Raw genomic sequence first — 57,671 nt, forward strand, 5'->3', positions numbered from 1 at the left:
ATTTTAAGGTAGTTGGACGTGTAGGATTTACCAATACAGTTAATGGCTCAGACGAATTCATTCCTGGAAGTAATCTCAAGTTTATTGCTTTTGTAGGTGATAACTTATATAACAGAGGATCGTATGACAAAACAAACGGCAAGTCTTCATCGGTAAACGGTGACTTGAACGCTAACTACAGCAACAGATGGGGAAGACATTTAATTTTTGTCAACGCTGCTGCCAATATCCGTGAAGATAATAGTGAATCTTATTCATACTCGGCAACAGGTTTTCCGAATGACAAAATGGATAACATCATCTTCGCTAAACAATACGCTTCAAGCGCACTTAAGCCAACCGGCAGTGAGGCTACAACAAGGGAACTGGGAGCATTGGGTATGATCAACTACTCTTTTGATGAAAGATACGTTGCTGATTTTTCTCTTCGCACGAGTACTTCTTCTCAATATGGTGCGGATAACCGCTGGGGTATGTTCTGGTCGGCAGGTGCGGGCTGGAACGTTCATAAAGAGAAGTTCTTTGGAGATAACCAGTACATCAATTTATTGAAACTGAGAGGCTCAATGGGTAATACCGGTTCACAAAACTTCAATGCTTACCAGGCAATGTTGTTGTATAACTACTTTGTTGACCAATCTTATCAGGGAATGGTAGGTACGTATTTGAACAACCTTAATAATCCGGGTTTGAAGTGGCAGCAACGCATGGACTATAACGTTGGTCTTGATGTTGATTTTATGAAACGGTTAAGTCTTCGCTTAGACGTATACAAAGGTGTAACCAATAACCTTCTTACTGATATCACCACTCCGCCCTCACTTGGCTTCGCAACTTATAAAGCCAATTTAGGCCAGCTTGTAAATAACGGTTTCGAGTTCCGTGTGAATTACAAAATGTTTGTAAATACTGCGAACAGACAAGTGCTGAATGTTTTTGTATCAGGGGCATCCAATAATAATAAAATTACCAAGATCTCTAATTCGCTACAGAGCCTTACAAATTTACAGGATACTAAATCCAGAACCAGTAACAAGCCATTGGTAAGATTCCAGGAAGGCCAGTCTCTAAATTCAATTTGGGCAGTTCGCTCAAATGGTATTGATCCGGCTACCGGAAAAGAGATCTATGTGAAATTAGATGGAACCTTAACTGATGTATGGGATCCGGCAGATAAAGTTGTAGTAGGTGATAACTTGCCTAAAATGATGGGAACTGCGGGAGCAAACTTTGCTTACAAAGGTTTAACGATAGGTGTAATAGGTCGCTACAGAGTAGGCGGTCAAACCTATAATCAAACACTGGTTGATAAGGTAGAAAACGCATCATTAAATAACAACGTTGATGCACGTGCTTATTACGATAGTTGGAAACAAGCAGGTGATAATGTGCTGTTCAGAAGTATTGGCACAACCCAAACCACCACTCTTGCTTCATCACGTTTTGTGCAAGATTTGAGTGAACTATCAATATCATCTGTTAATCTTGGCTATGATTTTTATAGTTATTCGTTTGTTAAAAAGTTAAAATTATCAGCATTGAGAATGGGACTTAATCTAAACGATGTTTACCAAATCAGTACTGTTAAGGTAGAAAGAGGTACTTCGTATCCGTTTGCCCGTAACTGTTCATTAACGCTTAATGCCAGCTTCTAAGGGATTTTTTATCAACCAAAAAAGAATTTGAAATGAGAAATAAAATATTAGCAAGCTTACTGACACTGATCACATTGATTAGTACCACTTCTTGTGAAAAATGGATGGATGTGGCCCCTGCTACAAAAATTAAATCAGAGGTGTTGTTGCAAAACGAGCAGGGATATAAAGATGCATTGATAGGTTGCTATACACTAATGAAAGGGCAGTCGATGTATGGCCGTGAACTTACTTTTGGTTTCATGGACGCCGCCATTTTGCAATATGATCTTGGCAACGTTACTTCATATAAAGATTTAAGTCTGAAACCACTAACCTATACCTCTACTGGTATTCGCACAATAGTGGATAATGCCTGGAAAAACATGTATAACGTGATCGCTAACGTAAATAACATCTTAGATCATATTGATGCAGATAAGGCCAAATTTACAGGAGATAATTATCAGATCATTAAAGGTGAAGCATTGGCAATAAGAGCCTTCATTCATTTAGATCTGTTGCGCTTATTTGGTTCTACTGATTTAACCCAAACGGCAATTCCTTATGTTACTACCCTTGGCACCAACGTTACGCCACGTTCCAAAGGAGAGCAAGTAATGGAATTAATCTTGAAGGATTTGAATGATGCTGCTGACAATTTAAAAGTAGATCCTATTAAAATTGGTTTGAAACGTAATTCGGATATCTTCCTTGATAATCGTCACCAACACTTAAACTATTATGCCGTTAAGGCCATTATGGCCAGAGCCTATTTGTGGAAGAACGATAAAGAGAATGCCCTTATAAATGCAAAAGAGGTTATCGATATAGCTAACAAAACATTCCCTTGGATTCTACCGGCAAATATTACCGCCTCTTTAGAAAGAGACAGGGATTACACATTTTCAACAGAAAACCTTTTTGCGCTGAATGTATTTGATTTGAAAACAATTGGAAATACCTGGCTTTATACTGCTACTACTACAAGTCAACTCCAAAAGTCGGGTGCCGCGGCTGGTACTTCTGGTTATACTCAAATGTTCGAAACCGCTAGTATAGGTGCCAATGATCTCCGTTTGTTGTACGTTACAAAGAAAGTAGGAACCTCAACCTATATCGTTAATAAATTTTATCAGCCCGACAACTTGAGGCCAGATTATGCAGCAATGATGCCTCTACTTCGTCGCTCGGAGATGAACTACATCGCTGCTGAATGTAATATTGGTATTGATAATCAGGCAGCTATTAATTACCTAAATGAAGTAAGAGGTAACAGAGGTATTGTTGTGCCACTTAGTTCTTCATTAACCGATGATCAAATTCGGACAGAAATTTTGAAGGAGTACAGAAAAGAGTTTCAGGGAGAAGGCCAGCTATTTGCCTACTGTAAAAGAACCAAACAAACCATTATTCCAGGAACTCCATCTGGAGGATACATTGGTACTCCAATAACTGAAGTTCAAATGATACTTCCATTGCCTGATAGCGAAGTAGAATTCGGCAGATAGAGAGGTTTAATTCATATTGTAAAACGTTAAAAAAATTATAAAAATGAAAGCAATAGTTAAAGCATGTTCTTTAGTTCTTTCATTGGGCTTTCTTTTAAGTGCCTGTTCTGAAATGGATATTCCAGGCTACGAGAATGATCCCAGAATGTTTTTTCAAATTCCTGGAATTGGAAATACTTTACGCGATTCAATTATTTATTCATTCCCGGCACATCCAACCATTACAGAGGCTGATACCCTTTGGTTTGATGCATGTATTATGGGCAATGCTGCTCCCGTTGATCGTGAAATTGGAATTAAAATAAACACCGAAAAAACCACCGCTGTTGAAGGAGTTAACTTTAAGTTTCCGAGTAAGATAATGCCTGCCAACGCTTTTAAAGCGCGTATTCCAATTGTGATCTATAGATCCGGATTAAAAGACAAATCGGTTCGTCTGCAAATAGAAGTGCAAGAAAGTAAAGACTTCAAAATTGGTTATAACAGATATAATTCTGCGGTTTTTATTTGGGGTGATAAATATTTGAAACCGGATATCTGGGATATTTCGGAATATGTTAAGGCATTTGGTACATTTTCAGAGAAAAAGTATGCCTTCATTTTGGAATCATGTAAACTAACTGAACTTCCTGATCCTAATGATAAACCAGCATTGCAGTATTATAATGCATTGGTAAGAAACGCTCTAATAGAGTATAACGCCTCTCATCCTGCATTAACCGATGAAAATGGAGCAGTAATAATAATAAATCAATATTCTGCCGCCGGAGGTGTTGGTTAACAGTTATTAGAGATCGACAAAAGTTAATTTTTACTAAAAAGGAAATTACATGAAAAGAAAATATTGTTTCGCAGCTTTAATGGCCCTTTCATTATTCTGGGCAGGTTGCGCAAAAGATGAGGGAAATTATACCTATAAAAATTTAAGCACTTATTTTGTTGATACGGCAGGTATGCCAAAATCGTATCTGGCTAAACAAAATGATGTGGTAAATATAAATCTGAATAACGTAGAAGGTGCTTCAACAGATTTATCGTACGAATGGAAGCTGGTGACGCAGAGTTACGCGGCCGATCCAAATACCGGCACTTATGTTAATAAAACATTGGCAACTACAAAAGATCTTTCTTTTAAGGTAGTGGATGTGCCGGGAGAGTATTATTTGGTTCTGTATACTAAAGATAATTCAAACGGAGGAATCACTCAAACCATTAAAAAAGCCTTGACTATCAGCGGTTATGCTTCGCCGGGATTGATGGTGGTACACGGATCAAATAATGAAAGTGACATAAGTATTCTTGTAAACAGTAAACTGTATAGTGCATATACCCAGGCCGATAAAATTCAGTCAAATGTTTTCTCTGAGATCAATGGAACTAAAATACCTGGTGACGGCGCAGGGGTTACTCATATGGTACAAGGTTGGGTAAGTGTGTTCACCAATAACAACAGTGGCGGATATCGTTTAAATCTGAACGACTTGCGCATAATGAATACTTACCCTAACATGTTCGTTATGCCTATGGCTTCTGGTGATGTGCAATTTCAGGCCTATGATAGCTGGAGTTATAACGAGCTAATGATAAATAAGGGGGATCTCTATTTTATGTCGCAGGCACAGGTTAATATTTTCAATAAATATGGCTATAAGTGCTACGGTCAGGATTATGTAGCGGCTCCATTTATCGCCGCAACGGATGGCGGTAAATCCCCTTTTGTTTTTTACGGTGTGATCTACGATGCCAAGAACAGACGCTTCCTTTACATTGATTATAACCATGATATAAAATTGTTTAAATCCCTGCCTGCAAATGGAGCCGGGAAATTTGACATGAGTAATGTAGGTAAGGACATGGTATATGCAGAAATGGGACTAGGAACCACTACACCGAAATGGTATTGCGTAATGCAGAGCCCGAATAATCCTGCAACCAGACAATTATACGTATGTCAGTTTAACGTAGCAGACGATGGTAACAGAGGTGTTGATCTAATCGATATCAGTGCAGCTACTGATTTAGCTAATTCGAAATATTTTGCATTCGGAAGCAAGGCTAATATTATGTACCATGCTACCGATACAAAGATCTATCAGAACAATTATGCTAGTGATAAAAAATCGAATTTATTATTAGATATTTCTGGTTCTTATCCGGGAAGTGTGATTACATCAATGAAAATATTCAAATACACTTCGTCTCCTGTTCATCCAAACGATGGCAAGCTTTTATATGTTGCCCTTTACAATGCAACAACTAATGAAAGTACGCTTTTACAAATTAACGTAAGTGAAATAAACGGTTCATTTGGCACTATAACTCCTTATTTGTTTAGTGGTAAAATTTCGGCGATGAGCTATAAAGCAAAATAATTTTATTCATTTTTTGAGGGGAATTCACCGCTGCTAAGGCGGTGAGTTCCATTTTTAACCTATCAATTAAACCAAAGATTTAAAGAAATGAATTTGAATAGACTTAAGTGGGTCTTGGTGTTAACAGTCTCCCTTTTGCAGTTGCAAAGTGTTGCCGGTGATAAGTCTTTAAGTGTGCAGGAAGATAGAATTAGTGGTTTAGAGAAAGAGTCAAAAAAAGTTGAGCTATCCAATTACCCTAAGCCAACCTCCTTACAGGAAATCTCTGACCTGTTAACGAATGCAATAAAATCACTTACAAAAACTATTTATTTTGACGCATCTGCTATGAAAATGACAGATAGTCAGCTAAAGATGACCGTTCTAAATGCATATTATAATGCATTGAATAAGGATAATTCTTTGAAACACACTTATAAGGTGGTGCCCACTCGTAAACCAGGAACAAAGATCATGGTATGTGAGATTAAATACATGCCTTATAAGCTGGGTATCAACCCAAAAACAATACCAGCGGGTACTAAAAAGATCAATAGTTATAACGATCTCCTATCTGCAACATTAAACTCCCCTTCCGGGAAGAATATTCCGATCGCTATAACCAACAAAGATCTTGATTTTACTACTATGCAGTTAATATTAGGATCCAATTGTGGCTACGGATATTTTGTTTATACGTTTAATGCCGAGGCAACCACCATTAACTGTACTCCTGCCCCTAAAGGCTTACCCGGAGCGCCAACAAGCGTAAGTGACTGTATATTAAAGATCAATACTGTTAAAGATTCGGTTACAGCGATCTTAACTCGTATTATAACTCCTGAAATGACCAATGATCAAAAATTGACCTCGATTTACAATTATGTAACTCGAACTTCATACGATTTCAATTATAATACTCCCAAGTTGCCTTTTGATTCACAAACGGCTTATGGTGTTTTTGTAAATAGAAAAGCTGTATGCGGTGGATATTCATGGGCCTTTAATTTGTTGGCAAATGCCGCAGGAATTAAATGTTATAATGTGGGTGGAAAGGGTGACAATGTTACTCATGCCTGGAGTATGGCCAACTATAATGGCGAGTATTATTACTTTGATAGTACCTGGGACCGTGGCTTAAACCAACACCCCTATAGATATTTCGGCCAAACAGAATCCTATTTCCAATCAAAAAGACATGTTTGGAATAACTCAATGATCAATGCTTTGGTGGCTGAGAATCAATAAACGCTTTGTTAATCAATAGAGTATAGAAATCTTTTACGGTTTATACTCTAATTTAATTTGACCTTTTACAATAAGTATAGATGAAAACGAATAACCTAAAGTGTTACATCACAACGCTTGGTATTTCCCTTTTGAGTTTGCAAGGTTTTGCACAAAGCAAAGATTGTATAGTTAGTGGAAAAATCAACGGAATAGATAAAACATCAAAAATAACTGTCGGTCGCGATCACGGCGATCATGGGGGCCGAGAGATCTTAAAGCAGTCAACAATAGATGCGAATGGAAATTTCTCATTTACAATTCCGGCTCAATTAGCTAATGAAGTATATGATTTTCAAATTGAAGGAATTCGATCAGCTTTTAATTTCGTGGCAGAAAAAGGCCACATTGAGATTACTGGTGATAAAAACAAACTTTACGCTTGTGAAATAAAGGGAACTCCTCAAAACGAACATTGGAATAACTATCAGAAATTCTCCCTGGCACAAACCATGAAGAGTAATCAGGTGATGATGAATAGCCAGCAATATTCTAAAGAAGAAAAAGTGGCTTTTTTCAAGAAAGCGGAAGCCGAAAAAAAAGCTTACACCGATTCGTTGATCAAGAATTACCCGAATTCTATTGTTTCATTGTACCTGGCTAAGGGTCCTTTAATGATGATGAAGTATGATCAGATTGATGCTGTTCTAAAAAACTTCAACCCCTACTTTTCTAAGCACCCCTATTACCTTGCCATGAAGCAGCGCGCGGATATCATTCGCAAAACGGCTCCCGGTGCAATTGCTCCTGATTTTACTGTGTTTGAGAAAGATGGAAAATCGAAGATCACACTCTCTTCTTTCCGTGGAAAATATGTAATGCTCGACTTCTGGGCCTCTTGGTGTGTTCCTTGTCGTGCTGAAAATGTGCACACAAAAGAGATGTATGAGAAATATCATGCTAAAGGTTTAGAGGTAATTTCCTTCTCATTAGATCATGAACTCGACAAATGGCAAGAAGCCTTAACGAAAGATGGTTTGATATGGAACAATGCTTCTGATCTGATAGGTGGCTTAAAATCACCTGTAGCTAAAAAATACGGTATCGATGGTATTCCTGCTATTTGGATCATTGATCCTAACGGGAAGATCATTACCGAAGGTGTAAGAGGCGAAGAGTTGAATAAAGTACTGGAATCGATCTTTAATAAAGGATAGTTTCATTTGGAGATTATCAAGTCATAAACGGCCCCTCTGACCATAGCTGAAGCAGGGGCCTTTTTTCAACCAATCAATAGAAAAACTGAAATGTATAAGAAAACCATTATAAGATGGTCATTGCTGATTGCTTTTTTATTGTCGTTCACTGCCCAGGTACGTGCAGATGAAGGCATGTGGCTACTGGCCTTGTTAAAAAAGAACAATGCTGACGAGATGAAAGCAATGGGGCTGAACATTCCCATAGAAAAAATTACCGGCGATGACGGTGCTTTAAGCGAATCGGTAATTGGATTTGGTTCAGGATGTACCGGTTCTATCATTTCAGGTTCAGGTTTAATACTTACCAACTATCACTGTTCCTACAGTGCTATTCAACAGTACGTTACACCTACAAATGACATTTTTCAAAATGGTTTTTGGGCCAATACTACAGAACAGGAGCTTCCTGTTCATGATTTAACCATTACCATCAATAAAAAGATACTTGATATCACAGCCGAAATTAAAGGTGCTAGCGACGGCAATTTTAAGGATGCAATGGATGCTGTTTCGAAAAAATATCAGCAAAAGTATCCTAAGTATAAGGTCCTTATTAAGTCGTACAAAAACAACAGCCTATTTGTATTATTTCTTCAGCTGCAATACAAAGATGTACGTTTTGTAGGGGTAGCACCTAAAAATGTTGCCAAGTTTGGTGGCGAAACTGATAACTGGATGTGGCCTCGCCATAGTGCCGATTTTGCGTTCTTTAGGGTATATGCAGATAAAAATGGAGCGCCGGCGGCTTATTCAAAAAACAATGTGCCATTGGCGGTTAAAAACTACTTACGTATTTCTACCGAAGGTTATAAAAAAAGTGATTTTGCCATGTCAATGGGTTATCCTGCCATGTCCGATCGTAATGCTACTTCTTCAGAAATCTGGGATAAAACGCAGGTGGTTAATTCGGCAATGATAGCCGCCCGTAAGCTTCGTCAATCAATTCTGGAAGAAGAAATGGATAAAAGTCCGCTCGTTAAGCAATTATATGCTGAAAAATATGCCACCTCAGCCAACTATTATAAGAATGCTGTAGGTATGAATTTTTGGGTGGATAAATTAACTATCATCTCACGCAAAGAAAGCTATGAAAAGGAATGGATGAAATGGGCGACCCAAGACGAAAGCAAGAAAAACCTTTATGCCACTTTATTGCAGGATTTGAAAAGTGGAACAGAAGCAAATGCGCAATATAAAAAGGCGCTTAACTATTATGTAGAAGGCTTTGGGTCATGTGAAATGATTCAGTTTCTTTCAGCCTTTGCGAATTCATATACAAATTATGTTACGAGTTTAAAAACGAGGCCAACTCTTCAAAACGACTTATCAAGCACAGCCAGAGGATATTATAAAAATTTCAATGCAGAAATTGACAAGAGGGTAACCAAGGCAATGCTTAAGCTTATGGCTGATAGTATTCCTGAGCAATTATTGCCTGAGATTTTTTCTTCGAAGAACCTTCATTCTTCTGCAGCGATTGATCAGTATGTTGATGAGCTGTTCCAAAGTTCAGTTTTTGCGAATGCGGATAAACTTCAGAATTGGTTAAAGAACCCATCGACACCGATTGAAAATGACCCTGCGGTGTTATTAAACGAATCGATAGAGAAAAAGCGTAGAGAACTCTTCAAAATAAACTCTTCTAATTCAAACAAACTATACAGATACGCTTCTGCCTACTCAAACAGCCTGGATGATTTTAAAGGTGGCCGATTTTATCCGGATGCAGATAGAACCATCCGTCTTTCATATGGAACTGTTACAGACCTGCAAGTGGACGGTAAGACTATCCCCTATCAAACCATGTTTAGTGGGTTGATCGCCAAAGCTGCCGATACAACAATTAAAGATTATCAACTCAATTCAAAACTGAAGACGATTTGGCATAACAAAGAGTTTGGGAAGTATGGAGTAAACAGCGACATACCGACTTGCTTTGTGACCAACGGAGATGTTACCGGTGGTAATTCCGGCAGCCCGATGATGAATGCCAATGGAGAAATTATCGGACTGGTATTCGACTGTAACTGGGAATCAATGACAAGGGAGTTCAATTTCGAAAAAGACCTACACAAAGTAATCTGCGTAGACATTCGCTATTTACTCTTTATTACAGAGAAGTTTTCTGGTTCAAATAGAATAATCGCTGAAATTGAGAAGGCCAATCAAACTAGCAACCTAAATTAATCAATAAAGGTGAGGCTGCTTCTCAGGAAACTGGTAAACAGCCTCATTGATTTTTCAGTATTGAATTATAGCAATGAAAAATATATTCAGGCAAGCCGCAATTGTTTCTTTAGGGTTGATAATTACTATCCAGACGTATGCTGAAGACGGTATCAAAACCATCGTGAAAGGTTCGGTTCAAAACGCAAAGATCAAATCGATCATGATCTCGAGGCGCACTAATATGCGCGGCGATAAGGTCACCGATTCTATAGCATCCAATGGTCAGTTTCAATTATCAATGAATGTAAAACAGGCTGGATTTTACGTATTATCAAGCATCTCAGGCAATCTTGATGGAGTAGATATGTATCTAAAACCAGGTGATCAAATTGCAATAAAAATAGAAAAGTATCAGTTGGTGATGAGTGGCAAAGGAAGCGAACTAAACCAGTTTCTATATAACATTCAAAAATCGATGCCTTACCAAGGCTGGGTTGCCAGCTATAGACAAACGTATAACGAACGAGTAAAGGCCATTAATAATTCGATTAATCCAGAGGTAATTCGTAATAAGTCGCTTCTCTTAGGTAATGCCCAGGGAGAATACCTGAATAAAGTTTTTGGTCCGCTTATCGAATACAAATCGCATGGCGGTACTCCGGATATGATGGAGGTGAATTTTAGCGATCTGGATATTCAATTAGTGCCGGAAATCATGGTTTATCCTAACTGGAACGAAACTGTCACTGAGCTGATGTTTGCTAAAGTTAGATCTGGCAACTTGAAAGTGCGAAGTATTAACACTTGGATAGCCGATTTTGGAAATGCCATTGCGCATCCAAAATTACGGGAAGAGTTTATGCTGGAACTAATAAATTATTCGGCTTCAAATGGCGACCTCACACTCAACAAAGAGATTAAAGAAGCATTGCCTTTGATTAAAGAACCCAAAAATATTGCTCGATTAAATACAATAAAAATCAAGCTGGCCATGAACCTGAATAATTACAAATCAGCTCCGGCGGGTACTGATATGAATACTTACTCTTTTCATGATTTAACCGGCAAGCAAGTTTCGATCAGCGATTACAAAGGCAAAATCATCTTTATTGATATTTGGAATACAGGATGTAGGCCTTGTATTGCAGAAATGCCTTTCTTAAGGAAAATGGAGCAGGATATGCAAGGGGAAGATGTTGTGTTCCTTTCCATTTCTTGTGATTACACCACCGAAGTTTGGAAAAAGTTTTTGGAAAACCGAAATCAAACCGATGAGCATCAACTGATCATGGGTAAAAAAAATCCATTTTTTGAAAAAATTGGAAGATCAGGAATTCCACGTTTTGTGGTTTTAGACAAAGAAGGCAAAATGGTAAATAGTAACTGCTGCAAGCGCCCGTCGAACCCATTATTAAAGGTTTATCTCACTGAATTATTAAATCAATAAACAATGAAAAAATACTGGGCAATTTTTGTCTTACTATTAAGTGTGACTTTATCAGCAAAAGCACAATACACAGAAATTAGCGGCGTTTCAAAAACCGAAACACCGAATAACGTTAGGCTATTTAAAGTGGTGCAGGGTCGTATTGAAGAAATTGCCTCTACTACTCCAGATGCAAAAGGTGCCTTTAACTTTAAGTTTCAACCGGAGTACAAAGGATATTATGCAATTGGATTTGGCGATAAATATGAAATACAGGATAAATATAAGATTTACGCAAAAGGTGATGATAAAATTAACCTGAAGTTGAATGACTCTACCTATGTGCTCAATGGCGAAAACACCAAAGAAAACCTGTTATTGTATCAATGGTATAAGTTAGCCTACAAGGTGGAGCGAAGGTCGGTGTATTTTAGCCGTAGCGGAAGAAGGATGCAAGGTTTCTTCCCTGAATTACAAAACCTGGTTGATCAATCGCAAAATTGGATAGTGGGCAAAGAAACGGGAAACGCCGAATTTGATCAGTTATTGAAAAGCACTATCGATTATGATCTGGCTTATTTTACCACGGCCTTCATGATTTCTCCACGCGCTTCAAAACCTAATCCCAACGACTATACTGCATATGTAAAGAACTTTAATGCAGAGCAGTATTTACAAACTGAAGAGCTGTTGAGATTTCCTTACGGAACTACATTGCTAAGAAGTCTGGTAGCATTTAAAACTCAAGACTATTACAATAGTGGTTGGGAAAAACAATTGCATGGAATTTCAAGCGATGTTTTGAAAGGAGAGCTCGTATTAAGTAAAATGGCTACTGTTAAATCATATACCAATTATCAGGAGTTATATGATGCTTATAAAAAGTACTTTCTTACAATTGATCAAAAAGAACGTGTAAAGAAAATTGAAGCGGGATTGCAAAAATATAAGCCAGGCGCGGCAGCTGTCAATTTTACTTGTTGGGATGTAACTGATAAGGAAGTTTCACTTTCAGATTTCAAGGGTAAAATTGTATTGGTTGACGTTTGGGCAACCTGGTGTGGCCCATGTAATAAGGAAATCCCTTATTTAAAAAAATTGGAAGAAGAGTTTCATGGCAAGGATGTTGTTTTCATGGGTGTTTCTGTGGATGAGCCGAAAGACAAAGAGAAATGGAAGAAATTTCTAATCACCAATCAACTGGAAGGTGTTCAGGTGTTTGCCGGAGGATGGCATCAATCAACAATTGCCAAATCGTATAACATCAATGGGATTCCTAGATTTATGCTGTTTGATAAAAATGGTAATATTATTAATGTTGATGCTCCTCGTCCCAGTGATCCGAAACTGAAAGAAACGCTTGATCGTTTATTAAGTGGTTTATAAGAGTAGTTTAATACAAAAATCATAAACAAAGAAGCAATCTCCGCAAGAGATTGCTTCTTTGTTTACTAGCTATCCTCTTCCCTAGTCTTCTAAGAATGTATGCACTTGGGCATTTTTCAAAAAAACTTTACATTATATGATTTAAATCATTCCTTGCAATTTCTGCTTGATTTAGATTTACAGCGTAAATTGAAGAAAGAAATGTTTTGGAAAAAATTAAGTCATAACGAGATCAAAGAGATCGTTTTTGATGCTTTACATAAAAACGCGAACTATCGTTCACAGGCTGTCTTAGGAGTTCCAGGTACCTATTTAGACAGTGAACAGTTTTACCCTGATGCACCTTTTTTAAAAGATGCACCTTATATGTCGGTAATGGTAAACAACCCTAACCATATTGGTTGCCATACCTTATCGGAAGAATCGGTACTTGACATTTTTGAGGGTACCCAAAAAATTGAAAAGGAATTGATAAAGATTTGTGCGGAACAAATTTTCCATGGAAAAGAAAACGATGCTGATGGCTATGTGGCGCCAGGAGGAACTGAAGCCAATATCCAGGCAATGTGGGTGTATCGTAATTACTTCATGAAAGAATTTGGAGCTAAAGCAAACGAAATCGCTTTAGTTTACTCCCAAGACAGTCATTATTCGATGCCTAAAGGTGGTAATATTTTAAGCTTGACATCTATCATCTTAGAGGTGGATGAAGAAGATCGCTCCATTAAACAGGAGGATCTGGAAGCAAAAATTACCCAAGCTCGAGCCAACGGAATCAACTATTTCATTGTGGTAATGAACCTGTCGACAACCATGTTTGGTTCTGTTGATGATATAGACCGTGTGGCCTCTTATTTCGATTCATTGGGAGTGGAGTTTAAAGTTCACGTTGACGGGGCTTATGGTGGTTTTATCTATCCATTTACTAATCCTGAAAGTCGTTTTACATTCAAGAATAAATACATTACATCGTTTACCAGCGATGGGCATAAAATGCTGCAAACACCTTACGGAACCGGTTTATTTTTGATCCGGAAAGGCTATATGGATTATGTTTGTACGGATGAAGCTCAATACATTCCTGGTAAGGACTATACGATTTGCGGAAGCCGCTCAGGTGCCAATGCCGTTTCTATCTGGATGATTTTAATGACACATGGTTCAGCAGGCTGGCAATACAAAATGGAATCGTTATGCGACCGTACCAGCCGCATTTGCAGTAAACTGGATGAACTAGGTGTGAAATATTTCAGAAATCCACACATCAACATTATCACAATTAAAAGTGATTTTGTTTCGAAACAATTGGCTGAAAAATATCACCTGGTAGCCGACAGCTATGAATTTGGTGCGAAATGGTGGAAAATAGTAGTAATGCCACACGTAAAGCAAGGCCATATCGACAGCTTTTTAATGGATCTGGAAGCAGAACGTAAAGCTGTAGCAGTTTAAATTGAAGTTTTTAGTTTAGTTGTATATTCAATTGGGCAGATTTACTGCCAATGATAAAAGCCGGAACCAACAGATTAATCCCTGCGTTCCGGCTTTTTTATGTACGTAAAATATGACTTTACCGTTCGTTAATACCTCTCCATTAATCGTTTAAAATACGACCATTGATTTAACAAAACTGGGCTTAAGGCTGCAGAAACTATAAGGATAAAAAACAAGGGGTGGACAAGCAATTCTTTCGTTTCGGGTTGAAATACAAATGCATACAGTAAGGAGATAAACACATAAAGACCCGCATTCAACACTATAAAAAGTAAAAGCTTACTGGCAAACCTGAGCTTGCTTAAGAAATAAAACAACAAAGTAGATAAGGCAAAATAAAAGATCAGCCTCATTAATTGCAAAAACAAGGTGTTTTGTAAATAACTTAATGTACCATATTCATCGCTCTTGTTAAGCATTTCGATCAACCCAAAAACCAACGATAGCACAAGGCTTATAACAGTATCACTAAGCCATAGAAGCAGGCAAATCCAAATTGTTTTAATTATTCTTTTCATTTTTTTTAATTCCTAACCCTACCCTATTGCTAAGCTGTAAAAAAGCAAACGATTTCAACAAATAGTATCTACAAACAAACTCTCACAAAACCACCTGTCTATCAGCTATTTTAAATCGTTATTTTTAAAAATCGACGTTTTGCTTTCAATGGGCAAAAATACATGGCAAATATCAAATAATTAAACTGATTACCTTTGAGAAGCATCATATTTTTATCAGCAGGATTTTATTAAATACCAAAGTCGTTTTTGACAGAGTAAACCCAATATAAAATTCAAATAAGTTTTAGCTTCTATTGTAATATAAAACTACCAGTATTCCTTATAAGTCTTAATAAACGAACACCTTTAAGGCACTAAAGAAAATACAACTATTGTAACTTAAGAGCGGTATATAAACGTTTTTTAAAAATTTCATTTCCACTGTAAAAAGCCTCAATAGTTTCACTTAGTAAAATAGCAGGTGAATAAACTATTCGATTAGTATTGAAAGACAACGCATTCATAGCTTTATCACTCCTATTTCGATTTTGTACCTCTACATATTTTATATAAGCTTGATGCTCCTTATTAATAGCTGCAAATTGCTGTTCTTGCTGATTGAAAGTATTAGTTGTAGTGATCGCACCGTTTGTAGTAGAAATCAAGGGAGGAGTTGCTTTAGTAACAATTGTAGCTGCATTGATACGGGCATTCTCATAATCTTCTTTTGCCCAATATTCCAAACCATCATTATAAGGTATGGGGGTTAATTTTTCCTTATAAAAATGACCCTGAAAGGCAGTCATTCCACTATCTACATTTAAAGGCTTTACTTTTAGTTCAGCATAGTTGTTGTATTTTGTGGTATCAAATATCGAATCAACAACATTTGAAAAGGAAAACTCCTGCATTTTAATCTTTAATCCTTCATTTAAATCATAGTCACGTATTACAGCAGTAGTTAATAACCCCTCAAAAGCGTTTAAATACCGCAGTAATGGATTAAATGCTGGCAAAAATAAATGATCTACTAACTGCTTAAAATCAGATTGATCAGGGAGATAGACAAATGTTATCGTAGCATTTTGATTTTTCTTCCTCAACTTATTATAGTGAATATCATCTACTATTTCTTCACCCATATCTTTTACCTTCCAATCGATTGAATCGACAGGAATATTCACGTTTTCAAGGATCAATTTGGTTTGTTCCTTATGATTTACCCAACAGGTTTCACCATTTTTCAGATTTTTATAGGCATCATAAACAATGCTTTGAGTAGTATCTATTACCAATGTTCTAACTACATCACCTTTCTTATAAATCCTTAAAAAATAACCATTGCCTAAGCCATCCTTAAGACTATAACTTATCAAAACATTCCTATCGAGGATTTGTGCAAAGGATTCTGTAGTAGAAAATATTGTAAATACGAAGAGGAAAATGGTTAAAAATTTAAAAAGGAATTTTTTGTTCACGAAAATCTTCATGGAAATACTAGGTTAGGTTTTGTTTAAATAGCTGATAACGCCACGAAGATAAGGCTTTCAGAGAAATTATTCCAAACTCCGGCAGATGAAGAGATATTAAAATACACTCCAGCCATCCTTCCGACTGAGAACTGTAGACTGAGGACTAACTACTTACAAAAAATCCGGTTTATCCATTTTCTTGGCAATACGATAAGCGGCATTCATTAAGCCCACATGACTGTAAGCCTGCGGAAAATTGCCCCACTGACTGCCATCAGTCGACAGTACATCTTCGCTCAACAAACCCAGGTGATTGGTGTATTTCAAAAGATTTTCAAATGCCTGTGTAGCTTCATCAACCCGACCAACACATGCCAGTGCTTCCACATGCCAAAACGCAGTAATTAAAAAGGTGGTTTCAGGCACGCCAAAGTCATCTTCATGCTTATAGCGATAAAATAGACCACCCGGTGCCTTAAGTTCTTTTTCCACTGCTTCCAGATGTTTTCTGGCCTTTTCGCTCTTCGGGTCGAGGTAGTTCATCATAATAAGCTGCAAGGTGCTTGCATCCAGGTTTTTATTTCCAACAGCTTGTGTGTAAACCTGACGTTCTGCATCATAACAGGCTTCAATATGTTCTGCTGCTCTTTCGGCCAGCAAAGAGGCCATTTTCTCCAACTGATGGCTTTTAATATGGCGTGCTATGCAAATGGCAGCCTGGCAACCCGCCCATTGAAACAAATTGGTATACGAGTGCCGTTGCGCCAAATGCCGAAACTCCCAAATACCGGCATCTTCTTCATCAATTGTTTGCTGTATTTTTATCAGCATTTTCTCCAGCCATGGTGCTGAGTCATGTCGTTCGGCATAGGTAAAGCGCTTATCAGTATAAAGTGGTAATAGCGATAAAAGCATTTGTCCATAGGCATCATTTTGAATATGTTCAGAAGCTTGGTTACCAACCCTTACCGGCTTATTGTTTAAATATCCTTCCAGATCAACTTCCTTTTCTGTTAAATCGGCGTCACCTGTAATACTGAATAACGGCTGGTACCTGCCCTTTTCATTTTCAGAAATATTGGCCAGGTAATGAAAATAATGCTCCATTTCTTCGAAGTGGCCAATATTGTTAAATGCCTGCAAAATATAATAAGCATCACGCAACCAACAAAAACGATAATCCCAGGTACGTCCACTTCCGTCAAACTCAGGCAAACTGGTGGTACTGGCCGCTATAATGGCCCCAGTATCTTCGAACTGATGAATTTTTAAGGCTAATGAAGAGCGGATCACCTGCTCCTGGTACATGTTTCCTATCCCTGTATTTTTAATCCATTGCTGCCAATAACTGGTGGTTCTACGAAGAAAATCTTCGGCGGTACTTTCTAAAGGGGCTTCAAGAGGGCTGCCATAGGTCAGTACCAGGTATTTGGATTCATTTAACACCGAATACTTCCCCTCAACAATATGACTTAGCGGAAAATTAGTGGTTAATCTTATTGGGTTTTCCAAACCATGATACTGCAAATGATTACTGCCCGCCAACATTTTCAATTCGCATTCCCCATAGTTTTTGGTGGGTTTACATGTTACCTTAACCCTTGGATTTCCAGATAATGCCTGGATCTTTCGAATAAACATTAACGGTTTGAAATAGCGTTCAAACTGAAAAAATCTTGGGGCAAAATCTGTAATACGGTAAATACCTTCTCCACATTCAACCTCTGTACACAAAACATTGGTATTCTCTACATAAAACTGTCGTGAGGTAAAAGGACCTTCAGGAAGTATGGTATACGAGCCGCCTTTGTTGCGGTCAAGTAAGCTGCCAAATACAAAACTACTGTCGAAACGGGGCCAGCAAAGCCAGGATATATCCGTGTTTTTATTAACATGAGCAATAAAGGCACAATTGCCAATAATGCCTGATTGATAGGTGTGTTTCTGCATAAATGAGAGCGATTTAAAAAGAAACGTCAATAGTTTAAGTTAACGTATTTTGCAGAGAACGGAAAGCCAACAGTCTATTTAATTGACCTCAACCATTTCCACTTCATGAACAGCCTTTTGTTGCATCCACCAAAAACCTATAAAAACAATTAAACTAATGATAGTGATCAAGTACCATAAAGCAGTAAAACCAAAGCTCTGTACCATTTTAGAGCCCATTGTTGGTGCAATTACCTGTGCGGCAGAATAAGCGATGGTATACAATGCTGCGTACTGGCCACGATTATGATCGCCACAACGTTTTATCCAAAATGTATTCATAAAAGGCATTGAAAACATTTCGCCAAACGTGATCAGCAACATACCAATAATTACCACCCAAGCCGAAGGGCCAAAAAGATTAAATATAAAATACGAGGCTCCTGTTAACAAAACGCCCCTGGCAATATAATAAAGAGGAGAACGTCTCCCTTCTAGCTTAAAAACCAAAACCATTTCAATAACTGCTATCAGCAATCCATTAATTGCCATTATCAGTCCTATCTCCCATTCATTAAGATGCACTACCTGCTTATAATAAACAGGCAGGATACTGAACATTTGAAAGAAACAAACGGCATTTAAGGTTACAAATACAATAAACCAGATATAGGTTTTATCACGATACGCCGATTGACGCGTGTTTATTTCCACCTGATCTTCTTTTTGGGCAGGAACATACTCTTTTTTAACAGGTGGCAGTAATATCTTTAGCAAAATAGCGGCAGCAATACATGTTAATCCATCTGCCCAAAATAACAGATCATAACTTATACTGGCCAATACACCGCCAACAGCGGGCCCTATTGACCAGCCCAGGTTAATAGCCAAACGATTTAATGAGTAGGAACGGGTTCTGTTTTCAGGTGCACTATAATAAACTATTGCAGCTGCATTGGCGGGTCTGAATGCTTCACTAATTACACTTAACATAAAAAAACAAGCACCAATTGTGTAAATCGAATGCATTTGCCCCAGCAGAAAAAACATGAAACCATTTAAAAATAAGCTCCAGAATTGAAGCTTGGAAAACCCAAATTTATCGGTTAGCTGCCCCCCAACAAATGCGCCGATAATTGCTCCCAAACCGAAACAGGCCATAACTGCACCTGCCTGCTCAATTGAATAATGTAGATCTTGTGTGAGGTAAACGGTCATAAATGGTAATACCATTGTACCTGCCCGGTTAATGAGCATTACAGATGATAACAACCAAGTTGGACGGCTAAGGCCTCGGTAAGCGTTTTTGTAAAGTGTTAGTGCTTGTAGAAACATTTGATAGTCTTGGTTCTACGAATATCAGAAAATTAGATTCAGGCAGAAATATGAAAAGAAGAATAAAATGTAAAGAAATAGGTTAAAGAGAAACTTACTTCGGTTCAGCAGAAAAACCATTTTATAAATCAGGAGCCGATTAGTTGAACCGGCTCCTCAATCTAATTAAGTAGAAAACTATTTAATTTTATATTGATAAATAGTGTTGATATGGCTGATATCTGATGCCGACACTTCTAAATCATGCAAAATTCCATCAGCAACGTCGAACACCCAGCCATGCACCGAAAGCTTCTGTCCTTCTTTCCAGGCTTTTTGAACAATGCTTGTGTTGCAAACATTCAATACCTGTTCTTTAATATTCATTTCACATAACAAACGGAATCTGGTCTCTTCGTCTTCAATTCCATTAAGTTCATCCTCATGCATACGGTACACATCCTTGATATTTCTAAGCCAGTTATCAATTAAACCGAAATTATGCTGACCCATAGCTGCTTTCACACCTCCACAGCCATAATGCCCAACCACTAAAATATGCTCCACCTTTAACACCTTAACTGCATACTGGATAACAGAAAGACAATTTATGTCGGTATGCACCACCATATTAGCTATATTTCGGTGAACAAATACTTCACCCGGATCAAGACCTGTAATTTCATTTGCCGGTACGCGACTGTCCGCACAACCTATCCACAAAAATTTAGGTTCCTGTAATTGTGCCAGTTTTTTGAAGTAGTTTTCATCCCTATCGAGCCAATGCTGCACAAACTTCTTATTGTTTTCAAAGAGTTTTTCGATATCCTTCATTCTAGATCGTGTTATTTTATTATTGTCAATTCAGCTTTCAAATTATTATATATTCAATAAAAAACCGCCTCATTTTTAACTGAGACGGTTAATACCTATTTAAATATCTCTGTTGGGATCAAATGATTCGAGATAATCGGCAACTTTTCGCACAAACATACCGCCCAGCGAACCATCCACCACACGATGATCGTATGAAAGTGACAAAAACATCATATGGCGAATAGCTATTACATCTCCAAATTCAGTTTCTATAACAGCTGGTTTCTTTTTAATAGCACCTACTGCTAAAATTGCAACCTGCGGCTGATTAATAATTGGAGTTCCCATAACGTTCCCAAAGGATCCCACGTTGGTTAAGGTAAAAGTGCCACCCTGAATTTCATCAGGCTGCAGTTTATTATTGCGTGCTCGATTCGCCAAATCATTTACCGATTTGGTTAAACCTACCAAATTCATTTGATCGGCATTTTTAATTACCGGAACAATTAGATTGCCACTTGGCAAAGCAGTGGCCATTCCAATATTTATATTCTTGCGGATAATGATCTTGGTTCCATCTACCGAAACGTTGACCATTGGCAGATCTTTAATTGCTTTTGCAACCGCTTCTATGAAAATCGGAGTAAAAGTAATTTTATCTCCTTCGCGTTTCTCAAACGATTTCTTTACCTTTTCTCTCCACTGAACAATGTTGGTTACATCGGCCTCAACAAATGAAGTAACATGCGGAGAAACATGTTTACTCATCACCATATGATCGGCAATAAGCTTTCGCATACGGTCCATTTCAATAATTTCATCAGCACCACCCACAGAAACTGCAGGCGCTTTAATTTCAATTGTTGAAGCAACTGCAGGTGTAGCTTTAGTTGAAGTAACTGCCGCCGACTTTTGCTCAATAGCTTGTTTTACAGGCTCAGCTTGTTTTGCAGGAGCTGAAGTGTTGCCACCAGCGCGCTGCTGTACATATGCTAAAATATCTTGTTTAGTTACACGTCCTTCTGAACCCGTTCCTTGAATCGAATCAAGCTCAGCTGCCGAAATATTTTCACTTTCAGCAATATTGCGAACCAATGGGGAATAGAAACGAATTCCACTTGATTTTATCGGAGCATTAGTTGACTCAGTACGACCTAAAGTGGCATTTACAAGTTCTAAATCAGGTAATTCTTCCGATTGTGGCTCATCAATTTTAACAGGAGATTCAGGCTCAGTTGCAGTGCTAGTGCTTTCTGCAACTTCGGTCTCAATAATAGCAATGGTTGCCCCTACCTGTACCACATCATTCTCTCCAAAAAAGGTTTCCATCAATGTTCCCGAAACTGGAGAAGGCACTTCTGAATCAACCTTATCAGTGGCAATTTCCAATACATTTTCATCGGCATCAATCTTTTCGCCAATGTTTTTCACCCACTTGATAATGGTGGCTTCAGCCACACTTTCACCCATTTTGGGCATAATCAGTTCGTAACGTGCCATAGAATGTAGAATCTCGTTTATTTAATAAGGTTATTTTTTGGTTGAACAAATGTAGAAATTTTCTTTAAACGAAAATGGCTTATTTGAAGTAGGAGATCAGAATTACACAGTGCAATTGACAATATTGGCAAGCAATAATCTATAGTCTTTCTATCATTGATTGTTAGCAGCAGATCACTGTTCTCCAACTTCAAAAGTAAAGCCTTCCTTGGCTAAAAAGCTATTTTTAAAAAATGCCTGGCATTCTTCTAAATGGGGTAACAGGTCGCGATAGCGAGCCGAAAAATGACCGATAATTAGTTTTTTAGCATTCGCCATAGTGGCAATTTCACCCGCCTGGCGAGCAGTAGTATGAAAGGTATCAGCAGCCCTTTGTTGCAGGTCATGAAGAAAAGTAGCCTCATGGTACAGTAGATCCACTCCTCTTATCTGATCAACAATTTCGGTATTCATAATTGTGTCTGAACAATAGGCGTAGGAACGTGGCAAAGGAGGTTCAACCGTTAAAACTGCATTAGGCAATACTTCTCCATCAGGCAAAGTATAATCGGCACCTGCTTTTATTAATGGAATATAATCGGGTGGAATATTAAACTGTTTAATGTATTCCTTAATAATTCGCCTCGACCGGGGTAGTTCCTTAAATAAAAAACCGGTACAAGGAATACGATGATCAAGAATTATCGTCTCCACCTCGAATTCAGAGTTCCTGAAAATTACCTCAGAATGATCGGTTTGAGTGGGTACAAACTTTAGCGGATAGCGTAAAACTGTTTGTGAGTACTTTAACTGAATTTCGATGATTTCCAGTAACTCTGGCGGACCGGCAATGAATAATTCATTCACACGTCCGTTTAAGTGCATACTGGAAATCAATCCTACTAAACCCAGATAATGGTCACCATGTAAGTGACTTATAAAAATGTAATCGATCTTATTATAACCAAAGCCGTAACGACTTAACTGAAACTGGGCTCCTTCGCCACAGTCGATCATGTAATATTTCTGGTTATAATTTACAATTTGAGCCGACGGATAGCGGTGATGAGCCGGAGTGGCAGAACTGCTGCCTAAAATGGTAACTTCAAACTTCGTCACGCGCAATAATTTTATTCCTCAGCTTCCCCTTTTAAATCACGCTCAATCTCTTCCATAAAAATGAAATCGATCGCCTCATCAATCGTTGGAATAAGATTAATCACGTTTTCTAATTGAGATATCTTAATTAATTTTTCAACCGATGAACTAACACCTGTTAATACGAAAGTTCCTTCTTGATCGTTTCCTTTACATAGACGATGTGCCAGTAAAATAGCACTCAAACCTGATGAATCAGAATATTTAACTTCTGATAAATCAAGAATGACATTTCTGATTCCCTCTGCATTCAATAAAATAAGTTCCGATTTTAGCATCGGAGTAATGATGGAGTTAAGCTTATCTTCATTAAGCTTGAATACTACATACTTTTCGTGTTTATCAACCGAAAATTTCATAGCGCGTAATTTTGTAAATAGTTAATTTGGTTCAATTGTGTTCGCCAAATTAAACTTTAATTTCTAAAAATATACTGTTTAAGCATTTTTTTGAATGAAATCATTCACATTTGATTCCACACGTTCAAAAATATTGCTTGAATCGTCCTTTACAAATTTCTCACCCACAATTTTTTCATACAGTTCTATATAGCGTTCTGAAATGGAGTTTACTATTTCGTCAGTCATTTCCGGAACTTGTTGTCCATCTTTTCCTTGAAACCCATTTTCAATTAACCATTGGCGAACAAACTCTTTCGATAATTGTCGCTGTGGCTTATTCTCAACCTGCAATTGCTCATACGTGTCCTTATAAAAGTAACGTGATGAATCAGGTGTATGGATCTCGTCGATAAGGTAGATCTGTCCATCTTTTTTACCAAATTCATACTTAGTATCAACCAAAATCAATCCGCGTTCAGCGGCCATTTCAGTGCCACGTTGATAAAGGGCCAATGTAAACGCTTCCAGTTGTTTATACTCTTCTTCCGCAACTATACCTTGACTAATAATTTCTTCCCTGGAAATATCCATGTCATGCCCTTCTTTGGCTTTGGTTGTTGGCGTGATGATTGGCTGAGGAAGCTTATCATTTTCTTTCAAACCCTCAGGCAAAACAACTCCGCATAAAAGTCGCTTGCCGGCATTATATTCACGAGCAGCATGGCCTGCCAGGTAACCCCTAACCACCATTTCAACCGGATAGGTTTCGCAAACCAAACCAACAGTTACGTTAGCATCCGGAACGGCAACCACCCAGTTTGGAACAATATCTTTAGTCGCCTCTAAAAATTTAGCCGCAATTTGATTTAAAACCTGCCCTTTAAAAGGTATAGCGCGAGGTAAAACCACATCAAAAGCCGAAATACGATCAGACACTACCATTGACAGGTATTTGCCGTCGATATTGTATACGTCGCGAACTTTACCGCGATAAAAAGATTTTTGCTTAGGAAAATTGAAGTTGGTATTATTTAAAGTCTGTGTCATTTTAATATTTACGATTTACGAGTTAAGAATTACGAATTATTTGATGCTCATCAAATAACCCGTAATTTATAATCCGAAATTTATTCTTTTATATATCCCCGTATGCCTCCAATATGCGGCGCACCAATTTATGGCGAACAACATCCGAACCATTCAGATAAATTATATCGATCCCATCTATCTTATGCAAAATTTCGAGAGCCTTAAACAAACCCGAATGTTGCTTTTTAGGTAAATCGATCTGGGTAATATCTCCGGTTACAATGAATTTTGCCGAAGGCCCCATACGCGTTAAAAACATTTTCAACTGCATGTCGGTGGCATTTTGGGCCTCATCCAATATCACGAAGGCATTATCTAAGGTCCGCCCACGCATAAACGCCAATGGAGCGATCTCAATAGTCCGGTTTTCGAGGTAAGTTTTCAGCTTTTCAGGCGGAATCATATCATCAAGCGCATCGTACAGCGGGCGTAAATACGGATCGATCTTCTCTTTCAAATCACCCGGTAAAAAACCAAGATTCTCTCCTGCTTCTACAGCCGGACGAGTTAAGATGATACGTTTTACTTCCTTGTTCTTCAGAGCCCTTACTGCTAAAGCCACGGCAGTGTACGTTTTACCGGTACCGGCAGGCCCTATCGCAAAAATAATATCGCTCTTAGTGGCACTGTCAACCATTTTGCGTTGATTCTCGCTACGCGCACGAACCATCAAACCGTTAGTACCAAAAACAATAACATCCTTGTTCCCTGCCCCATCGCCATTTACCACTGCCGGTTCGTTTATGTTAATGGTTGATGTAGGTTCAACACCTAATATCAATTCAACATCACGACTGGAAAGCTGATTGAATTTTTCTAGATGGTTGGTTAGATTGTTAAACTTCTGGGTAAAGTTTCCAAGTTCCTTTTCGTCGCCCAAAGCTTTCACTTCGGACCCTCTGGCTACAATTTTAAGCTTAGGAAAATTTCTCTTTAAAATTTCAAAGTTTTCATTGCCGGTTCCCCAAAACACCTGTGGGTCAACATGCTCAAGTTTCAAAATAGTTTCACTCAAAGCCTTACCTTTTTTCTGAATATAACATGTTTTATTTATCGCCATCAAACCCGCTTTTTAGTTTTTAAAAGTGGATGGCTGCTATTTATTATGCGAGTTTTCTTATTAAAATTCCAATATTTGCGTTCGGAAATTTTTGAACGGTAAAAATAACCAAATAATATCGAATGGCAATCATCACCTTAACTACTGACCTTGGGCACCGCGATTTTTATCAGGCGGCACTTAAAGGAGCCATTCTTACACAACTTCCCGAAGCAAGAATTATCGATATTTCTCATCAAATATCTTCCTACAATATACCGCAAGCTGCCTTTATTCTGAAAAATAGTTACAAATTTTTTCCACAAAATGCGGTTCATATTGTAGGTGTTGATACCAATTACGAGCAAGTTCCTCGTTATCTGTTGGTTGCAAACAAAGGGCATTATTTTATTGGTGCCGACAATGGAATCTTTTCATTACTTTTTGATGAAAAACCGGAACAGATCATTCAATTAAATATCAAACCCAATCCTGAATTTGGACATTTCCCCCTACTGGATGTATTTGTAAAAGCAGCTTGTCATGTAGCTTCAGGTAAAAACATAGCCGAAATAGGCACTTTAACAGATGAGTTTCTCCATAGTTCGTTGATGCAGCCTGTTGTGGATGCTAACATTATTCGGGGCGGAGTAATTTACATCGATTCCTTCCAGAATGTGTTAACCAACATAACACGAGAGCTGTTTGAAAAAACGGCAGCAAACAGACCTTTTGATATTTACTTCAGAAGAAATGAATCAATCAGTAAAATCAGCACCCATTATAATGATGTACCGCAAGGCGAAAAGCTGGCCTTATTCAGTATTACCAATTATTTAGAAATTGCCATCAATAAAGGTAATGCAGCAGGATTATTGGGTTTAGGTCCGGGAGATATGGTACGAATTGAGTTTAAATAGAATTAGGATGATAAAGCGAATTGTGAAGATGACTTTTGCACCTGAAAAGGTGGATGAATTTTTAACTGTTTTTGAAGACTCAAAAGCACTGATCAGAAATTTTGAAGGTTGCCAGCATTTAGAACTTTTAAATGATGTGAATTCAACGAATAGGTTCTTTACACTAAGTTTCTGGCAGTCAGAAACAGATTTAGATAACTATCGCCAATCGGAACTATTTAAAACAACATGGGCCAAAACCAAACCACTATTTATAGAAAAGGCAGAAGCGTGGTCATTAAGCATTAAATCAGAAGTACGTTAATGAAAGCATATTTAATATTGATTTCCATATTTGAAGCGCTGATTGGACTTGGCGGCTTTACCTTGGTAGTGTTAAATCTTGTTAAATGGAATGCCGACAAGAGTACAAGTTTTTATTTGTACCGTGCCGGCAAAATTTTAATGGTTGTTTGTGCGGCACTGGCTGTGTTAACCTTTATTAAATTATTTATCATCAAAATGTAAAATTCTTGGTTTAAAAGTCCTCCTTTGGGTATTTTATTAATTTTGTAGGGTTAAAATAAAATAGATGGCGCGTCAGCGATTAAATAGCAGTAACCCTGCAGAACAGGAACTTCCAAAAGCAAAAATTTCAAAAGAATCTTTACAACACGCTTATACATTATTAAAATATATTAAACCTCACCGTATGAAATTCGGTTTAGGTTTATTCTTTTTGATATGTTCAACGTTTGCCTTTATGTATATTCCTATGGAAATGGGCAAATTGGTGGGAGTTGCAACAGAATCTCTTAAAAACGGTGATCTATCAAGAATCAAAGAAATAGCTTTGATCCTCTTTGCCACACTTGCTTTTGCAGCTGTATTTTCTTTCTTCCGAATTTTATGGTTTGTAGAAGTTTCTGAAAAAACTGTAGCCTCTATTCGCAAGGATGTTTATTCCAACTTAATTCGTCTTCCCATGAATTTCTTTGCGCAAAGCAGAGTTGGTGAGTTGAACAGTCGAATTTCTTCTGATCTTTCTCAAATTCAGGATAGCATTACAACTACTCTAGCTGAATTTTTAAGACAATCAATCATTCTTATTGTCGGTATTGTTGCCGTAACCATTATTTCTAAAGAGTTAACACTGTTTATCCTTTGTGTACTTCCTGTATTAATACTTATTGCCATATTTTTTGGAAGATACATTCGTAAAATAGCCCGCCAAGCACAAGATAAATTAGCTGAATCAAATACCATTGTAGAAGAAACATTGCAAGGAATTTCAAATGTTAAAGCTTTTACGAACGAGGCTTACGAAACCAACCGTTATGTAAACAGTATTAACCAGGTAGTTAAACTGGCCATGCGAGGTGCTAAATTCAGAGGAACTTTTGTAATTTTCATCACTTTAGGTCTTTTCGGCGCTATTATTTCAATTGCTGTTTATGGTGCCGGTTTGGTTCAACTAGGCCGTATCGAAATGAAAGATTTTATTTCCTTTATTTTATATGCAGGTTTTGTTGGCGGTGCAATGGGAGGTTTTGCTGAGATTTTGGCGCAAATTCAAAAAACGCTTGGAGCTACCGAACGGGTAGTTGAATTATTGGCTGAACCAGGTGAACCTGTAAATATGGAAGATAGCAGCCATAAAATTGAGCATCCTATTAAAGGCCATCTTGCCTTCGAAAATGTTTCTTTCTACTATCCTTCCCGTCCAGAGGTACCTGTACTTAATGAAGTAAGTTTTACCGCAAGTGCAGGAGAAAAGGTGGCTATAGTTGGCCCAAGCGGAGCGGGAAAATCAACAATAGTTGGTCAAATTCTTCGTTTTTATGAACCCCAACAAGGACAAATATTATACGATAACCTACCAGCATCGGCTTACTCCTTAACTGATATCCGTAACCAGGTGGCCATTGTTCCTCAGGATGTTTTATTGTTCGGCGGAAGTATTAAAGAAAATATTGCCTACGGGAAAATTGGAGCTACTGACGAAGAAATTATGCAAGCGGCCAAACGTGCCAATGCACATAACTTCATCATGAATTTTCCTGAGGGATATGAAACCATGGTAGGTGAACGGGGGGTAAAACTTTCGGGGGGTCAACGTCAACGCATTGCCATTGCAAGAGCATTGCTTAAAAATCCGGTTATTTTAATTTTGGATGAAGCCACCAGCTCGCTCGATTCTGAATCGGAACGTTTGGTTCAAGAGGCACTGGAAGAACTGATGAAGAACCGAACTTCCATTATTATCGCTCATCGTTTATCGACTATTCGCGAAGCCGATAAAATTGTGGTGCTCGAAAAAGGAAAAGTAATTGAGCAGGGAACACACAACGAGTTAATATTAAAAGATAATGGATTATACCGTTATCTGTCGGAACTGCAGCTTGAGAGCAATAATTAAAAAATTGTCAAATTGTTTTATTGAATAATAGTTCAACTTTTGGCACTTTGAAATTTCTTGAATCTTGATTTTATAATTCTGATTTTCTCTGTTTATCAATCTATAAAATGCGTTACCAACCCTAAAGGCATTTTTGGTTCAAACCAGGTTGATTTTGGCGGCATAATTTCACCTGCATCGGCAACTGCCATTAACTCATCAACTGATATCGGGTATAAAGTAATTGCATAATTATACCCTTCTGCATTTATTTTTGTTGTAAGCTCCCGGCAGGTGAATGTTCCCGGAGCGAAGCCAAGTTTCTTATTATTTCGGGGATCATCTATTTCGAATAACGGTTCGAGAATGTGTTTTTGAAGAATGCTTACATCAAGTTGATCCACTCTGGTTTCTGATTCCTGATCATCGCAGTCAATATAAAACTTATACCATTGTCCGTTAGCAAACAAACCAAACTCTCCTTTTTTTGAAGGGTAAAAGCAATTTTCCTTAGCTACTGATTCGAATTGATACTTGCTTTTTATTTGATGGATAAGATTATCAGCCTTTAATTCAGACTTTATTAAACGGGAATAAGAAAAGATATTCAAATCGGTTGAAGGAAAATAAATAGAGGAGAAATAATTGTATTCTTCATTGCCGTTATGCTGTTGGTTATGCTTACGCCTGCTAATTCCATATTTCGAAAACGCCGCAGCCCGGTGATGACCGTCAGCAATATAAACCGGTTTTAAGATTTTAAATTGAATTTCCAAAAATTCAATATCCTCATCCTTATCAATCATCCATAATTCATGTTGTCGTTTGTCTGTATCCAAAAAACTTAAAGCCGCCGATTTTTTAATAATTCTGTTTACAACTGAGTCAATGGAAGTATCAAACTTATAGGTAATCAAGACCGGAATACAGTCCAAACCGGTTTCTTGTATAAACTGATAAAGTTGATGCTCTTTTTCGGGTTGAGTAAATTCATGTTTCTTAATGGAGTTATTCAGATAATCATCGAGTAATGTACAGGTCCATATACCTGTTGATGACTGATCATCAACTGTAAGCCGATAAATATAGAAACAGGCTTTGTGATCTCGTTCTAAAATATGCTGCTGTAAAAAATGCTTAAGCTTAACGATAATATTTCCAAATCTCGATTCATGATTTTGCAAATCAATCTCAGGGTTTAGTAGATGTAAAAAAGATTCAGGATGGGTTTGCAACCATTGTTGATGCTGCGTTGAAAAAGGATTATCAATATGATTCAGCACTACTTTTTCAACAAATAAAGCTCCGGGCTTTAAGCCTTTAAATGGTTTAATAACAGGCATTTTTACTTCGAGTTAATTTTTCAAATAGTCTATTAACTTTATAGTAATAATATTTTTACCATCAATTTAAATCGAAAAAATTAGTTTTGTGATACGATGCTTAAAAAACTGGTACATATTACTTTCATACTACTGCTAGCAAATATTATGCTTGCGGAGGTTTGTACTGTATATAGCTGGTTAAATAAAACATCACAACAGGTATTGATTGAAGAGGAGGATCATAAAGATAACCATGATCATGCGAAAAAATTGAAAAAGAAGTCATTTGATGATTATTTCAACAAAAACGCAGTGCTCCTTCAAAGTATTGATGCCTTTTTACGTTCAAGAAACCATGGTTTCGAACTTATTCTACATAAAGATCCGCATATAGAGATCCTCTGCCCCCCTCCAAACTTTTCTTAATTAAACCTTTTTGCCATGACTTTAGCAATAAGCTAATGTTAATGATGAACTATTGTTTCAATTTTTCGGGCTTGCATTTTCCGTATAGTCAATAACTGATTATACTTTGGGGGAAAATGAAAAGTCGGGTTTAATTAATTAAAATTTACTAAAATGAAAACCTCAGGTTTACTTTCGAATATAAAAAATGACTTTCCGGCGAGTATCGTCGTGTTTTTGGTGGCCTTACCCTTATGTTTAGGTGTAGCTATGGCTTCAGGCGCTCCCCTATTTTCAGGTTTAATTGCCGGTATTGTGGGTGGAATAGTTGTGGGCAGTTTCAGTGGTTCACAGTTAAGTGTGAGCGGGCCTGCAGCTGGTTTAACAGCAATTGTTTTAAGTGCCATAACAGAACTGGGCGCTTATGAAACGTTTTTATTGGCAGTGGTATTAGCTGGAGCTTTACAAATAATTTTGGGATTGGTAAAGGCAGGAACAGTATCTAATTATATTCCATCAAATGTGATTAAAGGTATGCTGGCCGCTATCGGTATCATCCTGATCTTAAAGCAAATTCCGCACGCTTTCGGATATGATGCCAACGCTGAAGGTAATCTCAGTTTTATTGACGCTGATCAGCATAATACCTTTTCTGAATTATTCTTTATGCTTTCTAAAGTTCATTTAGGAGCTATTGTTATTGCTGCTGTGTCGGTTGCCTTGCTGTTAGTATGGGAACGACCATTCTTTAAAAAATTCAAACTATTCCCTGCTCCTTTAGCTGTTGTGGTTATTGCAATGCTGCTAAATCAGTTGTTTATTGTAACAGGGTCACCATTGGCTGTTCAGTCTTCACACTTGGTAAATATTCCTTTAAGCGATGGCTTTGGTGGCTTTGTAAGCAATTTTACCCTTCCTGATTTTACAGCGCTTGCCAACCCTCAGGTTTACATGGTGGCTGTAACCATTGCAATTGTTGCTTCCATTGAATCTTTATTAAGCCTTGAAGCAGTTGATAAGCTCGATCCTGAGCGCAGATATTCGTCTACAAACAGAGAATTAACGGCTCAAGGTATCGGCAATATGATATCGGGCTTAATCGGAGGTTTACCTGTTACTTCAGTAATTGTTCGCAGTTCGGCAAATGTTCAATCGGGAGCAAAATCTAAACTATCCACCATATTACATGGTACACTACTTTTAATTTCAGCCATGTTCATTCCAGGGTTGTTAAATATGATTCCTTTAGCAGCATTGGCAGCCATTTTAATAATGACCGGTTATAAATTGGCTAAAGTTAAGATCTTTAAAGACATGTATCAGAATGGCTGGGGGCAGTTTATTCCGTTCGTGGTTACCATATTGGCCATTGTTTTCACCGACTTATTAATCGGTATTGCCATTGGTATTGCGGTATCTACCTTAAGCATTTTGAATAAAAATCTTCGCAATGCCTATTTCTTCAAAAAAGAGCAATACCACGTGGGTGAAGTAATCAGAGTGGAATTATCAGAAGAAGTTTCATTTTTAAACAAAGCTTCATTGTTGTTGACCCTTGAGAATATTCCTCATAACTCAAAAGTGGTTTTAGACGCCACAAAATCTGTTTATATTGATTTTGATGTTATTGAGGTAATAAAGGAGTTTAAGGACGTGAAAGCCCCTGAAAGGAACATACAAGTAAACTTAGTGGGCTTCAAAAATGATTATAAAGATTATAACAATGTAAGCTTTATCAGTGCCCCTACTAAAGAAACGCAGTCGCTGTTAACCCCTGAAAAGGTTTTGCAAATACTTAAAGATGGCAATGACCGTTTTGTAAGCAACAACCGTTTAGAGCGAAATCACTCGCACTTGGTGCATACCACTTCAAATGGTCAGTTCCCTCATGCTGTAATTTTAAGCTGTATCGATTCGAGGACTTCATCGGAGGTAATCTTTGATCAGAGTATCGGGGATATTTTCAGCATACGTATTGCCGGAAATATTGTAAATGAAGATATTCTAGGAAGTATGGAGTTTGCCTGTAAGGTTGCGGGTTCTAAGCTAATTGTAGTTTTGGGCCATACCAATTGTGGTGCTATTAAAGGAGCGTGCGACCATGTTCAATTAGGTAATTTAAGTGGATTATTAAACAAGGTACAACCCGCATTGGATGCTGAGATTTTGACAGTAAACAATCGAAATTCAAAGAATATCGACTTTGTGAACAATGTTACCAAACTCAACATTTTTGCAACAAAGAAAAAAATACGTGAGAAAAGTGCAATTCTGGATGAGATGATCGCCAACGCAGAAGTTGTTTTAGTAGGTGGTTTATACAATGTAGAAACCGGAAGGGTTACATTTTACGATCAGGGATTACACCATCATAAAGATACTCCTGTGCAAATTATACAGGAAGTTTTCCAACAGGTTTAACTCATCTGTGGATTTTTTTAGTTGTGTTAGTTTGGCAAAGGTGCATTTCATGCACCTTTTGCTTTTTATCACTTATTGCTGTTGTTGCTGCTGCTGCTGGTGCACTATTTCAATATGTCGTTGGTAACTATTACGGTTATTAACCGTTTGATTCACTGATTCGATGATATCACCAAAATCAGCTTGCAAATTATCTTCATTTCCAACTAAAACCGAAACACTTAAGATGTGATCGCCTCCGCCTTTATAAACACCTTTAACAGGCGAACAATCACTAAAATTACGGCCAACAGCTAAACGAACATGTGTTTCGTTGGCAATACAATTATTAGTTGGATCTAAACCGAGCCAACCGTATTCTGGAATATAAGCCTCCGCCCATGCATGAGTTGCTCCCTCGCCCCGCATTCCATTTTTATTCGGACAAATATAGCCGCTAACATACCTTGCCGGAATATTTATGAGCCGAAGCATTACTAAAAGGATGTGAGCAAAATCCTGGCAAACGCCTGCTCTCAATTGCCAAATTTCATCTAAAGTGGTTTCAACTGTTGTTACCCCTTTTATGTACTCAAAATTGTCGTAAATGCATTTACAAAAATGTAAAGACGCCTGATAAGGCGTATAATCTGTTTTTCGCTCAGGCCTTACTATCTGTCGCAACTCTTCTAAACCGCTAAATTGCTCCTGTTTTAAATAATCGATATAAGGGATTTGATTCTTAAGCTGTTCAAGTTTATCCCATTGCAAGGTTGCGAACATATCATCCACCGGCAAGGGCCTTGATATGGTTTCAACTTTCAGCTTCGATTTAATGTTTAACTCAGTGTGGGGTTCGTTATAGGTAAAAACACCAACTTCATTACCATAATAATCCCTGTAAATGTCCACCAGCGGATCACCGCTAATTTTAACATCCTGCTTTATCACCTGTTGATATTCATCACTTATCGGATAAAGCATAATTTGGTTAGCACTATCACGAACTGAATTCTGATAGCTATAAACCGTTAAATGTTGTATGTAAAATTCAGGCATAAGTTTAAGGATTAAGCATAAGCGAAATAATGTTCACCCAAAGCATTTCCCACACCAAACAATTCTTTTTTCAAATGAGCCAGGTAATTATGCAAACCTTCTTCATAAATTCCATCAACCGAACTGTATTTTACATGGCTTTGTAGTTTGCCTATCATAAAAAGCAGTTTTTGATTCTGATTGGTGGAAAGGTCGGCATTAAGCCTATCAAAATAGCGATAAAGCTGATTGATTGCGTACAACACCGAACGTGGAAAATCATTATTGAATACTACCTGCTCAACCACGTTGGCGGCTTCAATCCCTTTTCGGTACTTTTTCAAGTACAATTCATACCCGCCAATTGACAGTAACAAGTGTTTCAGGTAACTGGTATCGCTTAACAGATCGGCACTGGTGTCTACTGAACCGATCTTGGTATCTAAAATATCAATCGATTGTATAGCTCGTTCGAGGTATTTTCCAATACTCATAAAACTGCGGCCTTCGCCCCTTTCCATAGTTATTTCAGTGGTGCCGTAATAAAGCATGCCTTGCTTAATCAATATATCCAAAACCGAAACCGGATCGTCACGTTGTAATAAACGTTCAATGGAAGGATCTTTAATAGTGTGATAATATTCGTTTAAGCATTGCCAAAGGTCTTTGTTAATGTGATCCTGAACACTACGGGCATTTTCACGAGCCAGGGTAATAATATTTATAACCGAATTGTGGTTTTCTTTATTTATAAGCATATAACGAATCACCTCTCTGCTATTATTCTCTAGCTCAACAAGGTGGTTATTATTTAATCCGGTAAATATTTTAATTACCGGACGCCAGGTAAAATCATTCATCACATCCTGCGAAGTGGCATAATTGATCTTTAACATTCTTAAAATACCATCACTGCGCTCCATGTAACGACTAAGCCAAAATAAACTATCTGCAACTCTACTAAGCATAAGCTATTTATTATAAAATATAAAACCTTTATTATGATGATGCTAGTACCCAAGTGTCTTTGCTACCTCCGCCCTGCGAACTGTTAACAACCAGTGAACCTTCTCTTAAAGCCACACGAGTTAATCCTCCGGGAACAATTTCAATTCCATTGGGGCCGACCAATGCAAAGGGTCGAAGATCGATGCGACGCGGCTGAAGTTTGCCATGCATGTAACAGGGCGCTGATGAAAGATTAATTGTGGGCTGAGCTATAAACTGACGGGTATCCTTTAAAATCTCCAATTTATATTCTTCGATCTCTTTCTCAGTTGCTGAAAAACCCATAAGCATGCCATAACCGCCGCTTTCATTTGTTTTTTTGATCACCAATTTATTCATATTGGCAAATACATATTCACGCTCATCTGGATTGGATAGCTGGAACGTAGGCACATTTTTAAGAATAGGTTCTTCGTTGAGGTAGTATTTGATCATATCCGGAACATATGCATAAATGGCCTTATCATCGGCAACACCATTACCTATAGCATTAACAATGGCTACATTCCCTTTTCTGTAGGCGCTCATTAAACCGGCAATACCTAAAATACTATTGGGATTAAACGTAAGCGGATCAATAAATTCATCGTCCACCCTACGGTAAATGACATCAATTTGCTGCAAGCCGTTGGTGGTTTTCATATATACATTATGATTATGAACCACCAAATCGCGACCTTCAACCAATTCAACACCCATTAAACGGGCCAGTGTGGTGTGTTCAAAATAAGCTGAATTATAAACTCCCGGAGATAAAAGCACAACTGTTGGATTGGCGATGGCCCTTGGAGATAGTGACATCAGGTTTTTATGGAGAATAGATGGATAACCGGTTACACTCCTTACTTTACACAATGGCAAAATATCTGGAAATAAACGTTTAGTAATTTCCCGGTTTTCGAGCATGTAACTAACACCTGAAGGTGTTCGAAGATTATCTTCTAAAACATAAAAAGTTCCATCATTATCCCTGATCAGGTCAATTCCGGCAATGTGAACATATATATCATAAGGTACGTTTACATCATGCATTTCGCGGGTAAAGTGAGGACAAGAGTATACAATTTCAGTGGGCACAATCTCATCTTTAAGAATAAACTGATTAGTATACACATCTTTTAAAAAAAGATTAAGGGCCTTCAGGCGCTGTTTAATACCTTTTTCGATATACTGCCATTCGTTTTCAGTAATTATTCTTGGTATCATATCGAAGGGAAAAATCTTTTCAATACCCTCTCCGCTGTTATAAACGGTAAAGGTAATACCCTGTCGCATAAACAAGCTTTTTGCTAAATCTTCCTTCTTGTTTAGGTTTTCTACAGATTCACTTGATAAATATTCGATAATTTTTTTATAATGACCTCTTATTTCATTATTACTATCAAACATTTCATCATAAATATTATTTTTTACCAAATATGATTCAAATGTCGATGTGTTATTCATAGTATATTCCGATTATTTAAGTTGAAAATAGGAATAATTAATCCATTTAGGATTAATTATTTTACATTTTATGTTATTTAAGTGATAAATTTATTTTTTCAATCAAGTTATTAGATTAATCCAAAATTCAATTTTTAAGGAATTTTATTTAATACAAATAACCTACCAATTATATAGAGTTTATATAGAATTATATAAAAAACAAGCCGTTAGTTTTCGCTAACGGCTTGTTTTTATGTGACTTTATCGAACTGCTAACCAGCTAATTTTTTATTAATGAATAGGTATAACCTGTAGGCGAGAGATTTAAAGTAATGGTATAATTTCCCTTAGTTGCAATTGAGATATTGCCACCACCGGTATATTCTAAAGTACCATTAGCATCATCGTCACCTAAGTTAATATCCCAGCTGTCATTAGCTCTAAACTTCATATAACCGACATTTAGTTCTGTGGTAACAATCCAGGTATAAGTACCTTTTGTTGCGGAGGTGATGGTCATTGGTGTGCTACTACCCCAGCCATTTAGAGTTGCATCGCCAATAATTCCCCAATCAGTAGAAGTAACTTTATAGGTACCTGTTTCTTTATCAACGTTCATTGCAACTTCTATTCTATAAAATCCATCACTTGGTATGGTAAGGTTATCTTCAGCATCTGACACCAATTCGCCTTCAACGCCTTTCTTTTTGCCAATATCTCCGTCATAGCTGCCTTTTTGAGGTAAGAATTTAAAACCAGAACCGGCAACAGTAATGTATTGATACATATCAAACTTACCATCGCCCATGTACACTAAACCGATTGCATCTGGTGGCGACCAATCTACAATAGTTGATCCTCCAACTATAAACAGTTTTGTAGGCTTTCCAATTAATAATACCGGTAAAGAATTGCTGTAAATAGAAGGCTGTGTTGCAGACCCGGCAGTTGCATTAACGGTCCATGATAATGAAACAGGAGCACCGGCCTGATACCCTTTGGCTAAAAAAGCATCTGATAAAGCATCATGCGTCAGAGTTAAAACCGTATCTGCACCTGAATTATCAGAAACAAATTCCACCTTATTATTCGGATTATCAGCATCAGATACAAGTACTTTATAACTTACAGCTCCACTAGTTGAAGTAGTTTTTTGCCAAATAAACTTAAGGGTTCCTCCTGTTTCAAGTTCAGTACTAGCGGTGGTTGATTTAGGTCCATAAAGGGTAAAGTCAGTTAAACCCACTCCAAAACGGGTGATGCTAATATTGTAAGTATCTGTACTTTGAACCTGAACAGATCCGTTATCGGCAATAACCGCCCAAACCAGATCCACCTGTCCCTGATCGGGTATTCCTGCAGCTTTCAATGCATCATCAATAGTCTTATATGTTAAAGTAAGATGAGTGTCATTTCCATTATTATCTGATGGAATTGATAAAAGTGGAGTGTTTAGATCGCCACCCTTAATAGAGGCTACCCATTTATAAGTTGGCTTAATGCTAACTCCAGGTTGAGCTGCTCCCCATTGAATAAGGACTTCCTTGGTTGGATATGCAGCATTTAAGGACAATGTAGTATTATTGGACGGCGCAGTAAGGGTAAAGCCTCCTAAAGCTTCTCCTTTGGCTTCATCATCCAAAATATCTTGTTGACAACTGCTCAAGAAAAATGATACAATCATCAGCCCCACTAACTGAAAGGATACCAATATTGAAATTACCTTTTTCATTGTTGTGTTATATTTAAGTTGATGATCAAACATTTATTCCAGATCTAACAAAGTTAATTCGGCCACCGATGTTCGTACTTCTACAGGTTTACCTGTAGCATCATAGCCCTTACCTACAAACACATACTCCAGTTTTACTATTTTGGTACCTCCTGTTGCAAATAATTGCGTAGGAATGAAGGAATATGAAAAAGTTTTGTTCCCGCTATTTTTAATTGGAAGCCCAGTTTTTTCAACGTTGATAATAACATTATGCTCATCAATCGCTTTAATAGAAATACTTTGAGGAGTCATCCGGGCCGCATCAGGATTATCAGCCACACTTTGATTAAAGTTGAGAGTTACTACATCATTTTGAGAAACCTTGGCTGGAAATGAGCGAAACTGAGTTTCAAGAAATACAAGGGGATCGAAATTATAAGGCTTAAAATCTATAGTTTGTTTAGATCCATCTTTCGTTTTCACCAAACAGCCAAACCATTGAAGTTCAGCTGGCGATTTTCCAAAAGCTACGGTACCTGTAAACTTGAACTCCCAAATATTTGCGCTTATTTTTGTAAGCTGATTAGCATCATTTGAATTTTGAAATGATGTACCATTTGTTAAACAGTTGCCTGCATTTGACCAAAGCCATAAATAAGCAGGATCCTCACCCGCCATCGGACTACCTGTTACATCAAACCGTAAAGTTATCTCATCTTCAGCTGTATAAGATGTTGGAGAAATTACTAATGTCTGTGCATTAGTTTGCTTTATTGTAAAAATAAGGCTTATTATTATGTAGAATATTTTGGTTTTCATTTCTAAATCAATTAAAATTTACTTTTTGAAATGATATTCGTAGGTAACAACCGGTTTGTCACTGAGTTTTTTAACAACTTTCAAAACCAGTTCATTTTCTCTTAAAGTTGTATAATTTCCAACTTCAATTTCTGCCTCATTTGTTCCATCGCTGAGATTAATAGTTTTTGGTGCTAATTCATCATCTACTTCCCAGTTACCTGATGCTATGGGAATTAAGCTTGGTGAAGAGCCCGGATCAAACGTAAAAGTTGAGGGTTGGCCACTACCATCAGTATTTAAAGTAAGTTTCATGGTAGTATAAGGATAAAGATCAGTGATATCTAATTGCTGGTACGGGAACCCCTTTTTCACAGCATCATTATCAAATTGAATTACTTTTGACACGGTCCAGTTTCCAGCCATAGCCGAAATAATATTCACCGGTTCTCCTACAGGCTTAACATCCTCTGGTTGACAGGAAATCACACCAAGTAAAATTAAACCTATGGCTATTGTAAATGTTATCAATCTTCTCATTTGAATGTTTTTTTAATATTATTAATCAGTTACATCCACCTTCCGGATTTCTAGGAAAATCAACGCTGTTTGCAATTTCAGCTTGAGGAAACTGTAAAACCATTCCGGGGCAGTTCCAAGGAGCACCTCTGGTAATCACATTTTCTCCACTTGCTCCAATTCTTTTAATTTGAGTCAATCGATCTCCTTCGCCTACCATTTCTAAAATTCGTTGTTGGCGGGCTGTGGTTATTACTAATGCAGAAGATGAATTTGTAGCCAATGGAGGCACTGTAGATCCGTAAGCGCGAGCAAGTATATCGTTAATATCCTGAATACCAACAGCCATTTTAGCTGCATCATTCAATTCGCCGGCACTTTCTGCACGGGTTAATTTCATTTCAGTTAAATGAATGACGGGCAATTCAAATACGCTACTGTTGTATTTAGTTAATACACCGAAACCTTGAACCTCCGTGTACCAAATGTTTCTACGGTCATTAGGATTCGATGTTGCAGTTGAGAAAAAGCTTGGAGAGATCCTTAAGGTTGGAATAGAGCTTCCATCACTTCTAAACTGATTACGCAATTCATTGAATCTATTTAAATTACTTTCATTAACCAGTTTAAAAATTGCCTCTGGAGTACCATCCGGAGAAAAACGGGTAGCAAAATCTGAGTCGAATGTAAAGTTGCCACTTTCAATTACCTCATTTGAATAATTATAAGCATTTGCATAATCATTCATCTGAAAATAAACTCGTGCCAGCAAAGCCTTGACCGCCCATATAGATGCATAATTTCCATTGTCATCCGGCAATAGCGATTCTGCTGACTTTAGATCATCAATAATAAACGCATAGGCGTCACTTACTGGCGGTCTTGTACCTGTTGAAGGTTCAGAACTAGATCTTAATGGAACTCCTAAATGGCTATTATCAGTCGTAAATCCAAAGGGCTGAGCGAAAAGTTTTACCATTTCAAAATGGCATAACGCTCGCAGGAATTTTGCCTGGCCTTCAATTGAGTTGCCGTTGGTTGTGGCCAGGTCAAGGTGTTCAAGAACAATATTTACTCTATTGATTACTTTGTAAGGATTTTCATACATACCGGTTTTGTAATCACCAAAAATTGATGACTTGCGATTATAGATCTCGCCAAAATCGCCAGTAAGATTATCACCTCTTAACTCATCAGAGAGAAGCTCCTGAATAACCTGCAAGCGACCTCCATAAATTTTGTCATCTCCACCGGCCAGTAGGTCATAACAGGAGTTTAAGAGATTAGTAAGATCTTGTTCATTTTTTAATGCTTCACTACTAGGTACCTGACCTTCCTGCGGAGCCACTTCCAGAAAGTCTTTACAACCTCCCGAAAAGATTAAAGAAGTGGCAAACAGATATATTATATATAATTTTTTGTTCATTTCCTTAAGTATTTAAATTCAAAATGTCATTTCATTTAAAAACCTATGTTAATTCCCAGTGTCCATGATTTTTGTTGAGGAGGAGTTAAGTAGGTGATATTAGGACTCATATTTCGATCCTGAGAATTTTCAAAATCACGGGCAATTTCGGGATCCCCCCCAGGGTATTTTGTAAAGGTTAAAACATTAAAGCCTGTTATAAAAACCTTTGCACTATTGATACCCACTCGTTTTCTAAAATCTACTGGAAGGTTATAAGAAAGAGTAAGCTCCCTTAAGCGTACATAAGAGGCATCATATAGAAATAAAGTAGAGTTGTATTGCCATTCACTTGATAAACCGTTGTAGGTTCCGGTTTGCATTGTTAATCGTGGAAAACGAGTATCATCACCTGGTTTTCGCCATCGATCCCCAATCTCACTTCTCATAGTCCAGTCGGTTACAACCCCCATTTGTCGTTTGGCTGAACCATCATATATATTTCCTCCAAAAGAGAAATTGAACAAAACACCTAACTCAAATAGTTTATATTTAAAAGTATTAGTTAAACCACCAAATGCATCAGGTGATACCTTTCCGGTAACTACACGATTATCTAATGAGAAAGTTTTAGTTTTATTACCATTTATATCTAACCAAATAGGCAAACCATCGGTTGGATCTGTTCCATAATACCTCACCAAATAATTGGTTCCAACAGGATAACCTTCAACCACCCGGGTATCATTTGTGCCTCCTCCTACTGCATCTGAAGAAAGATCTCCAAGGTCAACCACTTTATTATTCAAACTAGAAATATTAAAATTAGTCGACCAGCTAAAATCTTTAGTTTTAACGTTAACTGTATTAATGGCAAATTCGATCCCGTAATTTTTTATCTTTCCAATGTTTTGCCAATAGGTTGACCAGCCAGTTGACTGTGGCAGATTCCGATTAATAAGTACATCTTTTGAAAGTTTGTTATAATATGAAAGTTCGCCAGTGATGCGGGCATTAAGGAGTGAAAAATCAAGGCCTATGTCGAAATTATTTGAGGTTTCCCATTTTAGGTCAGGATTCTCAAGTCTTGTAGGAGCAGTAACCGGATTACCATTATATAGAGGTAAAACATCGGGAGTTGCATAGGTTCCGATCCATTGATTAAATGGAATATTAGAATTTCCAGTGACACCAAAACTTGCCCTAAGTTTTAATACATCAATAAAGTTTACTGATTTTAAAAAGTCTTCTTCAGATAAGATCCATGCGCCTGAAACTGCTGGAAAAAAACCATATCTATTATTCTTGCCGAATTTAGAGGAACCATCAACCCGGGCCAGAACCTGAAGTACATAGCGATTATTATATGTATAATTTACCCTTCCAAAATAACTTATAAAAGTCCATTGATCCGAAATTTTTGCATTCAATCCCAAAATTGTGGGATCATCCTTCATATTACCGGAGTAATCATACAATGGTCCATCGGCAAAATCCTGAGTTACAGAAGCAGCTTTAGCTGTTGATTTTTGAGTCTCAATACCCAGCGTACCGGTTAGTTTATTTTGCTCATTTGGGATCCAATTATAAGATCCGACCAATGAGTTATTCCAGTTAGAAACGTAAGTAGGCCAACGTTCGGCCCTACCCTGTTCGGTCGGGTCCCTTCCCACCAGGTCTGCATTTTGAAATTTATCTTCCTTAATATCAAGGTAATCAATACCTCCATTATAAGTAAACGTAAGGTTCTTAACTGGTGTATAATTAAGTGAGATCGTTCCAATACTACGCAAATCAACTGTTCTCCAAATGGTACCTTCGCGTTGCCTAACCGGATTAGCACCAAGCGTAAAAAATGAACCATCGTCATTGTAAACAGGATAAATAGGAAGAGCAGTTGACATCGCATCACCCAGTCCACCGCTCCAGGCCGAAGCTACACGATTATTCTGTCCACGACCGAAACTACCATTAACGGTTAAATTAAGGTTATCTAATATTTTATACTCAAGAGATGCTTTAGCTCCTGCACGACCATATGAATTCCCTTTTAAATAACTATTATCCTTGCTATAGTTTAGCCCCACATAGGTTTTATATTTTTTTGTACCGTATGTAAACGACAAATTATTATCATTTTGAATACCTGTTTCAGTAGTTTCATTCCACCAGTCAGTATTTGTTCTATTGGCAAGGTCCCATGATAAACCATTAGGTAATGGTGCTAACCCTGTATTTCCATCATTCTCCCATGCTTCCTGACGTAACTGAAGCCATTCTGATCCATTTAAGAAATCAGGTTTAATGGAAGCATTAGAAAACCCAACCCTGGTTGAAAAATTAAATACCGGTTTGCCTTCTTTACCTTTCTTAGTGGTTATTAGCACTACTCCATTAGAGCCCCTAGAACCGTAAATACCGGCAGCTCCGGCATCTTTCAATACCTCTATTGACTCAATGTCATTTGGATTGAGTGCTGCCAACGGATTTTGATTCATACCCCCGCGATTAGCATTTAAAAAAGGATCTTGTGTTACGGGAATACCATCAACAACATAAAGGGGGTCTCCACCTGCGCTTATAGAGGCCGCACCCCGAATCCGTACAACAGAACCAGAACCAGCCAAACCACTTCCTTGTGTTACCTGCACTCCTGCAGCCCGCCCTTGAAGACTTGCCTCAAAACTCGGTGTTGGCAATGCAGTAATTTCTGCCGCATTAACTTTAGTTATCGCACCGGTAACCTCTCTCCTCTTTTGCGTACCGTAACCAACAACCAATACTTCATTCAGGGTACGTGATTCCTCCTGTAGTTTTACATCAATTTTCTGTCTTTTATTAATTGCAATTTCTTGTTTTTGAAAACCGATGTATTGAAAAATTAAAGTACCATTTTCGGGAACGGTAATAGTAAAATACCCTTCAGCATTAGTGGTAGTGCCAACATTGGTCCCTTTTAATACAACAGATACCCCCGGCAAGGGCTCTCCTGTTTCATCCTTTACAGTTCCGCTTACTTTAATATCTGCAACGGCCGCTGCAAGAACTTCGGATGAAATAGAATTTGCAAAACATTGATAGCTACCTTGAACCATCAATACAAATTGCAGTAGGAAGAAAATTCTAAGTAGATTTTGTGTCATGTTTCGACATTTTTAGAATACCCATAAAGAGGAAATAAACTGGCTTATTTACATAAGTTACAAAAATGTCAGTATCTGATTATCAATAAGTTATTGAAATTATCTCATTTAAAATGAACTATTTTTAGGAATATTTCAGTTTATAATTAATAAGTATAGAAAATTCTATTTAAACCCCATTTTTCAAAAAAAAAATAACAAAAATAAAAAAATGAAGAAAGGAAAGTTTTAATTAAATGAGCTAATAGTTTCAATTCAAATGACTTAATAAATGAGTAAGAGTTAATATATCTTCTTAATTATTTAGCTATTATTTGCCAAAAAATATACGTTAAGCTTTCAAAATGTATTTCGGAAAACAAAAAAGGGCCAGTAAAAATTACTGACCCTTCAATTTATTTGTCAATTAACTAGGGTTTCACTTCCGAACTTGTGTAAACGTGGTATTCACCTGGCGCTAAAGTAGTATTGTAAGTACCTGCAGGTAAATTTATAGTACCTGAACCACTGCCAGCATATTCATACCAATCGCCCGACGATGGGAAATTGAAATTCACAGCCTGAGCAGACACATCGAAGTTACCCACAACAACGATCTTTCCGGCTGATGACTGAATGATCATGTACTTCCATGCCGAATTGCTTATCGATGTGGTATAGGTTGCATTATCCAACCAATTGGTCTTGGTTTTTAACTTAACCATCTTAGCATATACATCATATAATTGCTTACGGCTGGCATTTTGCAAATATTCCCATTGGATCGGTTTTTCTCCGGTACGTCCATTTTGGTCTATAGAAATATCATAACCTTGTTCACCAAATTGCCAGATCATATTCGGCCCCGGAGCCACAAATAAAAATGCAGCATTCATTTTTTGGCGGTTTAAAGCGGTGGCAAGATCCCGGATATTATATGTACCGTTTGAATTTCCTCCATTTAACGCATGATACATTAAACGCTGCTCGTCATGACTTTCCATATAGGTAACAAGGTTTGATTTGGTAAAACCATGGCTAGTGTACATGATACGAGAAAGGCTTGATGATTTTCCTTGCGTTGCATTAGCAAAACTTCCATTCACGTTATTCCACAACAACATTCCTTCGTTTGCCAATTCAGTTTCTTCCTGATCGGAACCTAAGTGTTCGAGAATAACATAAAAGTTATTGTCAAGGTTCTTTATATAGGAATTATAATCCTTCCAGATCGCAATACGAGTAGCATCATAGGCGCCCCAGGCATCTACATTATCAGGGTTATTCTTTTGAGTAAATCCTTTCGATAAGTCGAACCTCATACCGTCCAAATGATATTCTTTTATCCAGAACTCCATCACATTTTTAGAAAAATACTTGGTTTCTGCGCTTTCGTGATTAAAGTCGTAACCTACGTTGTAAGGGTGTTTAGCATCAGTATTGAACCAAGGGTTATTTGCAGCTGGTTTACCTGATGTACCATTCCAATACAATTGTACCATTGGCGACTGCCCGAATGAGTGGTTTAATACCATATCAATCACCACAGCCATTCCGCGCTTATGACATTCATCAATAACTTCCTTCAGTTTGTTTTTGGTACCATAATATTTATCCGGAGCAAAATAGAAACTTGGATTATAACCCCAGCTGTTATTGCCTTCAAACTCGTTAACAGGCATTAACTCAACTGCATTGACACCAAGACCAGTCAAATAATCTAATGTATCAATTAAAGTAGAATAGCTATGCGTTTGAAGAAAATCGCGCAAATGCAATTCATAAATCACCAATTTACTTTTATCAGGGCGAGTAAAACTGGTATACTTCCAGTTGTATGACGGTTCATTACTTTGAGCAACGCTTACAATTCCTGAAGTTTTTCCTGTTGGATAAGCTTTTAAACTTGGAAAAACTGAAGTTGGAACATATTGATCATTACTAGGATCGAGAATCAGCTGGCAATAAGGGTCGGCAACCTTTAAGGTTCCATCAACCACAAACTGGTAGCCGTATTTTTCACCCGGTGTAAGTCCGTCAATTTGAATCCACCAACGTTTACCATCCGTGGTTTTCTTCATAAAACCTTTAATATCCATTTTCCAATCAGTGAAATCACCAATAAGGAAAACATTTTGCTTATTTGGAGCTAGTAAAGTAAAAATTGCAGAGGTCCCATTGTTGATATAGGTAACTCCATCAGGTTTTGCATTGCCTGGTATAGCTGCAACTTCAACCTGACCTTTAACAACAACATTAAATTTTTTCTCAGCCGTTTTTCCACCCGCAGAAATCACCGCTTTAATTTCGTTGTCACCAGTTTTAGTTAAAGCAACATCTGTTGAGAATGAAGCTACATTTTCGGCTGACTTTACTTCTGACCCATTCACATATAAGGTAATCTTTCCCTTTTCAGATGCCACAACGGATAACTTTGTTGATTCGCCAATATTAGCTATTGAATTAACTAAAGTTGGCTCATAAAAAGGATTAAACACCGGAGAGGTAAAGCGAATTCCTAAAGTTCCAGATGAACTAATAGGCAAGTAAATATCACTTCCATCTGTATTACGACCCGTTTTACTACCATCAGCATTTTTGAACACCATAGCCACTTTTAGAATTTTTTCATTTGCAGGTACATTAGAAAAAAAAATGCGAGGCACAAATTTAAGCTGATATTTATCGGCAGCAATTTTGGTAAGCTTAGCATTTGCATCCGGCTTAGTCCAATCAGAACTTTTTCCCCACCTCCAATCCGATGGACCTGTACTTTTATCGGTTATTACACCTGCCCAGATATAAACATCGGTCGAAAGACCTTTCATGCCGGCATTGCCTTCATTAGCATTAAAAATAAGAGTAACTTCTTTATCATCAGTTGGAAAAGCGGGACTATAAGCAATAACAGCCTTTTCGTCCAATGAATTCACTTCGGTGATAACCGGAGGTTGAGGAGGCTTAGGTTCTGGATCATCTGACTTTTTACAGGCAGCGATGACCGTTATAATCGTTAACAGTATTAACCCGAAATATTTTTTCATTTGCACTAATTTTTAGAACTTAAATTACAAAGACAACGCAAAGATAGTCAGCATTATACAAAACAAGCCGCCATTTAAGTGGGCGGCTTGTTTTTTGACTTAAATCAAATAATTAGTTTTTAACCATGCTAAATGTTTGGTTAACAGCATCAAAAGTAATAGTATAACTTCCTCCTGCGCCAACTCCAATATTTTTTCCGTCTTGTTTCAATGAACCTGTCAAGGCTACTTCTCCGTCACCTGCTGCTGTAGCAGAACCTGAGTTTATCGCCCAACCATCTTCCAATCTGAATTTGAACTGCTTACCAGCAATTAGGTCCATAGTAACTTTCCACGTTTTACTTGCCGGATCATAAGTCATGTTTGTGTCGGTATCCCAACCACCAGGAGTTGCATCACCAATAACACCCCATGAGGTACCGGTTAATGTATATGTACCTGTTTTAATGGTTTGCATATTAAGAGCTATCTTATAGAAACCATCGGCAGCAACCGGAATATTATCTTCACCTTCAGATATTAAAACACCAGGTTCACCACCTTTCATACCAAGGTCGCCTGACCATGAACCTTTTGTAGGTAAAAGTTTGAAACCACCTCCACTAGCAATTAAATATTGATAGGTTACCAGTTTTCCTTCACCTAAATCTGTGAATTGAATCGCTTTATCAGGATTCCAGTCAGCAATTGTTGAACCACCCACCAAATACATAACTTTTGGTTTTCCAGAGTAGGTAACAACTTTCATCTGAAGCGGTGTATTTGAGAAAATGGAGTCTACCGCGGTACTAATTCTGGATGTAACACGCAGTTCCACATCCGATGCTACATCAGTAGGCAACTTAAGTTCAGCCAACATTGTATTGAACTGCTTTACTGTCAGGGCCTGCTCATACGAATTTTTATTACCTGAAATTGATAATGGCATAGTTGCAGGTTTAGCAAAACCGTTCCCTTTTTTATCAACCTGAAGCTGGTATTTAACAACCGAAGTATATCCGTAATCAGCTCTAGTCCAAGAAAATCTAACTGCTTCTTGCGATTCAGTCGCTTCTGTTAACACCACATTTTGATTAGATGCAGTTAAAACTGATGGAGTGCCATCCGTAGCAATAACCATGTTTTCATCTTTCTTACAAGAAGAAAGCATTAACAACATAGCAGCACCACATCCTATTATATTTTTGAATGTATTTTTCATAATATCTTAATTTCTATAGCGCTATTGAATTAATAGTTCTTGTTTTGAATAATATTTGGATTGGCAGAAATCTCATCTGAAGGGATAGGATAGAGAATTCTATGACTTTCTACACTTGATCCTGTTGCAGCTCCACCTTTCCATGGCCATAAATATGTACCTTCAACAAACTGGTGGAAACGAATCAAGTCAGTTCTTCTGAAACCTTCCCAATACAATTCGCGCGAACGCTCATCCAATATCTGTGGTAACGAAATAGAAGTTAATTTGCCTTCTGTTTGACTTTCAAAAGCGCGGGCACGTAAAACATTTACCGCATTTACAGCAGCTGTTTGATTGCCAGCACGCACTGCAGCCTCAGCAACAATCAGGTACATTTCGCCTAAACGGAACAACGGAAAATCAGTATCAGAATATCCTAAGTTCATGTTTGGTGAAAATGTTCCATCCGCTTTAATGTTCTTGAATTTGATACTTGCATAACCTTGGCTAAATACCAAAACGTTATTGATCTCTTCTCCTGCATTATCAACGAACATTGCTCTTTTATCAGCTGAATTCAATGGATTTTCAAACAATTTTGGCAAATTCTTGGTTGTTCTGTGACCACCCCATCCTGCACTTGTTCCAGAAATAGTTTTATCCATATCAGCACCAACAGACCCATTTACAAGGAAAGTTGTACCTCCATAGCTCTGAGTTTTAGCACCATCATAGTTAATACTTAAGATGATCTCATTTTTTGCAACAACATTATTATCGGCAACAAAAAGGTTTTTGTATTTAGGTGTTAATATATAGCCTGCACTAATTACTTTGTTTGCGTATACTGCAGCTTCAGCATATTTAGCATCACCGGTATAAACCTCCGCATTCAAATATAAACGAGCTAACAATGCCCATGCAGCAGCCTTATCGGCACGGCCGTATTCGTTGGTGCGTGGCTCTTTAAGTAAGCTTTCAATAGCTTTTAACTCACTTTCTACATACTTAAATAAGGTAATTCTGTCTTTCTGTGGAGGAAGATTCGCACCAAGTGGACTATTTTCATCCACAAAAGGCACATTTCCAAACAAATCAATTAATACCCAATATTGAAAAGCTCTTAAGAAACGAGCCTCTGCAGCCTGATATTTGATTTCAGCAGCGTCGTTACCAGAAATTCCACGAGATGCCAATTTTTCATCACTAGATTCTCTAATGAACTCATTTGCAGCTGTAATTTGATAGAATGATCGATAGTAAATACCTTTTAAGAAGGCGTTATCCGATGACCAGTTCATTAGGTGGAAATCCTGCAAACCCGGATCACTATTCCATGCGGTAACAGTTTCATCTGTTGGTAACTGTTGAGCATCCCAGAATAGGCGAAAAAAATCAGAAGTACCTTCATCAATACCTCCTAAGTCACCCTGACCGGCAGGACCTTGATTACCTGTTGTTCCATAACAACCGTAAACTTTTGCCAATGCCTGTTTGTAACCTTCAGGAGTTTTATATACCACATTTGATGTTACATCATAAAATGGTTGCCTATCTAAATCATTAATACATGATGTTAAGGCTAATGCCAATACACCTGTTAATGAGAGTTTTTTAATATATTTTGAATTCATGGTGTTAATCTTAATTTGATGTGATTAAAAGTCTACTCCTACTCCTAAAGTAAATGTGCGTGGACGTGGATAGAAATTATTATCGATACCTGAACTGATCTCCGGATCTAATCCTTTGTATTTAGTTACTACAAATACGTTCTGAACGTTAGCAGTAATACTTAAGTTAGCAATGCTTCTGTTTAATTTTCCGAAATGATAACCAACATTAAGGTTGTCCATACGTAAGAATGATGCATTTTGAACATAATAGTCTGACTGTAATTGAGTTTCATTAAAGCCAGTTGCTAACATGTTAGAAGAAGCATTACCTAAATACATCAATGGATCCAAAACTCTTTTTTCAACACCGATGTTTGAATAGATGTTGTTGTACATATAATTATTCACCGAACCATGGAAAGCCATTGAAGCCGTCCATTTCTTGTACGTTAACGAGCTATTTAAACCTAAAGCCACTGGAGCAATTGATGATTTATAATGGTACAGATCTTTTTCATTTCTAATACCGTCATTGTTTCTGTCTACATAAGCACCTTCAATAGGTTTTCCATTTGCATCATATACTTGCTGATACACATAAAATGCACCTGATTTATGACCGATACTGAAGATCTGAATATTGCTTCCAGTACCACCAGTAATTCCTCCGGTTGGTACACCTGGATAATTAGGGTCGGTTACCTGAGTAAGTTTGGTAACTTCATTTTCATTATAAGAAACGTTAAAGCCAAGGTTCCAGTTTAAATCTTTTTTGCTAACCGGAATAGTGTTTACAGTCAATTCAATACCCTTATTTCGCAATGAACCAACATTGGTTAATAAATAGTTACTAAAGTTTGATCCACCTGGAACAGGAATATTATTTAGTAGGTCTGAAGTATTTTTTCTGTATGCATCAATGGTAGCAGTGATTCTGTTATTAAAGAAACCAAGGTCTAAACCTACGTTTATTGCATCTGTCTGCTCCCATTTCAAATTAGGATCATATGCTACAGGACGATACATTTGATAAAAGTTATCACCAAATTGATATTGTGCTGTAAGCGTAGATAATGCATATACAGGAATGTATTTATAATTTTGAATTCCATCTTGCTGACCGGTAACACCCCAACCTGCACGTACTTTAAAATCACTGATAGTTTCAGAACCTTTCATGAAATTTTCCAGGTTAACTTTCCATGCTCCCGAAATGGTAGGGAAATAACCCCAACGATTTTCTTTTGAAAATTTCGATGATCCATCAGCACGCATACTGGCTTGCAATAAATATTTCTCGTTGAACGTGTAATTTAAACGACCAAAGAATGAAACCAACGTGTTTTGGGTAGTTGTTGGGAAAGGAGCTGGTTGAACAGTTACTTCAGTTCCTTCATAGTTGTAAGTAGCAGAATTTGGAATATCATTATAAAAATCCTGATAAGTATAACCACCGGTTAAGTCCAAATTACTTTTACTTGCTTTGAAATCTTTGTTATAGTTTAAATAGAAATCGAATAGTTTATTTTTCTTTTCCTGAGCGTAAGGGGTTCTTTGGAAATGATTAAGATATTGTGGAGCTGCATCTGTTGAGAAAACAGTAACACCTTCACCTTTGCTGTAATCATAGCCCACATTAAGGTTAGCTCTTAATTCAGGCAAGAAAGGTAATTTATAGTCTAAGCGGGCGTTACCGATAAACTGATCTACATTACTATTGTTATTATTTTGGTTTAATAAGGCTACAGGGTTTGCTGGAGACTGATTTTGCCACTTATCTCCGTCTAACCATTGAAAATATCCTCCGTACTTAGCCAAATCGGCATTGTCAGAATAAATAGATTGAGTAGGGTCAAACCTAACCGCACTACCAATAGCAGCCGTATTAGCAAACCTATTTTTTATGTTTGAATAACGGGCGTTTACATCAACTGATAAGCTATTATTAAAGAACTTTGGATTTAATGATAAAGCACTGTTTAAGCGCTCCATGTTATCAGTTTTAAGAACACCATTCTGATTTAAATAACCTACAGAAAGGCGATAAGGAAGTTTTTTAAGACCACCTGAAATATTGAAACTGTTATCAGTTACAAATGCCGATTGATAAATTTCTTTTTGCCAGTTAGTGCTGGTATTTCCTAATTTATCAATATAGGTTTGGTCACCACTTGCATTTACAAAATCACGGAATTGAGCGGCAGATAATACATCAACTGTTTTAACTACTTGCTGAACACCGTTAGAAGTTGTAAAGTTAACTTTCATTTTATCAGAAGTTCCTTTTTTTGTGGTGATAATAATTACACCATTAGAAGCTCTTGAACCGTAGATCGCTGCAGAAGAAGCATCTTTCAAAACACTGAACGACTCAATATCCTTAGGATCAATCATTGCCATCGGGTTTTGTGAACCGGCCAATGTTCCATTATCCAAAGGAATTCCGTCAACAACAATAAGAGGTGAGTTACCTGCTGAAATTGAATTTCCACCGCGAATTAAAATCTGAGACGACGCACCAGGAGCACCACTTCCTGAAATAATTGATACACCGGCTACTTTACCGGTTAATAACTGCTCAGGTGAAGAGATGGGGCCTTTTAAGAAATCTTTTTCAGTAACAGCAGCAACAGAACCGGTTAAGTCCTTTTTGCTTTTGCTACCGTAACCAATTACAACTACCTCGGTAAGTGCTTTTGATTCTGGCTTCAAAGAAATATTAACCTTGGCCATTTTTCCGTTCAAGGTTACTTCCTGGCTTACAAAACCAATAAACTGGAAAACCAAAGTAGCATCCGAAGGGGCTACAATTGAATAATTACCGTCAACATCAGTTGATGTTCCCTTACTTGTACCTTTCACAAGGATAGAAACACCAGGAAGAGGCATACCTGTTTCATCAGTAACGTTACCGCTAACAGTTACGTCTGCCTTTTTGGTTGTTTTAGTAATAATTAGGTGATTTACATTGGGTGAAGCCACTGCTGACCCCGTAATAGATGCTAACATCAAGGCATAGCAAAGCCTTAAGGGTAAATTTTTTTTCATAATACTGGCTGTTTTTCTTTTTAAATTATAGCTAATTGAGTTTCCTCAATGAGTTATTTGGTTGCTAATATAGAAGCATCAACCATAAAGTCAAAAAAAAAATTGCAAGTACTTGAAGATAAATTCGTATAGTTCTAATTAATAGCTAATTAAAAACCTACAGGTTGAGTATATTTAATAGAGAAAATGAAATAATAGGTAGATTTTGTTACAAAAATGTTAAAAATATTTTTGTGTAATTTTCAGAATTTCATTTCCGATATGACCATTTCCAGCAACAATTTCTCTGGAATTAATGTATTCATCTCCTCCTGAAAAATTGTGAATCGTTCCACCTGCCTGCTGAACCAGGTAAGCACCGGCAGCAACATCGTAAGCATTTAAATTAAATTCAAAATAGCCATCAAAACGACCACAAGCCACATAAGCTAAATCAACAGCCGCGGATCCAATGCGGCGTAAACCATGCGTTTGCTGCATTAATTCCTTGAAAACATTGATATATTGTTCAGCCTTTTCAAAGTCGTAATAAGGAAAACCAGTAGCTAACAATGATTCGCCTAACGTTTTATTGGTTGAAACCTGAATAGGTGTTCCATTTAAATAAGCCTTCTCCCCTCTCCAGGTATAAAACAGTTCATCAAGATTGATCTCATAAACTACACCCAAAATTGGCTGGTCATATTCATGTAAGGCAATACTAATTGAATAAGTGGGTATACCGTGAATAAAATTGGTAGTTCCATCTAGCGGATCAACAATCCAATTATAGCGCTCTCCATTTTTATTTATTGTTTCCTCTTCTGTAATAAATCCCGCTTCCGGCAAAATTTGAATCAATGCCTTAACAATCATTTCTTCGGCAGTTTTATCAACATACGAAACCAGGTTGTTCAAACCCTTATATTCAATTTTATCTGTGTTGAACTTTTTACGTTCCTCTCTGATAAACGATCCAGTGCTTAATGTTATCTCTTTTACCTGTAAGAAAATGCTTGCTAAATTGATCATACTAAATTGTTTTAACTTTGAAAGCGAAATATTTACCCAATAAAAAACTCATTACTGCAACTATCATAGCAGAAATTGCTCTTGAAACTGTTGGTTCCAAATGCAGGAACTCAACAAATAATTTCAGCAGAAAATAATTGGCGCAAAAGTTTACGGCTGCCACCACCATGTATCTAAATAATTGAACCCTGGTTTGAAGGTTCGAATTATTGAAAACAAAAAATTTACTGATTAAAAAATTGGTAATAAATCCGGCAGTAAATGACACGCAAAGAGCAGCTGTATGCCCACTTATTTGAGAACCTAAAAAATTGATCGGTTGTTGATACAGTATGTGATAATAGAAAATCCTGTATAAGCCAATATCAACAAGGGTTGATGTTCCGCCAGATATAAGAAATCTGAATGTTTTGTTTTCAAATATTGTTTTAGAAAGTATAAAAGCTCTTTTTCGGCGTTCTCCGCGAGGCATTGGGTGTTAAGATTATAAAGGGTTGTTCAACTCAAAAATGATCAGAATTAATGAACTAAAATCTCTTCTGCCTCTTTAATATCAACATCACCTTCATTGTTTATTGATACCAATTGGACATCTTTTAATTCATTTACCAAAACTGGATCGTACTTTACTGATACTTTAATATAGTTACGGGTAAAGCCATGCATTATTCCATCTTTGCAATCGGCTTCAAATAAAACCTGATAATTTTTACTGAGATTTTGTTCATAGAAAAACCGACGTTTCTTTTCAGATAAAATATGAAGCATTTTACTCCTGTCTGCCCGTTCTGAACCTCCTACAACACCTTCAAAATCAATCGCTGGGGTATTTTCGCGTTCTGAATAAGTAAATACATGCAGATAGGAAATATCGAGCCCGTTTAAAAAGTTATAGGTATCGAGAAAATCTTCTTTTGTTTCACCTGGAAAACCAACAATCACATCCACTCCGATACAACATTCGGGCATTAATGATTTTATATGTGCAACGCGCTCAGCATACAACTCACGTTTATATCTGCGGCGCATTAGTCCTAAAATTTTATTATTACCTGATTGTAATGGAATATGAAAATGCGGAACAAAACGTTTCGATTGGGCTACAAACTCAATTACCTCATTAGTCAACAAATTAGGTTCAACCGAAGAGATGCGAATCCTGTCTATACCATCCACCTTATCTAATTCCTGTATAAGTTCCAGAAAAGTATTTTCATGCTTTTTATTGCCGTGTTCCCCTTTCCCGTAATCGCCAATATTCACTCCAGTCAATACAATTTCTTTAACTCCCGAAGCTGCAATTTCAGTAGCGGACTTAACAATATTTGAAACGGTATCGCTCCTGCTGGCACCCCTGGCTAAAGGAATGGTGCAGAAAGAACAAGAATAATCGCAACCATCCTGAACTTTCAGAAAAGCCCGTGTACGATCACCCACCGAGTAGGATGAAACGAACGTATTAGCTTCGTTGATCGGTTGGTTATGAATTTCGGCCTTCGGTTTTTTAGTGAGATCATTTATGAAATCAAGCAGTCTGAATTTTTCGGCCGCGCCTAAAACCAAATCCACTCCGGGAATATCTGCAATTTCTGCAGGCTTTAATTGCGCATAGCAGCCAATGATTACCACATATGCTTTAGGTGAATATTTTAGAGCCTCCTTTACAACCTTCTTACACTTTTTATCAGCGTTTTCAGTCACCGAACAGGTATTGATCACATAAACATCCGCACCTTCCTGAAATTCCACTTGCTTATAGCCATTGTCGGCAAACATGCGACCAATGGTGGAAGTTTCAGAGAAGTTCAACTTGCATCCCAGCGTGTAAAAACTAACTTTTTGAGGCGAATTCATAAGGCGCAAAGGTACGCTTTTTTTGATTTGTAAATTGGTTAATTTGAAATTTGGTAATGAGGTGATTAGGGGGATTGTTTTATTGTTTTATTGTTTTATTGTTTTATTGTTTTATTGTTTTATTGTTTTATTGTTTTATTGTTTTATTGTTTTATTGTTTTATTGTTTTATTGTTTTATTGTTTTACAATTTAACCATTTATCAATTTGACAATATTACCTCTTAATTCCCCCACCTATATGTTTCATCTTCTAATCCGATCAAATCAATTATCCGATTAATCACGGTAAGCGCTATTTCTTCGTGTGACTGTGGTTTGCTATAGAAAGAAGGGCTTGCGGGACAAATAATCCCTCCCGCTTCTGTTACCGTTTTCATATTATTAATATGAATAAGGCTCAATGGTGTTTCCCTGGTAATCAATATTAGTCTGCGACGTTCTTTAAGTATTACATCTGCGGCTCGTGTAATCAAATCATCAGAAACTCCTGCTGCAATTCGAGCTAAGGTACCCATTGAACAGGGAGCAATGATCATGGTATTAAACTTTGCTGAGCCAGATGCAAAAGGAGCCATAAAGTCTTTCTTGTCGTAGAATTTAAATGGATATTGTTGATATGAGTTATTATCCAATTCAAACTCCCAAACCTGTTTTGCGTTATCAGACATTACTATCCCAACATCATCAATCTGTTTATTTAACTGCATGAGTTTATCAAGCAATACTTTTGCATAAACTGAACCGCTTGCCCCTGTTATGGCCAATATAATTTTATGTCTCATTGATCTGAAAATCAGTAGTTAAAAGTATTCTGTAGATTGAATTAGTTTTTTGTCGATACAAATTAACGCTTTATGATTATTTTCACACAGCAAAGTAATGAGTATAAAATCCGTCAAATGCATCGAAATAAAAAAAGGGCCGATTAATCTCTTAATCGACCCCACATCTACCTATGAAAAACATGCCCTGGGTGGGCACTACAAAAGTAGAAAGATTTACCAGATTATTAAAATAATTTATAAAAAAAGTTAAGCATATGCGTTTTAAATCCTTTAAAAAGCGTTTTCCAATACCCTTAATGGCCTTTTTAATACTGTCTAATTTTTGTTACAGTCAACAGAAAAATGAAATTAGATGGTTAAACATGCAAGAAGTTGAAGCACTTATGAAAAAGAAACCTAAGAAGATTTTAATTGATGTTTATACTGACTGGTGTGGTTGGTGCAAAACCATGGACAAAAAAACATACCTGAATGAAGGTGTTATTGAAATAATTAACAGGGACTATTACGCAGTAAAATTTAACGCTGAAACCAGAGATACGATTACGTTTAACAATAAGGTATATGCTTATAATCCTAACTACCGTTGTAACGAATTAGCAGCGGCTTTATTGAATGGTCAGATGTCGTATCCCAATACGGTGTTTATGGATGAAAAACTTCAAGTACTAACTGCTGTTGCCGGTTTTGTAAATAGCGATGAGTTTATTCCTATTCTGAATTACTTTGGAGAAAACCACTATTTAAAGAAGAAATGGGAAGAGTATAAATCGACTTTACAAAAAATGTAAAAGCAAAGAAGCCTTTCAAAATTAAGTTGAAAGGCTTCTTCTATTATTAATTGTATTTCGTTAAGAAGGAATTGTACTCAGATTTTAATTCATCAAAGATCTTTTGATAAGAACTTGTTCGGCTTCTGAGTTCTTCTGGATCATCAACCGTTAATTGATTTACATCAGACCCATTTTCTTCGGCCTTGAGTTTAATAGCCTTATCTGCTTGTTTCAAATCGTGAAATAACTCATCAGAAACTTCACTATGCCTGATAAACTGGTTTTGAAAGTGTTCAACAAAAG

45 protein-coding genes (2 of these 45 cut by a window edge) are annotated in these 57,671 nt (G+C 37.3%); 17 read left to right on the top strand and 28 right to left on the bottom strand.

The features are described from left to right. The 10 genes from C3K47_RS06290 to C3K47_RS06335 form a co-directional block, all read left to right on the top strand. Positions 1-1,655 carry the 3' portion of a SusC/RagA family TonB-linked outer membrane protein gene (locus C3K47_RS06290; RefSeq protein WP_103788275.1) on the top strand. Its footprint begins 1,483 nt before the window's first position, so 1,655 of the gene's 3,138 nt are visible here — the last part of the coding sequence; the start codon falls outside the window, past its left edge; it ends in the stop codon at positions 1,653-1,655. 32 nt (positions 1,656-1,687) lie between these two features. After that, positions 1,688-3,145, top strand: a complete 1,458-nt coding sequence (locus tag C3K47_RS06295; protein WP_103788276.1) for a RagB/SusD family nutrient uptake outer membrane protein — start codon at positions 1,688-1,690, stop codon at positions 3,143-3,145. Positions 3,146-3,188: 43 nt separating this feature from the next. Further along, complete coding sequence (locus C3K47_RS06300; RefSeq protein ID WP_103788277.1) at positions 3,189-3,926, top strand: DUF4843 domain-containing protein; 738 nt, start codon at positions 3,189-3,191, stop codon at positions 3,924-3,926. 49 nt (positions 3,927-3,975) lie between these two features. Continuing rightward, on the top strand, positions 3,976-5,517 hold the full coding sequence (locus tag C3K47_RS06305) for a PKD-like family lipoprotein (RefSeq protein ID WP_103788278.1): 1,542 nt from the start codon (positions 3,976-3,978) through the stop codon (positions 5,515-5,517). A gap of 87 nt (positions 5,518-5,604) precedes the next feature. Next, positions 5,605-6,744, top strand: a complete 1,140-nt coding sequence (locus C3K47_RS06310; protein WP_114324633.1) for a transglutaminase domain-containing protein — start codon at positions 5,605-5,607, stop codon at positions 6,742-6,744. A gap of 80 nt (positions 6,745-6,824) precedes the next feature. After that, a complete protein-coding gene (locus C3K47_RS06315; protein WP_103788280.1) occupies positions 6,825-7,940 on the top strand; it encodes a TlpA disulfide reductase family protein in 1,116 nt (371 codons plus the stop codon). A gap of 90 nt (positions 7,941-8,030) precedes the next feature. Further along, entirely contained in the window at positions 8,031-10,169 is a 2,139-nt protein-coding gene (locus C3K47_RS06320; protein ID WP_103788281.1) for a S46 family peptidase, read from the top strand. A 73-nt stretch (positions 10,170-10,242) separates the two neighbouring features. Beyond that, positions 10,243-11,598, top strand: coding sequence for a TlpA disulfide reductase family protein (locus C3K47_RS06325; protein WP_103788282.1), 1,356 nt, complete (start codon positions 10,243-10,245; stop codon positions 11,596-11,598). Between the two features lie 3 nt (positions 11,599-11,601). After that, positions 11,602-12,963 carry a TlpA family protein disulfide reductase gene (locus C3K47_RS06330; RefSeq protein WP_103788283.1) on the top strand — a complete coding sequence of 454 codons (1,362 nt, stop codon included), beginning with the start codon at positions 11,602-11,604 and terminating at the stop codon, positions 12,961-12,963. Positions 12,964-13,164: 201 nt separating this feature from the next. Further along, positions 13,165-14,415, top strand: coding sequence for a pyridoxal-dependent decarboxylase (locus C3K47_RS06335; RefSeq protein ID WP_103788501.1), 1,251 nt, complete (start codon positions 13,165-13,167; stop codon positions 14,413-14,415). A 128-nt stretch (positions 14,416-14,543) separates the two neighbouring features. Here C3K47_RS06335 and C3K47_RS06340 read toward each other — a convergent pair whose 3' ends face one another. The 10 genes from C3K47_RS06340 to C3K47_RS06385 form a co-directional block, all read right to left on the bottom strand. Further along, positions 14,544-14,975: a hypothetical protein gene (locus tag C3K47_RS06340; protein WP_103788284.1), complete on the bottom strand. Its 432-nt coding sequence runs from the start codon at positions 14,973-14,975 to the stop codon at positions 14,544-14,546. Positions 14,976-15,346: 371 nt separating this feature from the next. Further along, entirely contained in the window at positions 15,347-16,435 is a 1,089-nt protein-coding gene (locus tag C3K47_RS06345; protein ID WP_133159341.1) for a hypothetical protein, read from the bottom strand. A gap of 165 nt (positions 16,436-16,600) precedes the next feature. Further along, the gene (locus C3K47_RS06350) at positions 16,601-18,379 is read right to left on the bottom strand and encodes a glycoside hydrolase family 15 protein (RefSeq protein ID WP_103788286.1); all 1,779 of its coding nucleotides are present in this window, start codon (positions 18,377-18,379) and stop codon (positions 16,601-16,603) included. 78 nt (positions 18,380-18,457) lie between these two features. Further along, the gene (locus C3K47_RS06355) at positions 18,458-19,693 is read right to left on the bottom strand and encodes an MDR family MFS transporter (RefSeq protein ID WP_103788287.1); all 1,236 of its coding nucleotides are present in this window, start codon (positions 19,691-19,693) and stop codon (positions 18,458-18,460) included. A 177-nt stretch (positions 19,694-19,870) separates the two neighbouring features. Continuing rightward, on the bottom strand, positions 19,871-20,506 hold the full coding sequence (can, locus tag C3K47_RS06360) for a carbonate dehydratase (RefSeq protein WP_103788288.1): 636 nt from the start codon (positions 20,504-20,506) through the stop codon (positions 19,871-19,873). 99 nt (positions 20,507-20,605) lie between these two features. Then, positions 20,606-21,988 carry a dihydrolipoamide acetyltransferase family protein gene (locus C3K47_RS06365; protein ID WP_103788289.1) on the bottom strand — a complete coding sequence of 461 codons (1,383 nt, stop codon included), beginning with the start codon at positions 21,986-21,988 and terminating at the stop codon, positions 20,606-20,608. Between the two features lie 174 nt (positions 21,989-22,162). Next, positions 22,163-23,086 (bottom strand): ribonuclease Z, encoded by a 924-nt coding sequence (locus C3K47_RS06370; RefSeq protein ID WP_103788290.1) that lies wholly within the window; start codon positions 23,084-23,086, stop codon positions 22,163-22,165. 11 nt (positions 23,087-23,097) lie between these two features. Further along, positions 23,098-23,484, bottom strand: coding sequence for an STAS domain-containing protein (locus C3K47_RS06375; RefSeq protein ID WP_103788291.1), 387 nt, complete (start codon positions 23,482-23,484; stop codon positions 23,098-23,100). Between the two features lie 78 nt (positions 23,485-23,562). Further along, the gene (locus C3K47_RS06380) at positions 23,563-24,513 is read right to left on the bottom strand and encodes a phosphoribosylaminoimidazolesuccinocarboxamide synthase (protein ID WP_103788292.1); all 951 of its coding nucleotides are present in this window, start codon (positions 24,511-24,513) and stop codon (positions 23,563-23,565) included. Between the two features lie 88 nt (positions 24,514-24,601). Beyond that, positions 24,602-25,615, bottom strand: a complete 1,014-nt coding sequence (locus C3K47_RS06385; RefSeq protein WP_394341680.1) for a PhoH family protein — start codon at positions 25,613-25,615, stop codon at positions 24,602-24,604. Between the two features lie 122 nt (positions 25,616-25,737). On the opposite strand from C3K47_RS06385, the gene C3K47_RS06390 reads away from it, so the two are divergent. The 4 genes from C3K47_RS06390 to C3K47_RS06405 all read left to right on the top strand — a co-directional run bounded on the left by C3K47_RS06390 (position 25,738) and on the right by C3K47_RS06405 (position 28,912). Continuing rightward, the gene (locus tag C3K47_RS06390) at positions 25,738-26,514 is read left to right on the top strand and encodes an SAM hydrolase/SAM-dependent halogenase family protein (RefSeq protein ID WP_103788293.1); all 777 of its coding nucleotides are present in this window, start codon (positions 25,738-25,740) and stop codon (positions 26,512-26,514) included. A gap of 7 nt (positions 26,515-26,521) precedes the next feature. Next, the gene (locus C3K47_RS06395; RefSeq protein ID WP_103788294.1) at positions 26,522-26,818 is read left to right on the top strand and encodes a putative quinol monooxygenase; all 297 of its coding nucleotides are present in this window, start codon (positions 26,522-26,524) and stop codon (positions 26,816-26,818) included. Beyond that, positions 26,818-27,021 (top strand): hypothetical protein, encoded by a 204-nt coding sequence (locus C3K47_RS06400; RefSeq protein ID WP_103788295.1) that lies wholly within the window; start codon positions 26,818-26,820, stop codon positions 27,019-27,021. Before C3K47_RS06395 ends, C3K47_RS06400 begins: the two co-directional genes overlap by 1 nt. 64 nt (positions 27,022-27,085) lie before the next feature. After that, the gene (locus C3K47_RS06405) at positions 27,086-28,912 is read left to right on the top strand and encodes an ABC transporter ATP-binding protein (RefSeq protein WP_103788296.1); all 1,827 of its coding nucleotides are present in this window, start codon (positions 27,086-27,088) and stop codon (positions 28,910-28,912) included. 95 nt (positions 28,913-29,007) lie between these two features. Here the strand turns inward: C3K47_RS06405 and C3K47_RS06410 are convergent, their stop codons facing one another. After that, on the bottom strand, positions 29,008-30,234 hold the full coding sequence (locus tag C3K47_RS06410; RefSeq protein ID WP_103788297.1) for a DUF1015 domain-containing protein: 1,227 nt from the start codon (positions 30,232-30,234) through the stop codon (positions 29,008-29,010). A 96-nt stretch (positions 30,235-30,330) separates the two neighbouring features. On the opposite strand from C3K47_RS06410, the gene C3K47_RS06415 reads away from it, so the two are divergent. Both C3K47_RS06415 and C3K47_RS06420 read left to right on the top strand, forming a co-directional pair. After that, complete coding sequence (locus C3K47_RS06415) at positions 30,331-30,642, top strand: hypothetical protein (RefSeq protein WP_103788298.1); 312 nt, start codon at positions 30,331-30,333, stop codon at positions 30,640-30,642. A 153-nt stretch (positions 30,643-30,795) separates the two neighbouring features. Beyond that, a complete protein-coding gene (locus C3K47_RS06420; protein ID WP_103788299.1) occupies positions 30,796-33,042 on the top strand; it encodes a bifunctional SulP family inorganic anion transporter/carbonic anhydrase in 2,247 nt (748 codons plus the stop codon). A 72-nt stretch (positions 33,043-33,114) separates the two neighbouring features. Here C3K47_RS06420 and C3K47_RS06425 read toward each other — a convergent pair whose 3' ends face one another. From C3K47_RS06425 to C3K47_RS06500, 16 genes are all read right to left on the bottom strand, one after another. After that, complete coding sequence (locus C3K47_RS06425) at positions 33,115-34,080, bottom strand: transglutaminase family protein (RefSeq protein WP_103788300.1); 966 nt, start codon at positions 34,078-34,080, stop codon at positions 33,115-33,117. Positions 34,081-34,091: 11 nt separating this feature from the next. Then, a complete protein-coding gene (locus C3K47_RS06430) occupies positions 34,092-35,027 on the bottom strand; it encodes an alpha-E domain-containing protein (protein ID WP_103788301.1) in 936 nt (311 codons plus the stop codon). Positions 35,028-35,058: 31 nt separating this feature from the next. Further along, a complete protein-coding gene (locus tag C3K47_RS06435) occupies positions 35,059-36,513 on the bottom strand; it encodes a circularly permuted type 2 ATP-grasp protein (protein WP_103788302.1) in 1,455 nt (484 codons plus the stop codon). Between the two features lie 262 nt (positions 36,514-36,775). Beyond that, entirely contained in the window at positions 36,776-38,227 is a 1,452-nt protein-coding gene (locus tag C3K47_RS06440; protein WP_165784650.1) for a SusF/SusE family outer membrane protein, read from the bottom strand. Positions 38,228-38,260: 33 nt separating this feature from the next. Further along, positions 38,261-39,028, bottom strand: coding sequence for a hypothetical protein (locus tag C3K47_RS06445; RefSeq protein ID WP_103788304.1), 768 nt, complete (start codon positions 39,026-39,028; stop codon positions 38,261-38,263). An 18-nt stretch (positions 39,029-39,046) separates the two neighbouring features. Further along, the gene (locus C3K47_RS06450) at positions 39,047-39,547 is read right to left on the bottom strand and encodes a DUF5004 domain-containing protein (protein WP_103788305.1); all 501 of its coding nucleotides are present in this window, start codon (positions 39,545-39,547) and stop codon (positions 39,047-39,049) included. A 25-nt stretch (positions 39,548-39,572) separates the two neighbouring features. Continuing rightward, on the bottom strand, positions 39,573-40,952 hold the full coding sequence (locus C3K47_RS06455) for a RagB/SusD family nutrient uptake outer membrane protein (RefSeq protein ID WP_103788306.1): 1,380 nt from the start codon (positions 40,950-40,952) through the stop codon (positions 39,573-39,575). A 35-nt stretch (positions 40,953-40,987) separates the two neighbouring features. After that, positions 40,988-44,074, bottom strand: coding sequence for a SusC/RagA family TonB-linked outer membrane protein (locus tag C3K47_RS06460; protein WP_103788307.1), 3,087 nt, complete (start codon positions 44,072-44,074; stop codon positions 40,988-40,990). A gap of 410 nt (positions 44,075-44,484) precedes the next feature. Beyond that, positions 44,485-47,097 carry a DUF4961 domain-containing protein gene (locus tag C3K47_RS06465; protein ID WP_103788308.1) on the bottom strand — a complete coding sequence of 871 codons (2,613 nt, stop codon included), beginning with the start codon at positions 47,095-47,097 and terminating at the stop codon, positions 44,485-44,487. Between the two features lie 112 nt (positions 47,098-47,209). After that, the gene (locus C3K47_RS06470; protein WP_103788309.1) at positions 47,210-48,298 is read right to left on the bottom strand and encodes a SusE domain-containing protein; all 1,089 of its coding nucleotides are present in this window, start codon (positions 48,296-48,298) and stop codon (positions 47,210-47,212) included. 29 nt (positions 48,299-48,327) lie between these two features. After that, positions 48,328-49,914 (bottom strand): RagB/SusD family nutrient uptake outer membrane protein, encoded by a 1,587-nt coding sequence (locus C3K47_RS06475; protein WP_103788310.1) that lies wholly within the window; start codon positions 49,912-49,914, stop codon positions 48,328-48,330. Positions 49,915-49,938: 24 nt separating this feature from the next. Further along, positions 49,939-52,944 (bottom strand): SusC/RagA family TonB-linked outer membrane protein, encoded by a 3,006-nt coding sequence (locus C3K47_RS06480; RefSeq protein WP_103788311.1) that lies wholly within the window; start codon positions 52,942-52,944, stop codon positions 49,939-49,941. A gap of 219 nt (positions 52,945-53,163) precedes the next feature. Continuing rightward, positions 53,164-53,955: an inositol monophosphatase family protein gene (locus C3K47_RS06485; protein ID WP_165784651.1), complete on the bottom strand. Its 792-nt coding sequence runs from the start codon at positions 53,953-53,955 to the stop codon at positions 53,164-53,166. Position 53,956: 1 nt separating this feature from the next. Then, on the bottom strand, positions 53,957-54,427 hold the full coding sequence (locus C3K47_RS06490; protein WP_103788312.1) for a GtrA family protein: 471 nt from the start codon (positions 54,425-54,427) through the stop codon (positions 53,957-53,959). Positions 54,428-54,474: 47 nt separating this feature from the next. Then, complete coding sequence (gene mtaB / locus C3K47_RS06495) at positions 54,475-55,809, bottom strand: tRNA (N(6)-L-threonylcarbamoyladenosine(37)-C(2))-methylthiotransferase MtaB (RefSeq protein WP_103788313.1); 1,335 nt, start codon at positions 55,807-55,809, stop codon at positions 54,475-54,477. A gap of 222 nt (positions 55,810-56,031) precedes the next feature. Further along, entirely contained in the window at positions 56,032-56,592 is a 561-nt protein-coding gene (locus tag C3K47_RS06500; RefSeq protein WP_103788314.1) for a UbiX family flavin prenyltransferase, read from the bottom strand. 299 nt (positions 56,593-56,891) lie between these two features. On the opposite strand from C3K47_RS06500, the gene C3K47_RS06505 reads away from it, so the two are divergent. Then, the gene (locus C3K47_RS06505; RefSeq protein WP_262508177.1) at positions 56,892-57,386 is read left to right on the top strand and encodes a thioredoxin family protein; all 495 of its coding nucleotides are present in this window, start codon (positions 56,892-56,894) and stop codon (positions 57,384-57,386) included. A gap of 46 nt (positions 57,387-57,432) precedes the next feature. Here the strand turns inward: C3K47_RS06505 and C3K47_RS06510 are convergent, their stop codons facing one another. After that, a protein-coding gene (locus tag C3K47_RS06510) for a hypothetical protein (protein WP_103788316.1) crosses the window boundary here: on the bottom strand, positions 57,433-57,671 show its 3' portion. The gene runs 142 nt beyond the window's last position; the window shows 239 of its 381 coding nt (coding positions 143-381); its start codon lies off the right edge, out of view; the stop codon is at positions 57,433-57,435.

The sequence above is a fragment of the Solitalea longa genome, assembly GCF_002920915.1.
GTDB classification, from domain to species: domain Bacteria; phylum Bacteroidota; class Bacteroidia; order Sphingobacteriales; family Sphingobacteriaceae; genus Solitalea; species Solitalea longa.

Bases quoted from the DNA above. Each gene is read 5' to 3' on its own strand.
- C3K47_RS06295 (WP_103788276.1), top strand. From the start codon at position 1,688: ATGAGAAATAAAATATTAGCAAGCTTACTGACACTGATCACATTGATT.
- C3K47_RS06340 (WP_103788284.1), bottom strand. From the start codon at position 14,975: ATGAAAAGAATAATTAAAACAATTTGGATTTGCCTGCTTCTATGGCTT.
- C3K47_RS06450 (WP_103788305.1), bottom strand. From the start codon at position 39,547: ATGAGAAGATTGATAACATTTACAATAGCCATAGGTTTAATTTTACTT.
- C3K47_RS06490 (WP_103788312.1), bottom strand. From the start codon at position 54,427: ATGCCTCGCGGAGAACGCCGAAAAAGAGCTTTTATACTTTCTAAAACA.
- C3K47_RS06445 (WP_103788304.1), bottom strand. From the start codon at position 39,028: ATGAAAACCAAAATATTCTACATAATAATAAGCCTTATTTTTACAATA.
- C3K47_RS06310 (WP_114324633.1), top strand. From the start codon at position 5,605: ATGAATTTGAATAGACTTAAGTGGGTCTTGGTGTTAACAGTCTCCCTT.
- C3K47_RS06325 (WP_103788282.1), top strand. From the start codon at position 10,243: ATGAAAAATATATTCAGGCAAGCCGCAATTGTTTCTTTAGGGTTGATA.
- C3K47_RS06320 (WP_103788281.1), top strand. From the start codon at position 8,031: ATGTATAAGAAAACCATTATAAGATGGTCATTGCTGATTGCTTTTTTA.
- C3K47_RS06385 (WP_394341680.1), bottom strand. From the start codon at position 25,615: ATGGCGATAAATAAAACATGTTATATTCAGAAAAAAGGTAAGGCTTTG.
- C3K47_RS06395 (WP_103788294.1), top strand. From the start codon at position 26,522: ATGATAAAGCGAATTGTGAAGATGACTTTTGCACCTGAAAAGGTGGAT.
- C3K47_RS06435 (WP_103788302.1), bottom strand. From the start codon at position 36,513: ATGAATAACACATCGACATTTGAATCATATTTGGTAAAAAATAATATT.
- C3K47_RS06420 (WP_103788299.1), top strand. From the start codon at position 30,796: ATGAAAACCTCAGGTTTACTTTCGAATATAAAAAATGACTTTCCGGCG.
- C3K47_RS06425 (WP_103788300.1), bottom strand. From the start codon at position 34,080: ATGCCTGAATTTTACATACAACATTTAACGGTTTATAGCTATCAGAAT.
- mtaB (WP_103788313.1), bottom strand. From the start codon at position 55,809: ATGAATTCGCCTCAAAAAGTTAGTTTTTACACGCTGGGATGCAAGTTG.
- C3K47_RS06380 (WP_103788292.1), bottom strand. From the start codon at position 24,513: ATGACACAGACTTTAAATAATACCAACTTCAATTTTCCTAAGCAAAAA.
- C3K47_RS06335 (WP_103788501.1), top strand. From the start codon at position 13,165: ATGTTTTGGAAAAAATTAAGTCATAACGAGATCAAAGAGATCGTTTTT.
- C3K47_RS06470 (WP_103788309.1), bottom strand. From the start codon at position 48,298: ATGAAAAATACATTCAAAAATATAATAGGATGTGGTGCTGCTATGTTG.
- can (WP_103788288.1), bottom strand. From the start codon at position 20,506: ATGAAGGATATCGAAAAACTCTTTGAAAACAATAAGAAGTTTGTGCAG.
- C3K47_RS06375 (WP_103788291.1), bottom strand. From the start codon at position 23,484: ATGAAATTTTCGGTTGATAAACACGAAAAGTATGTAGTATTCAAGCTT.
- C3K47_RS06300 (WP_103788277.1), top strand. From the start codon at position 3,189: ATGAAAGCAATAGTTAAAGCATGTTCTTTAGTTCTTTCATTGGGCTTT.
- C3K47_RS06405 (WP_103788296.1), top strand. From the start codon at position 27,086: ATGGCGCGTCAGCGATTAAATAGCAGTAACCCTGCAGAACAGGAACTT.
- C3K47_RS06410 (WP_103788297.1), bottom strand. From the start codon at position 30,234: ATGCCTGTTATTAAACCATTTAAAGGCTTAAAGCCCGGAGCTTTATTT.
- C3K47_RS06475 (WP_103788310.1), bottom strand. From the start codon at position 49,914: ATGAATTCAAAATATATTAAAAAACTCTCATTAACAGGTGTATTGGCA.
- C3K47_RS06440 (WP_165784650.1), bottom strand. From the start codon at position 38,227: ATGAAAAAGGTAATTTCAATATTGGTATCCTTTCAGTTAGTGGGGCTG.
- C3K47_RS06500 (WP_103788314.1), bottom strand. From the start codon at position 56,592: ATGAGACATAAAATTATATTGGCCATAACAGGGGCAAGCGGTTCAGTT.
- C3K47_RS06455 (WP_103788306.1), bottom strand. From the start codon at position 40,952: ATGAACAAAAAATTATATATAATATATCTGTTTGCCACTTCTTTAATC.
- C3K47_RS06390 (WP_103788293.1), top strand. From the start codon at position 25,738: ATGGCAATCATCACCTTAACTACTGACCTTGGGCACCGCGATTTTTAT.
- C3K47_RS06315 (WP_103788280.1), top strand. From the start codon at position 6,825: ATGAAAACGAATAACCTAAAGTGTTACATCACAACGCTTGGTATTTCC.
- C3K47_RS06305 (WP_103788278.1), top strand. From the start codon at position 3,976: ATGAAAAGAAAATATTGTTTCGCAGCTTTAATGGCCCTTTCATTATTC.
- C3K47_RS06460 (WP_103788307.1), bottom strand. From the start codon at position 44,074: ATGACACAAAATCTACTTAGAATTTTCTTCCTACTGCAATTTGTATTG.
- C3K47_RS06465 (WP_103788308.1), bottom strand. From the start codon at position 47,097: ATGAAAAAATATTTCGGGTTAATACTGTTAACGATTATAACGGTCATC.
- C3K47_RS06400 (WP_103788295.1), top strand. From the start codon at position 26,818: ATGAAAGCATATTTAATATTGATTTCCATATTTGAAGCGCTGATTGGA.
- C3K47_RS06365 (WP_103788289.1), bottom strand. From the start codon at position 21,988: ATGGCACGTTACGAACTGATTATGCCCAAAATGGGTGAAAGTGTGGCT.
- C3K47_RS06505 (WP_262508177.1), top strand. From the start codon at position 56,892: ATGGCCTTTTTAATACTGTCTAATTTTTGTTACAGTCAACAGAAAAAT.
- C3K47_RS06355 (WP_103788287.1), bottom strand. From the start codon at position 19,693: ATGTTTCTACAAGCACTAACACTTTACAAAAACGCTTACCGAGGCCTT.
- C3K47_RS06350 (WP_103788286.1), bottom strand. From the start codon at position 18,379: ATGCAGAAACACACCTATCAATCAGGCATTATTGGCAATTGTGCCTTT.
- C3K47_RS06480 (WP_103788311.1), bottom strand. From the start codon at position 52,944: ATGAAAAAAAATTTACCCTTAAGGCTTTGCTATGCCTTGATGTTAGCA.
- C3K47_RS06485 (WP_165784651.1), bottom strand. From the start codon at position 53,955: ATGATCAATTTAGCAAGCATTTTCTTACAGGTAAAAGAGATAACATTA.
- C3K47_RS06430 (WP_103788301.1), bottom strand. From the start codon at position 35,027: ATGCTTAGTAGAGTTGCAGATAGTTTATTTTGGCTTAGTCGTTACATG.
- C3K47_RS06330 (WP_103788283.1), top strand. From the start codon at position 11,602: ATGAAAAAATACTGGGCAATTTTTGTCTTACTATTAAGTGTGACTTTA.
- C3K47_RS06415 (WP_103788298.1), top strand. From the start codon at position 30,331: ATGCTTAAAAAACTGGTACATATTACTTTCATACTACTGCTAGCAAAT.